Here is a 55205-nt window from a genome sequence, read left to right as displayed (position 1 = left end):
GAATCCATGCAATAGGGCGGCATCAGGTAGATGCTGTTGCCCAGAGGGCGCAGTAACAGGCCTTTTTCAAGGAAAAAGGCGCGCAGCGCCGGGGCGAGATCGGAGAGGTAGCCAGCGTCCGTCGCGACCAGGTCGATGGCCACGATCGTGCCCGACTGGCGCGGATTGGCGAAGGCGGGATGGGCCGAGAGCTTTGCCAGACGGTGCGCCAGGCCAGCGGCGAGCGCGGCGATTCGCCCCCGCACATCCTCATCGCGCCAGATGGCGAGATTGGCGGCGGCGGCGGCGCAGGCGATCGGGTTCGCCGTGTAACTGCTGCTGTGGTAAAACAGCCGCGCGCGGTCGGCGGAATAATGCGCGTCGAAAATCGCCGATGTCGCCAGCGTGGCCGCAAGCGGGAGCGCGCCGCCGGTAATGCCCTTCGCCACCGCCATGATGTCGGGGACGATCCCCGCCTGTTCGCAGGCGAACAGCGTTCCGGTGCGCCCCCAGCCGGTCATGACTTCGTCCGCGATGAAGAGGACGCCATGACGGGCGCAGATCGCTGCCATCTCGCGCAACACCCAGGCCGGGTAGATCAGCATGCCCCCCGCGCCCAGCACCAGCGGCTCGACGATGAAAGCGGCGGGTGCATCGGGAGCCGCGCAGGCATCTTCCAGCGCGGCGAGGCAGTCGGACTCGCGCCCCGCCCCCGGATAGGGAATCGTGCCGACGTCGAACAGCAGCGGCTGCCAGGCCGCATTATAGACGCCCCGCTCCCCGATCGCCATCGCGCCGATCGTGTCGCCATGATAGCTATGTTCCAGCACCAATATTCGCGAGCGCGGCGGCGGCCCGCCATCAAGCGACAGGTTGTACCAATAGCCAAGCGCCATTTTGAGCGCGACCTCGACCGCGGTCGATCCGCTGTCGGAGAAAAACACGTGGGCCAACGGCGGGCGCTCAGGGGCGCGGGGTGCGAGATCGACCAGCCCCCGCGCCACGACCTCGGCCGGTTCGTGGGTATAGCCCGCGAAGATCAGCTGATCGAGCCGCCCGGCCTGCGCCGCGATGGCAGCGACGATGCGGGGATCGCAATGGCCGTGCGTCGTCACCCACCAGCTCGAAATACAGTCGATCAGCGTTCCGCCATCGGCCAGATACAGCACCGCTCCTTCGGCCCGATCGACGCGGGGAATTGGCTCTTGCAGGCCATGCTGGGTGAATGGATGCCAGACGGGAGAAGTCATGGCGCGGCTTTATCGTGCTGGACGCTGCGGGCAAGCAGGGATCGCATGCCAGTTGACAGAGCAACCGTCCGACGCGCATCAGAGGCGTAACGATTAGCCGGGGGGCATATGAGAGGATATTGGAAACAGGCGGCGAGAATCGCGTGCGCGGCTATGCTGCTGGGCGCGGTTCTGCCCGCAGGGGCGCAGGAAAAGACCGGCAATAAACCGGGCTTCATGCTGGCGCCGGGTAGTGCGCGCATCGTCCTGATGCGGCCATCGATCAAGGTCGGCGAACAATCGACCGGCGGCATGTTCGAACCCAATGCCGACTGGACCGCACAATCGCGCGGCAATCTGAATCACGCCATCGCCGCGATTCAGGGGCAGCTTGGCAACAGCGTGGCCGATCTGGTCGAACCGGCGGGGACGGATGCGGCGGCGCTGGCGGAATATCAGGCGCTGTTCGCGACACTCGCCGATTCGGTGATCGTCTACCAATTTTTTCCCGGCAATCGCTTGCCCACCAAGAAGCGCAAGGGTCAGTTTTCCTGGACGCTGGGACCGGGCGTCGCCAGCCTGCCGGGGCTTGCGGGAGCCGATTATGCGCTGTTCGTGACGACCGAGGACCAGTATGGATCGGCCGGACGCAAGGTGTTGCAGCTATTCGCGGCCATGGGCGGCGTCAGCGTGATCAGCGGCGTGCACAAGGGCTTTGCCGGACTGGTGGATGTGAAAACCGGCGATCTCGTCTGGTTGAACGCGGATTTGCAGATGGGCGGCGACGTCCGCACCGAAGATGGCGCGCAAAAACGCGTGACCCAATTGTTCGAGGGCTTCCCTGGCCGGCCGGTGGTGATCGCTTCGGCGGCCGGCGCGGGGAAATGAGCCGCGTGGCGCTGGCGGCTTTGCTAACCGCCGTACTGACGACGCCGGCAGCCATCGCCGCGCCGGTTCCATCCTTGCCGACCTACACGCAGGCGTATGAGCCTACAGGCGTGGACGAGCGCGGCATGTGGATGGAGGCGGACGAGGCCGAGCGGCATATGCGGGATTCCGCGCTGGTCCTTCGCGATCCCGTGCTGAATGCCTATGTCCGCTCCGTTTTCTGCCGGACGGTGGGTGACGAGCGGTGCCGGTCGGTGCGCATCTACATCCAGCATCTGCCCTATTTCAATGCGACCATGTATCCCAACGGGATGATGACGATCTGGTCGGGCCTGCTGCTGCGCGTTCGTGACGAGGCGGAACTGGGCGCGGTGCTGGGCCATGAATTCGCCCATTTCGAAAAGCGGCATACGCTTGCAGGCTTCAAGAGAGCGCGCGGCGCGACGGACTTGCTGATGTGGACATCGATGTTGTCGCCAGCCCTGTCGTCGGTAGCCGCACTCAGCACGATTGGCAGCTTTTTCGCCTTTTCACGAGCACAGGAGCAGGAGGCTGACACGCTCGGCCTCGCCTATCTCACCGCTTCCCCTTATCCCGCCGCGAGCGCAGCCAATGTCTGGGAGCGGATCATGGTGGAAGCGGACGCCACGGCCGCCGGGCGAAAGCGCAAATCCACCGCGCGTCGCTATGCCAGCGGCTTTTTCGACAGCCATCCAACCGATCTGATCCGCGCCACCTATCTGCGCGACATGGCGGCCAAGGCGAACGATCCGGGCGATCCGGCAGCGGCGGCCTATCGCGCCGCGCTGGCCCCCTGGATGCCGACCTTCCTCGCCGACCAGATCAAGCTCAACGATTTTGGCGGATCGGACTATCTGCTGGGCCAGTTGGCGGCGGATGGGTGGACGCCCGATTTGCTCTACGCGCGCGCCGAACTATATCGCCTGCGCGGCAATCCCCGCGACCTGACGAGCGCGGCGCAATTTTATCGCGAGGCGATCGACAAGGGGCTGACCAATCCCGATGCGGAGCGGGACATGGGCCTTGCGCTGCTGCGCAGCCAGCAACCCGATCAGGGCAAGGCCGCGTTGCGGCGGTATCTGGAGCGAAAGCCCGGCGCGCAGGACACCGCCATGATCGCTACGCTGATCGCGCAATGAGGGGGAATGACATGAAACGAGTTTCGATGGCGGTCGCGGCGCTGGTGCTGGCCGCGCAGCCGGTCATGGCAGGCAATGTGCTTGTGGCCCCCGGCGCGAAGATATGGGTCGCGAAATCTGCGCTCGCGGTCACGCCGGCGAGCGAATGGAACAAGCTGGGCGCGCGGCCCGGCCGCAACAGCGAAAGCTGGACGCTGGACGGCGATTTGCTGAACGAGATCAGCTTCTACGGCGGTATCGTCGAGGGCAAGCCGTTGTTCCGTGAGGTCGACAAGCGCAACAAGCCATTGCCCACAGTATCGGCCACGATGCTGATCACCGATATTCCGACCCTGCTGGAGAACAGCTATCGCATCGCGCTCGGCACCCCGCTGATAACGATCACCAGCGTGGTGCCGGGTCCCTTCGCCGGCGCACCGGGAGTCCGTTTCACCTACAGCTATCAGCGGGCGGGCGATGATGTCCGGCGGCTCGGCGAAGCGCGCGCGGCGATGATCGGCGGGCGGCTCTTCATGATGAGCTATGAAGCGCCCGCCCTCCATTATTTCGACCGCGACGTCGCCGCGTTCCGCCAGATCGCCGACAGCGCCAGACTGGAAACCCCCGCTCCTACCAGATCCTGACGCGATCCTGTGGCGGCAGGGTGATCTTGCCCGGCTGCGGCTTGAACGCGGCATACCATTCGTCGAAATTGCGCACGGTGTCGGCGCGATATTGCGAGGGCGAATGGGGGTCGGTGACGAGCCGCTGGCGCAGATTCGCCTCGCGATAATTGCGCCGCCACACCTGTGCCCAGCCGAGGAAGAAGCGCTGGTCGCCGATCATGCCGTCGATCACCGGCGCGGCCTTGCCGCCGAGCGAGGCATGATAGGCGTCGAGCGCCACCGCCACGCCAGCCAGATCGCCGATATTCTCGCCCAGCGTGAACGCCCCTTTCACATGCGCTCCGGGGAAAGGCGCATAGGCGTCATATTGCCTGACCAGCTTGTCCGTCAGCCCCTTGAACGCCGCGACATCGGCGTCGGTCCACCATTGGTTCAGCTTGCCGGTCTCGTCATATTTCGCACCCTGATCGTCGAAATGATGGCTGAGTTCATGGCCGATCACCGCGCCGATGCCGCCATAGTTCACTGCCGGATCGGCCTTGGGATCGAAGAAGGGCGGTTGCAGGATCGCTGCGGGAAAGACGATTTCGACCATGGAAAAATCGGCATAAGCGTTGATCTCCATCGGTGTCATCTGCCATTCCCAGCGGTAGATCGGCTTGCCAAGCTTCCCCAACTGATAGCCGCTCTCGAACTGCGCGGACCGCCAGGCATTGCCGAACAGATCGTCGGGCCGGATCGTCAGACCCGCATAATCGCGCCATGTGTCGGGATAGCCGATCTTGGGGGTGAAGGCGGCGAGCTTCTTGTGCGCGCGCGCCTTGGCGGTGGCGCTCATCCAGCCCAGCCCATCGATGCGGCGGCCCATGGCGGCGATCACGTTACGGACAAGCTCATCCATCGCCGCCTTGGTTTCGGGCGGGAAATAGCGCGCGACATAGGCCTTGCCCACGTCCTCGCCGAGCGAATCTTTCAGGAAATCAATTGCGCGCTTCCACCGTTCCTCGCGCTGGGGCGTGCCCGACAAGGTGGTGCCGTAGAAAGCGAAATCGGCGTTGGCGATCCGGTCGGGCAGGAAGGTCGCATAGGCATGAAGGCTGCGCAGCAGCAGCGCGTCCTTCAGCACGCCGAGCGGCGCTTTCGCGATGAGCGCTGCCTCGCCCGTAAAGGCGGTGGGTTGCGCAACGAGCAGCGCGTCCGGCTTGACCCCGTTCGCGGCGAGATAGGCGGCGAAGTCGAAACCGGGCGCGCGCGACTGAAGATCCGCGTGGGTCAATTTGTTGTAGGTCTTGTCGGCATCGCGGCTGTCGACCTGGCTCCAGTGGACCTTCGCGATATCGGTTTCGAAGGCCATCAGTGCGGCGGCGCGTGGCCCGGCATCGGCTTGCCCGGCGAGGGTCAGCATCTGTTCGAGATGCGCGACATAGGCGGTGCGGATCGCCGCCATCTTGTCGCCGGGTTCCAGATAGAAATCGCGGTCGGGCAGGCCCAGCCCGCCCTGCCCCATGCGCACGATATAGGCGGTCGGCTGCTTGTCATCCTGCCCCACCGACAGGGCGAACGGCCCGCCAATGCCCGCCTGCGCGGCCTTCCCCGCCAGCGCGGCATAGGCGGCCTTGCTTTTGATCGCGCCGATCTCCGCCAGCCATGGCCTGATCGGATCGAGACCTTTCGCCTCGACGGCGGCGGCGTTCAGATAGCTTGTATAGGCGGCGCCGATCTTGCTGCCGGGGTCGGCCTGCGCCGCCTCCAGCAAGCCCTTTGTGCGAGTACGCGACAGATCGTCGAGCACGTTGAACGCGCCGTAATTGGACTTGTCCGCCGGGATCGGCGTCGCCTTTGCCCAGCCGCCATTGGCGTAATCGTAGAAATCGTCGCCCGGCTTGACCGAGGGGTCCATGCCCGCCGTGTCAAAGCCGTAGCTCCCATAGGCCGGACGGTCCGTCGATGTCGCCGCGGTCGGTGACGGCGGATCGGCTTGCGCGATCGAAGCGGACAGCGCGAGGGCGGCAACGCCTGCAAACAGGATTTTCATGGGATCGGTCCTTGTGCCTTTGCCGGGCGAATAGCGCCCTTCCTGATGCGATGTGAAACGCGCCGGCGAACGGAAGTCCATGGCGTTGGTCGAAAAAACCTACAAAGCTGAAAGGTCGATATGCGCGGCGAAGGCAGTCGCCAGCGAGGCTGCGTCCAACGGATCGAGAATCGGCAAGCGACCAAGCGAGGGGACCCGTCCGATCGCGGGAATGATCGCCTCATTTTCCGCATGGGGATCGCCGATGAAGGCGATGCCAGCGATCGGCACACCGCGTGCGCGCAACGCCTCGATACTCAGCAGGCTATGATTGATCGTGCCAAGGCAGGTGCGCGCGCACAGGATCACCGGCACGCCCCAATGCGCGAACAGATCAGCCATCAGCAGTTTTTCGGTCAACGGCACAAGGACGCCGCCCGCGCCCTCCACCACCAGCGCGCCGGGCGCGAACGGCAGGGCCAGCCGGTCGATCGCAATCTCCACCCCGTCGATGCGCGCGGCCAGATGTGGCGAGGCCGGAGTTGAAAGCCGATACGCCTCGGGCAGCAGATGATCGGCGGGCAGGCCGGACAGGCGCGCGACAGTCTCGCAGTCGCTTTCCGGATCGACGCCCGCCTGCACCGGCTTCCAGTAATGCGCGCCCAATGCCCCGGCCAGTCCGGCGGCAAACACAGTCTTGCCAATGTCCGTGTCGGTGCCGGTAACGACGAACCGGCTCATGCGAGCAATCGCCGCAATGCGTCCCCCAGCGCCGCGACATCGGCCCGGCCGATATTGAGCGTCAGCGAAATGCGCAGCCGGCTCGTGCCCGGCGCTACGGTGGGCGGACGAATGCCGCGCACGTCGAAGCCCGCCTCCTGCAACGCCTGCGCCACCGCCATGGCGCGGCCGTCCTCGCCCAGAATGACCGGCAATATCTGGCTGCGCGGCGCGGGCAGGCCAAGCGGACGCGCGATCATCTCCGTCGCGTCCTGCCGCAGCACGGTCAGCCGTGCGCGCAGATCGTCGGCCTGTTCGATCCGGTCGAGCGCGGCGGAAGCGGCGACCGCCATCAGTGGCGAAGGCGCGGTCGAAAAGATGAAGGCGCGGGCGCGATTGACGAGATAGTCGACGATGATCCGCGGGCCGCACACCAGCGCGCCCTCGACCCCCATCGCCTTGCCGCAGGTATGGAGCGTGACGACATTGTGCAGCCCGTCGAGACCGGCGGACAGCCCCCGGCCGGACGGGCCGAACACGCCGGTGCCATGGGCTTCGTCCAGCAGCAGCATCGCTTCGTTGCGGGCGGCGAGCGCGGCGAGGTCGGTGAGCGGAGCGAGGTCGCCATCCATCGAATAGAGCGTTTCGACCGCGATCCACACGCGTCCCTTGCCACCCTCCGCCCGCCAGTCCGCGATCTTGTCGGCGAAGCTTTGCACGTCGTTGTGGCGCGCGAACACGGCGCGCGCCTTCGACATGCGGATGCCGTCATGGACGCTTGCGTGGATCAGCTCGTCCGCGACGATCAGGTCGCCTCGCTGTGGCAGGGTCGCGAACAGCGCGAGGTTGGCGGCGAAACCATTCGCCATGAACAAAGCCGCCTGTGTGCGGAAGAAGGTCGCCGCCTTGGCTTCCAGCCCTTCATGTTCGGGCGCATTGCCGCGCAGCAGGCGTGAACCGCCCGACCCGACCGGCACGCCGCGCGCGACCGCATCCGCCACCGCCTGCCCGATGATCGGATCGGCGGCGAGTCCCAGATAGTCGTTGGAGGCGAAATCGCGGCCTGCACGCGGGATCAAACGGCGCAACCGGCCCCGTCTTTCGAGCGCGGCGAGTTGCGAGCGGAAAGGTTCGCTGGTCATGGCGACGCGCTATAGGCCCGCCCGCCCCACCCCGGCAAGCACAGGTGCGACGAGCAACAGGCCAGTCGTCAGAGCGAAAAATTCAGCGCGAAGGAAGCCACATTGTCGCTGCTGTCTGATTGGCCGGGCCGGAAGCCATGCTGGTTGAGATAGCCGATTTCGGCGTTGATCGTCCTGGTGATCGGTGTCGTGATCGCGATCAGGTTGCGCATCCGCTCCTCGCCATGGACGGTCTGGAAACTGGTGTCGTTCAGGTCGATGAAGCTTTCATGGCTCAGCACCAGCGCGGTCTTCTTGCCCGGCTGGAACGGCAGGACGAATTTCACATAGGGGCGCAGACGCCATGCCGTGCCGTCGATCCCCTCACGCCAGCGCTCTTCCAGCCGCACCCGCGCGCTGAGCGTGCCGGGGCCGATCTTGAGCAGATTGTCGAACGTCACCTGCTGGCGGCCGCGATGCTCCATCACCGTGAAATCGCCCGCATTATAGAGCGGATCGTGGGTATAACCGGCCCAGATCGTGATCTTCTTGCTGACGCGATAGCCGAGCAGCGTGTTGGATTCGATCTCGTACAGACCGTTACGATTATCGCTGAACCGGGCCACCACTTCCTGCGACAAACGCCAGTTTTCACCGAGCTTCACCGTAGCGTTGACGGTGGTCCAGATCTGGTCGTCCTCACTCGCATGCGCCGCGACCGGCAGCATCAGCAGCGCAAGGGAAGATAGCAGGACAGATGTGCGGCGCATGGTCGTTCGTCTCCTCCGCCGGTTCGACGGTGACGCGCCATTATGACCCTTATGTGACTCTTATATGACTATAGCACTGCTTTTCTGTTACCCTTTTGTGAATGAGGCCCGCCCGGTCATAAGGACGGGCCTGCATTCTCCATCCCTCAGCCGCCGTGCGCCAGTGCGGCGAGCAACAGCAAGGCAACGATGTTGGTGATCTTGATCATCGGATTGACCGCCGGGCCTGCGGTGTCCTTGTAGGGATCGCCCACCGTATCGCCCGTCACCGCGGCCTTGTGGGCTTCGCTGCCCTTGCCGCCATGATGGCCATCCTCGATATATTTCTTGGCATTGTCCCAGGCGCCGCCGCCCGAGGTCATCGACAGGGCGACGAACAGCCCTGATACGATGACCCCCAGCAACAATGCGCCCAGCGCCGCAAAGCCGTTGGGCGTGCCCGCCACCGCCGAGATCACGAAATAGACGATGATCGGGGCCAGCACCGGCAGCAGGCTGGGGACGATCATCTCCTTGATCGCGGCCCGCGTGACGAGGTCCACCGTGCGGGCATAGTTCGGCCGCGAACTGCCGTCCATGATGCCCTTGTCGGCGGCGAACTGCTCGCGGACATCCTTGACCACGTCGCCTGCCGCACGGCCCACCGCGGTCATCCCCATCGCGCCGAACAGATAGGGCAGCAACGCACCCAGCAGCAGGCCGACGATGACATAGGGGTTGGAGAGGCTGAAATCGACCGGCTCGGTCAGGCCAAGCGCGCTGTTATAGAATTTCAGATCCTCCGTATAAGCGCCGAACAGCACCAGCGCGGCAAGACCCGCCGAGCCGATGGCATAACCCTTCGTCACCGCCTTGGTCGTGTTGCCGACCGCGTCGAGCGCGTCCGTCTTGACCCGGACGCTGTCGTCGAGATGCGCCATTTCCGCGATCCCGCCGGCATTGTCGGTGACAGGGCCATAAGCGTCGAGCGCCACGACCATCCCCGCAAGCGCCAGCATCGCCGTCGCCGCGAAGGCGATGCCGATCAGTCCGGCCAGCTGGTGCGCGACGATGATGCCGATGACGATGACGATCGTCGGCAGCGCGGTCGATTCCAGGCTGATCGCGAGGCCCTGGATGACGTTGGTGCCATGGCCGGTCTCGGACGCCTTGGCGATCGAGCGAACGGGGCGATAGTTGGTGCCGGTATAATATTCGGTGATGACCACCAGCAGTCCGGTGACCGCCAGTCCCACCATCATCGACCAAAACAGCGCCATGCCGGTATAGCCGCCATTGCCGTCCAGATCGGCGCCGAACCGGGCATTGAGGTCACCCAGCACATAGGTGGCGACGACATAGAGCGCGGGCACCGACAGGATCGCCGTCGTCCAGAACCCCTTGTAGAGCGCGCCCATGATCGACTGGCTGCGACCAAGCCGCACCATATAGGTGCCGATGATCGATGTGATGATGCACACCCCGCCGACGATCAACGGCAACGACATGAGCCGCATCAGGAACGCATTGTCGACCCCGGTGACGAGCAGCGAAATCAGCACCATGGTCGCGCCGACGGTGACGACATAGGTTTCGAACAGGTCGGCGGCCATGCCGGCGCAATCGCCGACATTGTCGCCCACATTGTCGGCGATGACGGCGGGATTGCGTGGGTCATCCTCCGGAATACCCGCTTCCACCTTGCCGACGAGGTCCGCGCCGACATCGGCCGCCTTGGTGAAGATGCCGCCGCCCAGCCGCGCGAAGATCGAGATCAGCGACGCGCCGAACGCCAGCGCGACAAGGCTGTCGATGACGAGCCGGTCGTCAGGCGCATGACCCGCCGGGCCGGTCAGATACCAGAAAAAGACGCTGATCGCGAGCAGCGCCAGCCCGGCCACCAGCATGCCGGTGATCGCGCCCGCGCGGAATGCGACGGTCAGCCCGTTCTGCAAGGTGCCCCGGCACGCTTCGGCGGTGCGCACATTGGCCCGCACCGAAATATTCATGCCGATGAAACCCGCCGCGCCCGACAGGATCGCGCCGATCAGAAAGGCGATCGCAGATGTAAGGCCGAGGAAATACAGGACCAGCGCGGCGACGACGATGCCGACGACGGCGATGGTCGTATATTGCCGGGCGAGATAGGCCTTCGCCCCTTCCTGAATGGCGCCGGCGATCGCCAGCATCGTCGGGTTGCCAGCCGGGGCGGCCAGCACCTGTCGGCTCGTGAACAGGCCGTAGACTATGGCGAGAACGCCGCAGCCTATGGCGATTGTGACAATTTCCATGGATTATCCTCTCCCCCTATTATGGATATCATCGGCTGCTCCGCAGGGAATGACGGGCGGACGAAGGGCGTGAGGGCGGGCGGCCGAATGTCCTGCATCCGGCGTCGGGCACCGCATCAATCAGCATCTGGCATACGCACATGGGCGGTCCAACCGGGCTGAGAAAAAGGTGAACGGAAGCTACAGGCGCGGCGCGCGGCGTCAAGCCGCTTCGAAACGCCTGCCTGCAAGGGCGATCACGCGCGGGTCAGCCATGTTCCCAGCCCAGACGATCCGGCAGCGGCAGCACGGCGCCGTCGATCATCAGGGTCAGTCCCTCGCCTTGCGCAAAATACCCGACCGGAATGGCGCGCACCGCAGGGCGCATGTCAGGCGGCAGGGCGAAGAGCAGCTCATAATCATCGCCGGCCCGTGCCGCCGCGATCTGAACCGCCGTGCTGCCGCCGCGCGCCGCCTCCAGCGCGGGCGACAGCGGGACATGGTCGATGGTGACGGCCAGCCCGCTCGCGGCGGCCATGCGCGCGGCGTCGATCAGCAGGCCGTCCGACACATCCATCATCGCATGAGCCTGACGGGCCAGCAGCATGCCTTCGGCGAGACGGGGGTGCGGACGGCGGTAAGCCTCGACCAACGGCCCCGACGCGGCGGGCGTAGCGCGCAACAGGTCGAGGCCGACCCCGGCATCTCCAACCGGCCCGGTCAGGTAAAGCCGGTCGCCCGCCCGCGCGCCCGATCGCGCCGGCACCGCCCCTTGCGCCTCGCCGATCGCGGTCAGCGTGAAGCTCCGCGCATGTCCGTCCGGCATGCTGACCGTATCGCCGCCGAGCAGCGGCATGCCATGGCGATCCAGCGCTTCGCCCAGCCCTTCCAGAAAGGCCGCGTCCCAGCCATCGTCGCCCGACAGCGCGTAATTCAGCAGACAGCCGACCGGCCGCGCGCCCTTGGCGGCGAGGTCCGACAAATTGACCGCCGCCAGCTTCCAGCCAATGTCCGGCGCGGGGTCGGTGGGGAGGAAATGCACGCCCTCGACCATCGTGTCGCTGGTCAGAATCAGCCGCGCATCGCCTACCGGCAAGACCGCCACATCATCCTGAAGGCCGCGCGCTGCGGGATCATGCGCAAGCAGGCGCAGCAAAGTGAGGAAGCGGGATTCGGCGGACATAGCCTATCCTACCGCCCTGACCTCGCCTGTCGAATGTACTTTATTTCCGCACATCCTTCGACACCGCATCCAGCAGGCCGTTGACGAAGCCCGCCTCGCGCTTGTCGTAAAAGGCGTGGGCGACATCGACATATTCGCTGATGACCGTGCCGGTCGGCACATCGGCGCGCGCCAGCAGTTCGTATGTTCCGGCGCGCAGAATCTGGCGCATCGGCTTGTCGAGCCGGTCAAGGCTCCAGCCTTTCGAAAGGCGCGCGGCGACCAGTGCGTCGATCTCGTCCCGCCTCTTGTTCACGCCCGACACGACATCGTCGAAAAAGCTTTCCTCCGCCTGCGCGTAGGTCACATCCTCGATGGTGGCGCCCAGGCGATGCTGATGGAATTCATGCAGCAGGACGGCGAGCGGCGTCGCCTCCATCTCGATCTGGTAAAGCGCCTGAACCGCGGCGAGGCGCGCGGCGGAGCGGGATTTGGAGCGTTCGTTCATGGGAAGCCCCCTACTCCGCGATCATCGCAGGCGCAACGCCACCGACGCGGCATGCGCTGGCAGGCCTTCCGCCTCCGCCAGAGCCACGGCGGCGGGGCCGATCGCGCCGATGGCCTGCGGCGTAAGGCTGAGGAAACTGGTGCGCTTCATGAAATCCAGCACCGAAAGCCCCGATGAAAAGCGCGCGCGGCGTCCGGTCGGCAGGACGTGATTGGGTCCGGCGACATAATCGCCGACCGCTTCAGGCGTCATCCGGCCCAGAAATACCGATCCGGCATGGCGCACCTGCGCGAACAGGGCGTCGGGATCATCCACCGCCAGTTCCAGATGCTCGGCGGCGAGGCGATTGACGAGCGGGATCGCCTCCTCGAAATCGCGCACGAGGATGATCGCGCCATTGGCGGCCCAGCTGGTCGTCGCGACCGCCTGCGTCGTCAGCAACGGCAGCCGGCGATCAACCGCCACCGCCACCGCATCGGCGAAGGCGGCATCGTCGGTAATGAGGATCGACTGGCTGGTCGGATCATGTTCGGACTGGCTGAGCAGATCGGCGGCGATCCAGTCGGGATCATTCTTCGCGTCCGCGACCACCACGATCTCGGACGGGCCGGCGACCATGTCGATGCCGACCACGCCGTAAAGCTGGCGCTTGGCTTCAGCGACCCAGGCGTTGCCGGGGCCGGTGATGACATCAACGGGCCGGATGCGATCCGTGCCATAGGCGAGCGCGGCCACGGCCTGCGCGCCGCCGACACGCCAGATTTCCTCGATTCCCGCGATCTGCGCGGCGGCGAGGACAAGCGGGTTGATCGCGCCGCCGGGGGTGGGCGTCACCATCGCGATGCGGCCGACACCCGCGACCTTGGCCGGGATGACGTTCATCAGCAGCGAACTGGGATAGGCCGCGCGGCCGCCGGGCACGTAGAGACCCGCCGCATCGACCGCGTTCCAGCGCGCGCCGAGCCGCACGCCCGCGCTGTCGATGCCGTCGCTGTCCACCGGCCGCTGCTTTTCATGATAGGCGGTGATCCGCGCGGCGGCGAGTTCGAGCGCATCGCGGAGCGGCGTCGAAAGCGCATCAAGCGCGGCGCGGCATTCCGATGCCCCGACCGCCCAGCCGCTGACGTTAAGATCATGGCCGTCGAACCGGCGCGTGTAATCAGCCAGCGCAGCGTCGCCCTCGGCGCGGACGCGCTTGAGGATCGCGGTCACGTCGCGCGACACATCCTCGTCCGCCTCGCGGCGTGCATCGACCAGCGCCGTAAAGGCGGCGGGAAAGTCTACATCGGTGGTGGTGAGGCGTAGGGGCATGTCAGCCGTTCCCACCATTTGCCGTCATCCCCGCGAAGGCGGGGATCCATCTCCCCGCCTCGCCAAGCTGATAGGTTGGGAGGTGGCTTCCCGCCTGCGCGGGAAGGACGATAGCGCAATTACGCGGCATCCTTCACTCCCGCCGCCCGCCGAAACGCCTCGACCATCGGCGAAAGTTCGGCGGACCGCATCTTATAGGCGGCGCGATTGACGATCAGCCGAGCCGACACCTGCATGATGATATTGGTTTCGACCAGTCCATTGGCCTTGAGCGTCGCGCCCGACGATACAAGATCGACGATGCGCCGCGACAGGCCGAGCGATGGCGCCAGTTCCATCGCGCCGTTCAATTTCACGCATTCCGCCTGAAGCCCGCGCGCCTCGAAATAGCGGCGGGTGAGATAAGGATATTTGGTCGCGACCCGGACATGGCTGACCGCGGCCTCATCCTCCTGCGACAAGCCGACCGGCTCCGCCACAGACAGGCGGCAATGGCCGATGTCGAGATCGACCGGCGCATAAAGTTCGGAATAATCGAACTCGTCCACCACATCCGATCCGACGATGCCGATCTGCGCCGCGCCATGCGCCACGAAGGTCGCGACGTCGAACGCGCGCACGCGGATGATCGACACGTGCGGCAGATTGGTAGCGAAGCGCAGCGCCCGGCTTTTCTTGTCGTGGAACTCGGCCTCCGGCTCGATACCGGCGCGCGCGAGCAGCGGCAGCGCTTCATCGAGGATGCGGCCCTTGGGAATGGCGAAAATGAGCGGACGAGTCATGACCGGCGCGCCTTACGCGCGGGCGCGCGAAAGGGCAAGGTTTGGGAGGTTTAATCCCAATTGGTGACAGCTTCCTCGCCATTTGCAAGAAACGGACCCTCTTCAGATCCGAAATTGGCCCAGATCACAATCTCAGTGCCGTGGCGCCCTTCCACATAATCCGTTATAAGCGGCGGTTCGTCGGGCCGTACGAACTCCGTCTCGTATAAAAAGCTGAGTTCTTCGCCCGGATTCAAACGATAGCGGTGGGTAGACAATTCAAATGTGACGAACTGAGGCTTGTCGGTCGCGTTGCGTATGACATGCTTCGCGCGCGCCATCGGGTTACGCCGCGTCCGCCATCGCCGCCTGCGTGGCCGCGATCCAGCCGCCGCCCAGCACCCGATCCCCGGCATAGAGCACCGCCGCCTGACCCGGCGCGACGCCATATTCGGGCGCGTCGAACATCAGGCGATCGCCCTCCAACCGCGCGGGCACCGGCTTTGCCATCGATCGCACCTTCGCCGTCATCGGCCCGGCGAAATCCCGGCCCAGCCAGTTCATGTCCGAAAGAATTGCGCCCGCCACGGCCAGCGCCGCCCTGGGCCCCACGATCACCCGCCGCGCCGGTGCGTCCAGCCGCACGACATAAAGCGGATCGGGCTGGCCGCCGATCTCCAGTCCCTTGCGCTGACCCACTGTATAATGGATCATCCCCTTGTGCTGGCCCAGCGTCCGGCCGTCGATATGGACGATATCGCCGCCCTCGTCGGCATCGGGTCGCAGCTTGCGCACGATCTTCGCATAATCGCCGTCGGGCACGAAGCAGATGTCCTGGCTGTCCGGCTTCATCGCGACGCCTAACCCCAGTTCGGCCGCGATTTCGCGCACCTGCGGCTTGGGCATGCCGCCCAGCGGAAAGCGCAAATAGTCGAGTTGCGCCTGCGTCGTCGCGAACAGGAAATAGCTCTGGTCGCGCGCGGGATCGGTCGCGCGATGCAGTTCAGCCCCCTGCGCGCCTTCGACCCGGCGGACATAATGGCCGGTGGCCAGGCAATCGGCGCCCAGATCGCGCGCGATCTGGAACAGGTCGGTGAATTTTACCCCCATATTGCACTTCACGCACGGGATGGGCGTGCGTCCGGCCATATATTCATCGGCGAAGTCGGCGATCACCGAATCGCGGAAGGCGCTTTCATAGTCGAACACATAATGGGCGATGCCCAGCCGGTCGGCGACCGCGCGCGCGTCACGGATATCCTGTCCGGCGCAGCAGCTGCCGGTGCGGCCCACCGCCGCGCCATGATCGTAAAGCTGGAGCGTGACGCCGATCGTTTCCGCGCCGGTGCGCGCCGCCAGCGCGGCGACGACGCTGCTATCCACGCCGCCCGACATGGCGACGACGATCCGCCGCGCTGAAAGCGGCTCGGCCAACTGAAATTCGGGCTGCATGGCAAGTCCTATAGGCGTGACGCGGCGCACGTTCCAGCCCGATTAACCCCCCTTTCATCCCGCGCTAACGAGGGATGACCGCGACGTTTACCGGGCCTTATGCTTTGCCCGGTAAAAGTTCGCTCATGGATTTGAGCTTCCTCCGCAGCGGCATCAAACCCGGTGGCATCAAGCCAGTCGGGCGCCCGCGCGTGCCGGCCTGGCCGTTCCTGCGTGCCGCTTCGGCGGCAGCGCAGGCGTCCAGCCCGACGGCAAAGGCGGTGGCGAACGTTCTGCGGGGGCAGGACATGGCGGAAGACTGGATTCAGGAACTGGCGGGAATTTTCGCGCCACGTTCCGACGGCATGATCGAAGCCGTGCGACTTTCGGGCAGTTTCAACCCGTTGGTCGCGACCAGACTAGGAGTGGGGCAAGAATGATGAAGGGGGTGTTTACCTTGGCGCTTTAGCCGTTCTTCAGGGCTGATGTGGATAAGGTTTCGCTACTGAATTCGGCAACGCCAGTGCCGCTTTTGAGGTGATGATGATCGAAAATCAAAAAATACGGCCTGCACAGGTCGTCGGGCCGCTCGGAGAACCCCTGACGCTGGAAAGCCTGCCGCCCGTCGATACGACGCGCTGGGTGGTGCGTCGCAAGGCGGAGGTGGTCGCCGCCGTTAATGGCGGCTTGCTGACCGTGGATGAAGCCTGCGCCCGCTATTCGCTGACGCTGGAAGAATTCGCCGGATGGCAGCGCGCCGTCGACCGATCGGGCATGCACGGGCTGCGTGTCACCCGCATTCAATATTATAAGTCCCTCTATGAGCGGCAGCAGAAATACTGACCCTCCGTCCTGAAGGATGGCAAGAGGCCGCCGGCTGCGATCCGGCGGCCTTTTTTATTTTCCGACATAACGCCGCAACAGAATCGTTACGGACCGGGGAACGACAATCGAGGTTCGCCGTTAATGCTTCAGCCAACCCGCTAGGGGGCGCTGGCAAGGAGAAGTTAGATGGGCATCATTTTGTGGCTTATCGTCGGCGGCATCATTGGCTGGCTTGCCAGCATGATCATGCGGACCGACGCACAGCAGGGCGTCCTGCTGAACATCGTAGTCGGTATCGTCGGTGCTTTTATCGGCGGCCTGATTTTCAGCGGCGGTTCGATCAACAATGCCGGCCTCACGCTCACCAGCTTTCTGGTGTCGCTGGTCGGTGCGGTGATCCTGCTTGCGATCGTCAATCTGGTCCGCCGCGGTTCGATGCGATAAACCGGCGTCCCTTGACGGCATAAAAGGCTGCGTCATCCCATGGATGGCGCAGCCTTCTTATATAGTCACGATCGACGCATGAAGAGGCGATAGACCGCCAGAATGGCGATCGCCCCCAGCGTGGCGGCGATGAAACCCGCAGCTTCGCCTGCATTATAGAAGCCGGCAAGGCGCCCCACATAACCGGCCAGCAAGGCCCCCGCGATCCCCAGCAACATGGTGACGATGCACCCGCCCGGATCGCGACCCGGCATTACCAGCTTGGCGGCGGCTCCCGCGAGCAACCCAATGATGATCCATCCCAGCGCCTCCATGGACGTCTCCTCTCATTATGCAGCCCCGCGCATAGCGCCACAGTCCCGCGCTTTTGGCAAGAGAAGGAGGTCTTTCGACCCCCGCCGCCAGCGTCCGTAGGGCATGGATTTAGGGGATTGAGCCAAGTGCGCTACTTATATAATACAGCTCCGAGCCGGCACCGTCGTCGGCAACAGACAGGATGGGCATGAACTACGAGACCCCGCTCACCGGCGAGTCGGCGCTTGCGATCGATGTAGAGGGGCCGCGTCCATCGCGGCGGCGCGCGCTCGCGATCGCCGCTATCCTAGCGATCCTGGTCGTCGGCATCGCGGCATGGATGTGGATGCGTCCCCGGCCCCCTGTTCCAGCCAACGACGCGGCGCAGGAACCCGTCATCACCGTCATCAGCCCCGGCCGGTCGATGGTCGAACAAAAGGTGAGCGCGACCGGATCACTGGCCGCGCGCGTCGAAATGCCGGTGGGCGTGGCGGGCGAAGGCGGTGAAGTGCGACAGGTACTGGTGCAACCCGGCGACTGGGTGCGCGCGGGACAGATTCTCGCTGTGATCGAACGATCGGTGCAAACCGAACAGATCCGCTCGCTCGCGGCGCAGGTCGAGGTGAACCGGGCCGACGCGAAGCTGGCGCAGGCGCAACTCGATCGCGCCAAGGCGCTGGTCGGGCGCGGGTTCATCAGCCGGGCGGATATCGACCAGCGCACCGCGGCGCGCGATGGCGCCAACGCACGGGTCAATGTCGCCGTCGCCCAGCTTGCCGAACAGCGCGTCCGCACGCAGCGGCTCGATATCCGCGCGCCTGCTGCGGGCCTCGTCCTAACCCGCGCGGTGGAACCGGGCCAGATCGTAGGATCGGGCAGCGGTACGCTGTTCCGCATGGCCAAAGGTGGTGAAATGGAAATGCTGGCGCAGGTCAGCGAGGCCGATCTGGCGATCCTGCGCCCCGGCAACAGCGCAATCGTGACGCCGGTGGGCGGCAAGACATCCGTGGCCGGACGCGTGTGGCAGGTCGCTCCCGTGATCGATCAGCAGAACCGGCAGGGCATCGCCCGCATCGCCATTGCCTATGATCGCGCGATCCGCCCCGGTGGCTTTGCCTCAGCGGTTATCGTCAGCGGCTCGGGTCTGGCCCCGACCCTGCCGGAATCTGCGGTGCTGAGCGACGCGAAGGGCAATTATGTCTATATCGTCGATCGCCGGAACCGGGTCGAGCGGCGCGCCGTCACCACCGGGCAGGTATCCGGCAGCGGCGTGGCGATCGTGCAGGGACTGGACGGTTCCGAACGCATCGTGCGCTCTGCCGGCGCATTCCTCAGTGCCGGGCAGACGGTAAAGCCGCAAGCGCAGGCGCGGCCATGACGCGAGCGCTCGCCGACGCGCGGAATCAGGCGGGTACGCCATCATGAGTTTTCGCAATATTTCCGCGTGGGCGATCCGCAATCCGGTGACGCCGCTCGTCCTGTTCGTCGCGCTGGTCCTGGCAGGCATCGTCAGCTTCAACCGGCTCGACATCAATCAGCAGCCGGACGTCAGCTTTCCTGTGGTCAGCGTGACCGTGAACCAGCCGGGCGCGGCGCCCACCGAACTGGAGACACAGGTCACGCAGCGGATCGAGGCCGCCGTCCGCGCGATCAGCGGCGTCGACGAAATTTCATCCTTCGCATCCGAAGGCCAGTCGCTCACCAACGTCACCTTCCAGATCGGCACGCCGATCGACCGCGCGGTGGCCGACGTCAAGAACGCCGTCGACCAGATCCGCAGCAACCTCCCTGAAGGCATATTGGAACCGCAGGTCGCCCGCGTCGATATCGATGGCGGGCCGATCGCCTATTACAGCGCCGAAACCACCGATATGACGCTGGAAGAACTGTCCTGGTATGTCGACAACACCGTCGCCAAGCGACTGCTGTCGGTCCCCGGCATGGCCGCCGTCACGCGCGGTGGCGGGGTCAGCCGCGAAATCCGCATCATCCTCGACCCGGCGAAACTCCAGTCGCACGGCGTCAGCGCGGCGCAGGTCAACCAGCAATTGCAGCAGGTCAACCTGAACGCCGCGGGCGGGCGCACCGAAATCGCCGGGGCCGAACAATCGATTCGCGTGCTGGGCAACGCGCGCAACGCCTATGCGCTGGGGCAAACCCAGATCGCCATATCCGGCGGCCGCACGGTAAAGCTGTCCGACCTCGCCAACGTCCGGGACATGTTTGCCGAACAACGCTCGGTCGGGCTGATGAACGGCAGGCAGGTCACGAGCATTCGCCTCGAAAAGGCCAAGGGCAGTTCGGACGTCACGGTGTTCGACAATGCCGTGAAGATATTCGAACAACTGGCCAGGGAAAACCCGAAGGTCCGGTTCAAACAGCTTTATACCAGCGTCGATTACACCAAGGGCCAATATCATTCGGCCATGGCGGCGATGATCGAGGGCGCGGTGCTGGCGGTCATCATCGTCTTTCTGTTTCTGCGCGACTGGCGGGCGACGATGATTTCCGCGCTGGCGATCCCCTTGTCCGCGATTCCGACATTCTGGTTCATGGATATGATGGGCTTCACGCTCAACGGCATATCGCTGCTTGCGCTCAGTCTGGTCGCGGGCGTGCTGGTCGATGACGCGATCGTGGAGATCGAGAATATCGTCCGCCACATGCGCATGGGCAAGACCGCCTATCAGGCGTCGATCGATGCGGCCGACGAAATCGGCCTCGCTGTGCTGGCGACGACGATGGCAATCGTCGCGGTATTCCTGCCGGTCGCCTTCATGCCGGGGATCGCGGGGCAATTTTTCGTCCAGTTCGGCATGACAGTGGTCGTCGCCGTGCTGCTGAGCCTGGGTGTCGCGCGACTCATCACCCCGATGGTCGCCGCCTATTTCCTCAAGGCGCATGGCGAAGCGAGCCATGGCGGAGGATGGATGATGGACCGCTACATGCGGCTGTTGCACTGGTCGCTGGACGAACGCCGGGCGATGGCGCGACGCGCGCGGGGTGGCTGGGCCGCCCGCACGGCCATTATGTTTGACCATCGCATCTGGACGGTGGGCCTTGGCGCACTGTCCTTCGCGGCAATGGTGGTCGCCTTCACGACGCTGCCGGTCACGTTCAATCCCACGACCGACACCGACTTCAGCCAGGTGAAGGTCGAAACGACGCCGGGCACCACGCTCGGCCAGACAACCGCCATCACCCAACGGGTTTCGGACATGCTGGCGGCCGACAAGGATGTGGTCGAAGCGGCCTTCGCCGATATCGAGCCGACCAGCGCCACCATCTATCTGACGCTCAAGAAAACCCGTCCGCTCTCCTCGGTCGAATGGGAACGCAGCGTCGCGCCGACATTCCAGACAGTGGCCGATGCGCGGGTCAATTTCCTGTCGCAATCGGGCGGCGGGTTTGGCCGCGACATCATCATCATGCTGGGCAGCGATGATGCCGAGCGGCTGGAAAGCACGGCCAGCAGGCTCGTTTCCGAAATGGCCGGCTTGCGCGAGATCCGCGCACCGCGCGTTCAGGGCGACATGCAGCGGCCCGAAATCATCGTCAAGCCGCGCATGGACCTTGCCGCCAGCATGGGCGTCACGACGGCGGCGCTCAGCCAGACGATCCGTATCGCGACGCTTGGCGACATCGACCAGAACAGTGCGAAATTCTCTCTGTCCGACCGGCAAATCCCGATTCGCGTCTCGATCGCCGAGGACAGCCGCAAGGATATCGCCACGATCGAGAATATGCCGGTGCCCACGGTCAATGGCGGCTCGGTGCCGCTCAAGGTCGTCGCCGATATCGCATTCGGCGCGGGGCCGACGCAGATTCGCCGCTACAACCAGATTCGTCGCGTTGTTGTAGGGGCCGACCTCGCGCCGGGCGTCGTCACCAGCGAGGCGATGGCAAAGATCAACGCGCTGCCGACCATGAAGGCGATCCTCGACGGCAAGGTCGAGGGGGTGCAAAAGATCAATGCGGGCGACGCCAAATGGCAGGCCGAAATGTTCCAGAGCTTCGGCATCGCCGTCGTTTCCGGCATCATGCTGGTGCTCGCCGTGCTGGTGCTGCTTTACAAGCGGATCATGCCGCCCTTCGTCAATATGGGTTCGCTGGCGCTCGCGCCGCTGGGGGGCGCGCTGGCGCTGCATGTTACCGGCTATCCGATTTCGATGCCGGTGCTGATCGGCATGCTCATGCTGCTTGGCATCGTCGCGAAGAATTCGATCCTGGTCATCGATTTCGCGCTGGAGGAAATGGCCAAGGGCGTGCCCAAGTTCGACGCGATCATCGATGCCGGACACAAGCGCGCCCAGCCGATCGTCATGACCACCGTCGCCATGGTGGCGGGCATGGTGCCGACCGCACTGTCCCTGTCGGGCGACAGCGCGTGGCGGGCGCCGATGGCTGTCACCGTGATTGGCGGCCTCCTGTTATCGACGCTGCTGACGCTCATCATCGTACCCGCGACCTTCAGCTTCGCGACGGGCGTGGAGGAATGGATCGGCCCGCGCCTCGGCCGCAGGCTGCTCACCTATCGCAAGGGCGACGATTCGGCGCATGCGGGGCAAACCCAGCCGGCGGAATGATCGCGGGATCACAAGAAGGCTTTGCCTGAACGAAAGGGCGGCGTAACCGTTGGGACGCCTATGTCTTTGATCGCCCTCTCTCCATTCTCCGGCGCCAGCCCTCCTCAACCGGCCCGGCGCATGGCGCTGGTGGCGACCGGCATGTTGCTGGCGATGGCGCTTGTCTTCATCGCCGCCCGCGCCACCGCCCATGTGCATCCGGCGGTCGGCTTCGTTCAGGCCTTTGCAGAGGCCGCGATGGTCGGTGGCCTTGCCGACTGGTTCGCCGTCACGGCGCTGTTCCGCCATCCGCTCGGCCTGCCCATCCCGCACACTGCGATCATCCCCCGGAACAAGGACCGGATCGGCGACACGCTGGCGCTGTTCCTGCGCGACAATTTCCTGATCCCCGCCGTGGTCGCGCGGCGGATGCGCGGGCTGGATGTGGCCGCCGCCGCCGGGCGCTTCCTCGCCAGTCCTTCGGGTGGTGACGGCCGGTTGCGCGAAGGCGCGTCGCGACTCGCCGCCGATCTGCTCGAAGCGCTCGATCAGGAGCGGCTCGGCGGCATGGTGAAGGGCGCGATCGCCCAGCGGTTGCGCGCCATCAACCTCGCCCCGCTGATCGGCCAGGCGATCGAGGCGGCGATGCGCGACGGTCGCCACGCCCCGGTCATGGACGGGATGATCCATTGGGCCGACAAAGCGCTGGAGGCCAATGACCATCTGATCCGCGAGATGATCAGCGAGCGGGCGGGCAAGGTGCTGCGCTGGACCGGCCTTGATGAAAATCTCGCCAATGCGATTCTGTCGGGCCTGCGCAAGCTGATCGCGGACATGGCCGCCGATCCCGGCCACAGCCTGCGCCTCAAGGCGGAGGAAGGCATGGCCAAGCTGGCGGCAGACCTTCAGCAGGACGGCGCGATGCAGGCAAAGGTCGCCCGCGTTCGTGACGAGATCATCGACAATCCGGCGATGCAACGCTGGATCGACGGGCTGTGGGAGCAGGCGCGCGCCGGAATGCTGCGCGCGGCCCGCGACCCTGCCAAAGCGATGGCCGGGCGGTTTGGCGAAGCCATGCAGCAGCTCGGCACGACGCTACAGGATGATGCGCGGCTGCGATTGCTCATCAATCGCTTCGTCCGGCGCGCAGCGGTGGGCGTGACCGCCGCCTATGGATCGACCATCGTGACGCTGGTGAGCGACACCGTGCGCGGCTGGGATGCGGGCACCATCACCAACCGGCTGGAAAGCGCGGTCGGACGCGACCTGCAATATATCCGTATCAACGGCACGCTGGTGGGGGGGCTGGTCGGCCTGACGATCCACGCGATCGACTTCCTTCTGTGACCTCAAATATCTTTCTCTCAAACCGCCAACCTCTGTTGAAGTTTAATGTTGCAACATATCATTGAAATATGTTGTAACATGACATGCGTTCATCACGAGGCGCTGTTCAGGACAGAGGATGCGGCACATGGCGATCATGGAGATGCAATCAGTTCCCGGCGGGACGGGCTATAGTGGCGGGCAGCGCTCGCCCATCGGCATAGGCGGCGCAGTCGCCGTCCACGCGGTAGTGGTCGGGGCGTTTCTGCTGATGCCCAAGGAGATGATCGCGACCTTCACGCCCCCGCCCTTCATCATCCATTCGGTTCCGCTCGATCCGACGCCGCCTGAAAATCCTCCGCCTCGCCCGGACAAGCCGACGACCAGGACGCCCGCACAAAGCCCCGCAAAGACCGACCCGCTCACTCCGCCGGCGCCGGATCAATGGGTCATCGACACCGGAGACAAGGGCACTGACACGGGCAGCGGATCAGGCGCTGTGGTCCCGCCGCTCGATCCCCCGCGCCAGCCGGTCATGGTCGAGGCCGCGATCGATCCGCGCGCACTCCCAAGCTTTCAACCCGATTATCCCGGCGCGATGATCCGTCAGCAGATCGAAGGCAGCGTAACGGTGCGCGTCACCATCGGCGCCGATGGCCGGGTCATCGACATCGAGCGGCTTTCGGCGACCGATGAGGCTTTCTGGCTCGCGACCCAGCGCCATGCCCTGCGCAAATGGCGCTTCCGGCCCGCGACCCGCGACGGCGTGCCGGTCAGCGCGATCAAGACGTTGACCGTGCATTTCCGGCTGGAGGATCGCTGAGAATCTGTTGGAAAATGCGCGAAATAGCGCCTTTCAGAAGGCGGCACCGGCCCTCACCCCCACCCGGCCGCCCAGACATGATATCCTGATGGGCGGTCGGGTGGGGGTGAGGGCCGGTGCGGATGCGCCAAGGCGCATTTCCAACCAAACCCTGAGCGGTGCCGGACGAGTTGGCGGCAAACTGCCAAGACAGGTTTTGCATCCGGCCCCGCCCTCCCCTATATACCGCGCCATGGCGATCTTTCCCCGTCCCGTCTCGCCCAAGAGCGCGCTTACCGATTTCTGGGGCTATTTCAGCGCGCGCCGCGCCCATAAATGGCCATTGCTCGGCCTGTCGGCGGCGATCACCTATGTGATCGTCTGGGCGTTCATTGTTGACGCGAACACCAACACGATGCCGACCCAGAACCAGATTTTCTATATCGAGAACTGGGACACGCATCGTTCGGACGCCGCGATCATCCTTCAGCAGAAGATGGATCTGGCGAAGCGCGAATCGATTATCGAAAAGAAGCAGCAGGATATGCAGCATGTCGCCGACATGTTCGGCATCGACTGGCGCACCGACGAGGCCCGCAATACCGCCCGCCGCAAGGAAGCGGTCAAGCAGATCAACGCGCTGCTCGACGCGCGGCTGGCGAAGGCCGAAGCGGGCGAGAAGCCCGCGACCGCCGCGGGCCAGCCCTGAACCTTTCGCCCACCATCGTCGATCCGGCCGCCGACCGGCGCTTCATGGCGGCGGCGATCGCCCTGTCACAGCGCGGACGCGGACTTTCCACCCCCAATCCCAATGTCGGCTGCCTGATCGTGCGCGAGGGCCGCGTCGTCGGGCGTGGCTGGACCCAGCAAGGCGGTCGCCCCCATGCCGAAGCGCGGGCGGTGGAGCAGGCGATGGATCGCGCACATGGCGCGACCTGCTATGTGACGCTGGAACCCTGTTTCCATCTGTCGCCGCGTGGACCGCGCTGCGCCGACCTGCTCATTCGTGCGGGCGTCAGCCGGGTTGTCATCGCCTTGCGCGATCCCGATCCGCGCACCGATGGCCAGGGCGCGGCCTATCTCCGGGCGGCGGGTATCACTGTTGATATGGGCCTGTTGGCCGATGAAGCGCGCGCGGCGATGGCCGGGTTCGTGCTGCGCCAGACGCGGGGGCGTCCCCATGTTACGCTCAAGCTCGGCCTGTCGCTCGACGGCCGCATCGCCCTGCCCGATGGCGCGAGCCGCTGGATCACTGGCCCCGCCGCGCGCGCGCACGCCCATATGGAGCGGGCGCGGCACGATGCGATCCTGGTGGGCGGCGGCACCCGTCGCGCTGACGATCCGCGCCTCGATGTACGGCTGGGCGGACTGGAAAGCCGCAGCCCGCGCCGCATCCTGCTGAGCCGGGGCGATGCGCCTCCCGGCTGGGAGCGAATCGGCAGGCCCGAAGAAGTCGCGACGCTCGACCGGGTCGATCACCTGCTGGTCGAAGGGGGGGCGGAGACCGCCGCCGCCTTCCTGCGCGCCGATCTGGTAGACCGATTGCTGCTCTACCGCGCGCCCATCCTCATCGGCGCGGGTCTTGCCGGCATAGGCGACCTTGGCCTTGCCGATCTGGGGCTGGCCCATGATCGCTGGCGACTGGTCGAAAGGCGGCAGTTTGGCCCCGATCAGCTGGAGGTTTACGAACGGATGGCGACCGCCTAAGCCCCGTCCTGCCCTTTCACCGACAGGATATTGCATGTTCACCGGCATCATCACCGACATTGGCACGGTTCGGCAAACCGACCAGCGCGGCGACCTGCGACTCGTCATCGGCTGCGCCTATGACATGGCGGGCGTCGCCATGGGCGCATCGATCGCCTGTTCCGGCGCCTGCCTGACGGTGGTGGAAAAGGGGCCGGACTGGTTCGCGGTCGATCTGTCGGCGGAAACCGTGGATCGCACCGCGCCCGGAATGTGGCAGGTCGGCCGCCGCCTCAATCTGGAACGCGCGCTCAAGGTGGGCGATGAGCTGGGCGGGCACATCGTCACCGGCCATGTCGACGGCATCGGCACGCTGGTGTCCGCCACGCCGGTGGGCGATTCGACCGCGCTGATCATTGCAGCCCCTGCCAGCCTCGCTCCCGCCCTGGCGGCCAAGGGGTCGATCACGCTCGACGGTATTTCGCTGACGGTGAATTCGGTCGAGGATCAGCCCGATGGCAGCGTGCATTTCGGAATGAACATCATTCCGCATACCGCTGTCGCGACCACACTCGATGATCTGGCGGTGGGCCGCAGCTTCAATCTGGAGATCGACGTGCTGGCGCGTTACCTTCAGCGGATGCGTGCCATCACGCCCGCCTGATGTGATAAGGGCTTGAAGTTTTCACATTGCAATGTGATAAAGGGCACCTGATCCGTCAAGGAGTGGGTTCCATGTCGTCCGCGCTTATCGATACCGTCCGCAACCTCGTCACCTATGGCGGCATGTCCCGCTCCGGCCTTGCCCGCGCCGCCGGCCTGCACGCCAATTCCCTGCGCAAGCTCGGCGAAACCGACTGGAACCCGACGGCGGACACGCTCGGCAAGCTCGAATCCTACCTCATCAAGCGCGAGGGCGGCACTGCGCTCGCCAGCCCCGAAGAAATCATCAACGAAGCGCGCAACGGCCGCATGTTCATTCTGGTCGATGACGAGGACCGGGAAAATGAGGGCGATCTCGTCATCCCGGCCCAAATGGCGACGCCCGACGCGATCAACTTCATGGCGACGCACGGGCGCGGCCTCATCTGCCTGGCACTGACCAAGGAGCGGGTCGATTATCTCGGCCTCGGCCTGATGAGCCGCAACAACGGCACCCGGCATGAAACCGCGTTCACCGTGTCGATCGAGGCGCGCGAAGGCGTGACCACCGGCATCAGCGCGGCCGACCGCGCCCGCACCATCTCGGTCGCGATCGACGGGTCGAAGGGACCCGCCGATATCGTCACGCCCGGCCACGTCTTTCCGCTCGTCGCCAAGGATGGCGGCGTGCTGGTGCGCACCGGCCATACCGAGGCGGCGGTGGACGTCGCTCGTCTGGCCGGTCTCAACCCTTCCGGCGTCATCTGCGAAGTGATGAAGGATGACGGCACCATGGCCCGGCTGGATGACCTCATCCCCTTTGCAGCGAAGCACAAGATGAAGATCGGCACGATCCGCGACCTCATCGCTTATCGCCGCCGCCACGATCACATGGTCGAACGTCGTTCCGAAAGCAGTTTCCAGAGCAAATGGGGCGGCGAATGGAAGGTGATCTGCTTTTATAACCGCGCGACCCAGGCCGAACAGATGGTGCTGCAAAAGGGCCATATCGTCCCCGATCAGCCGACGCTGGTGCGGATGCACCAGATGTCGCTGTTCGACGATGTGTATGGCGCAGTCGGGCCGCGCAGCGACATGCTCGCCCGGTCGATGGAATTGATCGATCGGGAAGGCGCGGGTGTCATCGTGTTGCTCAGCAGCACGTCCCACGACTTCGTCAGTCGCTCGGTCGAACGCTATAATGGAAAGAGCGACGGCGATATGGACGAATTGCGCGACTATGGCGTGGGCGCGCAAATCCTCGCCGAACTGGGCGTACATGACATGACCCTGCTGACCAATAGTCACCGCAGCCTGATTGCGCTTGACGGCTATGACCTGGCCGTGGTTGGCCATCGCCCGATCCAAGCCTGATTAAAGGAACTCCCCCGTGGCCAAATTCCTGATCGTCGAAGCGCGTTTCTACGACCATCTCAACGATTTGCTGATCGAAGGGGCGGCGGCAGCGCTTGGTGAGGCGGGCCATAAGCATGACGTCATCACCGTGCCGGGCGCGCTGGAAATTCCCGCTGCGATCGCGCTCGCGGCGGAAACGGGCCGCTATGACGGCTTCGTCGCGATCGGCGTCGTCATCCGCGGCGAAACCTATCATTTCGAGGTGGTATCGAACGAAAGCGCGCGCGCCCTGATGGCGCTCAGCCTGGACGGCATTGCGATCGGCAACGGCATATTGACGGTCGAGGACGAAGCGCAGGCGCTCACCCGCGCCCGGCGCAGCGAAAAGGACAAGGGCGGCGAAGCAGCCAAGGCCGCCATCGCCATGCTCGCCCTGCGCGAGAAATTCAGCGCCTGACCCTTTGGGCGCGCCGGGGTCGGGCGAGCGTCAGGCCGCCTCCTCCAGTGCCGGATAGTCGGTATAGCCTTCGGCGCCGCCGAGATAGAAGGTCGCCTGTTCGGGCGAATTGAGCGCAGCACCCGTCGCCAGCCGCCTTGGCAGATCGGGGTTGGCGATGAACGGCCGGCCAAAGCTGATCGCCTGCGCCAGTCCGCTGTCGATATCCGCCTGCGCGCTGGCCAGATCATAATCGCTGTTGAGCACGAGCGGCCCGCTGAAATGCTGTCGCACGAGCGGTGACTGGCGCGGTGCATCGCTCGCGCCATAGGTGCCGGCGGGCTTGAGTTCGCGCAGTTCCAGAAAGGCAAGACCGACAGGCTCCAGCGCCTGCGCCGCGGCAAGCGCGATGCTGGCGGGGTCGCTATCGTCCGTACCCTGGGTCACGCCGTTCAGCGACAGCCGGACGGATGTGCGATCCGCGCCGATCGCGTCCGCGACCGCGTGCGTGACTTCGCGCAGCAACCGCGCGCGATTTTCCGGGGCGCCGCCATAGGCGTCCTCGCGCTTGTTGACGCCGTCGCGCAGGAAAGTGTCGATGAGGTAGCCATTGGCGGCGTGGATCTGCACGCCGTCGAAACCCGCCTCCATCGCATGGCGCGCCGCCGCGACATAGCTGGCGATGAGACCAGGAATTTCCTCCAGCGTCAGCGCCCGTGGCACCTCATAATCGCGATTGCCGTCATAGCTGTGGGCGTGGCCGGGCGGGGTGATCGCGCTGGACGCCACAGGCGCTTCCCCGGTCACGCTGGAATGCACCAGCCGCCCCATATGCCATAGCTGCGCAAAGATGCGCCCTCCTGCCGCATGGACGGCGGCGGTGACGGGCTTCCACCCCTCGACCTGCGCCCGCGACCACAGACCCGGAGCGAAGGGCGTGCCAAGCCCCTGCCGCGAAATGCCGATCGCCTCGCTGATGATCAGGCCCGCCGACGCCCGCTGGCGGTAATAGTCGATCATCAAAGGCGTCGGGACATGCTCGCGCGACGCCCGCGCTCGAGTCAGCGGGGCCATCAGCACCCGGTTGGGGGCCGTGACCACCCCCAGACGCACAGGATCGAACAATGTCGGCATGCAGACCTCGCTGAATATTCATTGCAAATCGCAACGCGACTTGACGGTGAAAGCCAGCTAGGGAATCACGATGCCCGATTCAACCCCGGCCCCGCGCATAGTCGCACCACGCCTTGCCTTTCCAGCCCTGATCCTCGCCAACATCGTGCTGGCTTTCGGGCCGACGCTTGTAAGGCTGGCCGATGTCGGCCCGGTTGCCGCCGGCTTCTGGCGGCTGGCGATCGCGCTGCCCTTTCTGTTCCTGCTGGCGAGGCCGGGGCTGAAGGCGGCGCGACCATCCGCCCGGCAAGGGATCGCCATCGGCATCGCCGGCCTGTTCTTCGCCGCCGATCTCGCCGCCTGGCACGCCGGCATCCATCATACCAAGGTCGCCAACTCCACTTTGTTCGGCAATGTGAGCGCGCTCGTCCTGCCATTGTGGGCGGTATTCGTGCTGGGCCAGCGGCTACGCCCCTTGCAGATCGTTGCGCTCGCGCTGGCGGCGGTCGGCGCGGCAATCCTGATGGGCGGCAGCTATGAAGTGTCACCCCGCTATTTGCGCGGCGACCTGCTGTGCCTGCTCGCCGGGCTTTTCTACGCGATCTATCTGCTGCTGGTGCAGGATGCGCGGCGGCGGCTCGATAGCTGGTCGGTGCTGTCCATCGCGAGCCTTGCGGGCGCGCTGCCGCTGTTGATCGCGGCGCTGGCGATGGGCGAGCGCGTCCTGCCGGGCGATTGGACGCCCGTAATCGCGCTCGCCCTGTCGAGCCAGCTCGTCGGGCAAGGATTGATGACCTATGCGATCGGCTGGTTCTCGCCGCTGGTGCTGGGGTTGAGCCTGTTGCTGCAACCGGCGGTCGCCGCGCTGCTCGGTTGGCTGCTGTTCGGCGAGACGATGAGCATGACCGATGGCGTCGGCGCTCTTGCGGTTGGCGCGGCGCTGGTGCTTGTGCGGTTGCCGGCGCGCGCCTAAGTTGATCGTATGACCTCCACCGCCCCCTTGCCGCAGGATATGACTCTCGACGAAGTGCGCGCCACGCTCGCGCCTATCCTGCCCCGGCATGCTGCCTTCGATGGCTGGCGGCCACAGGCGGTCGCGATGGCGGCGGCGGAAAAAGGGATCGACGCCGACATCGCCCGGCTCGCTTTTTCGGATGGCGCAATCGACATGATCGACGCCTGGTTCGCCAGCATCGACGCGGCAATGTTGGAAGCTCTGCCCGCAGCGACGCTCGCCGCCATGCCGATCCGCCAGCGGATCACCGCCTTGATCGAGGCGCGGCTGACGCGCATGGCCCCGGACCGGGAAGCGCTCCGCCGGGCGATGGCGACCCTCGCCATGCCCGTCCACGCCCGGAGCGCCGCGCGGCTGGGCTGGCGCGCGGCCGACGCGATGTGGCGCGCGGCGGGCGACAAAGCCACGGACCTCAGCCATTATAGCAAGCGCGTGACGCTGGGCGCGGTCTATGCCGCCACCCTGCTCGTATTCGTGGACGACGACAGCGACGGGCTGGCCGATAGCCGCGCCTTTCTGGCCCGCCGGATCGAAGGCGTCATGCGGTTCGAAAAAACCAAGGCCGCTTTCAAGGGCGTGGGCGGCGGCGAACGGCTGAGCCTCGCGCGCTTTATCGGCCGCTTGCGCTATCCGGTCGGCTGATGCGATCCATATTCCCGCTGGCCTAATCTTCCCGGTATTGATACTCACTCGCAGAATCAAACGAGTGCCTTCCCCTTGCGCCTGACCGAACTGCCGCTGCGCCAGCCTGCCTATGTGGACCTGATCGACTGGGACGCTTTGTCTCTGGGCGAAGGCCAGCGATTGCGCGAATTCGGCCTGTGCGAAGGCGTGAGCGTTGAGGCGCTGCATCATGGCGGCCTGTTCGGCAAAGGACCGATCGCCTGCAAGGTCGGCCGCATGACCATCGCCATGCGCCGTGCCCACGCCGCCGCAGTGACGGTGCGCACCGGCGGGGTGATCGATGGCGCGGTGGCTGACGGGGCATGAGCGCGCTGCCGCTGGTTGCGCTGGTCGGCAATCCCAATGCCGGCAAGAGCGCGCTGTTCAACGCGCTGACCGGCGCGCGGCAGAAGCTGGGCAATTATCCCGGCGTCACGGTGGAGCGCAAGGCGGGCCGGCTGGCTCTGGCGGACGGGCGGCCGGTCGAACTGGTCGATTTGCCCGGCACCTACAGCCTGTCGCCCGCCAGCCCCGACGAACAGGTGACACGCGACTTCGTGCTGGGCCGGCAGGCGGGCGAACGGCTGCCCGACGCGCTGGTGATCGTGGTCGACGCCTCCAATCTCGACAATCATCTGCGGTTCGCGCTGGAGCTGATCGCGCTCGGCCTGCCGACGCTGGTGGCGCTCAACATGGTCGATCTGGCCGCCCGCGACGGGCTGGAGCTGGACCCGGCGATCCTCGCGCGCGAACTGGGCGTGCCGGTTATTTCGACCGTGGCCGTGCGCAAGCGGGGGCTGGATCAGTTGCGAACGGAACTGGGCGACTTGCTGTCCGGCAGAGCCAACGCCGAGCCGCTAGCCACCACTGAGCTGGATTTCGAAACGGTGCGTAGCGACGCCCGGCGAATCGCCCGCGCCGCGATCGTACGCGAAACCCCGTCCCGCCGCCTGACCGCTGCGGTCGACCGGATCGCGCTTCACCCGGTGCTGGGTCTGGCTCTGCTGCTCGGCCTCCTGTTCGTCATGTTCCAGGCGGTCTTTTCTTGGGCCGCCTTTCCCGCCGACATGCTGCAAGGCTGGGTCACGGGCCTTGGCGCGGCGGTGACGGCACTGCTGCCGCCAGGACTGCTGCATGATTTTCTGTTGCAAGGCGTGGTCGGCGGGGTCGGGGCGGTGATCGTGTTCCTGCCGCAGATCCTCATCCTCTTCTTCTTCATCCTGATGCTCGAAGCCACCGGCTACATGGCGCGCGCTGCATTTCTGATGGACGGGATCATGGCGCGGGTCGGCCTGTCCGGGCGCGCCTTCATCCCGCTCCTCTCCTCCTTCGCCTGCGCCGTGCCCGGCATCATGGCGACGCGCACGATCAGCGATCCCAAGGACCGGCTGACGACCATATTGATCGCGCCGCTGATGACCTGTTCGGCGCGGCTGCCGGTCTATGGTCTCATCATCGCCGCCTTCATTCCCAACCGGGCGGTCGCGGGCGGCGTGGGGCTTCAGGGGCTGGTGCTGTTCCTGCTTTATGTCGCGGGCATCGTCGGGGCGATGCTCGCCGCCTGGGCGCTGCGGCTGACGGTCGCCAAGGGGACGAGCGGCGGCTTCCTGATGGAAATGCCCAAATATCAATGGCCCCGGCCGCAAGACATTTTGATCGGCCTGTGGCAGCGCGCGGTGATCTTCCTCAAGCGCGCCGGCACGATCATCCTCGCGACCAATGTCGTGCTGTGGATGCTGGCAAGCTTCCCCCATGCGCCGCAAGGTGTGAAACAGAGCGAATATAGCATTGCCGGACGGATCGCGGAGGGCATCAACGTGCTGGTCGCCCCCATCGGCTTCAATCGCGACATTTCACTGGCGCTGTTGCCGACCATGGCCGCGCGCGAAGTCGCGGTGTCCGCGATCGCGACGGTCTACGCGATCGACGCGGGAGACGATGAGGCAGCGCTCAATCGCTCGCTGGGCGATCGGCTCGCGGGCCGCTGGAGCCTCGCGACGGCGCTCGCTTTCCTGGCTTGGTTTGTGTTCGCGCCGCAGTGCATCTCCACTATCGCAGTCACGCGGCGGGAGACCAATGGCTGGAAATGGCCGCTGTTCATGCTCTTCTATCTGTTCGCGCTCGCCTATGTCGCGGCGGGGCTGGTGTATTGGTCGGCGGTGGCGCTGGGTCTGGGCTAGACGACTGCCGCCCTCGGTCTATAAGGACCGGCTAACGCTTCGGAGGAATCATGGCAGGCTCGGTCAACAAGGTCATTCTCGTCGGCAATCTGGGCGCCGACCCGGAGGTGAAAAGCTTCCAGAATGGCGGCAAGCTGTGCAATCTGCGCATCGCCACATCCGAAAGCTGGAAAGACCGCAACAGCGGCGAGCGCAAAGAGCGCACCGAATGGCATAGTGTCGTCATCAATTCCGAAGGACTGGTCGGCGTGGCCGAGCGTTTCCTGCGCAAGGGCAGCAAGGTCTATATCGAGGGCCAATTGCGCACCCGCAAATGGCAGGACCAGTCGGGCAATGATCGCTATACGACCGAGGTCGCGCTTTCGGGTCCGGGCGCTGTATTGACCATGCTGGACGGCGCGCCGGGCGGCGGTGGTCAGGGCGGCGGCTATGGCGGCGGTGGCGGCGGCCGCTCGCAACAGGGCGTCAGCGACTGGAGCGGCGGTTCGTCCGGCTTTGGCGGCGGCGACTATGACAATTTTGGCGGCGGCTCCAGCGGCGGCGGCAAATCATCCGGTGGCCGTGGCGGCTCTGCCGGCAGCCCGAATTTTGACAATGATCTGGACGATGAAGTGCCGTTCTGATCGCCTGATTTCCCAAGGGCCGAATCGGCCCTTGGGATACCCCCGCGATCAGTTGGCCAGTTCGGCCGTGGCGAAGGCCCGGATATGCGCGCCCAGTTCTTCGCGCTCCAGCGCCAGCACGAAATTCGCCTCGATATAACCGGCTTTCGACCCGCAATCGAAACGGCGACCGTCAAAGGTGACGCCGTGGAACGGCTGGCTGCCGATCATCGACGCCATTGCATCGGTTAGCTGGATTTCGCCGCCCGCGCCCTTCTCCTGCGTTTCCAATATCCGCATGACTTCTGGCTGGAGAATGTAGCGGCCGGGCAGGATCAGGTTCGACGGCGCGGTGCCAAGCGGCGGCTTTTCAACGAGGCCTTTCACCTCCGTCAGCACGCCGTCCCGCGCGCCCGGATCGATCACACCATAGTTTGGCGTCTGGTCCTCGGGAATTTCGAGTGCGCAGACGAGGTTGCCGCCGACTTGCCCATAAGCTTCCACCATTTGTTTCATGCAACCCCGGCCGGGCGCGCCCTTCATGAATTCGTCCGGCAGAAGGATGGCGAAGGGTTCGTCGCCCACGATATCGCGCGCGCACCAAATCGCATGGCCCAGCCCCAGTGGCTCCTGCTGCCGCAAAAATACTGCATTCCCCGGCGCGAGCCGAGTGCCGTCCAGCGAGGACAAGTCCTTGCCTCGTTCACGCTGGGTCGCCTCGCTTTCATAGGCGATGTCGAAATAATCCTCGATCGCACCCTTTCCGCGCCCGGTAACGAAGATCATCTGCTCGATCCCCGCTTCGCGCGCTTCATCCACCGCATATTGAATCAACGGCCGGTCCACGACGGGCAGCAATTCCTTGGGCACGGATTTGGTCGCGGGAAGGAATCGCGTGCCGAGGCCGGCCACAGGGAAGACGGCTTTGCGAATGGGCTTGATCGACATGATGCTCCGTTCTTGCTGGTCGCGACGGACGATGGATTGCCGCGCCCGCCCGAAAGGTCAAGCGAACAGTATGTCAGATCGCCAGCAAACGCTCGCCCACCCGTTCCAGCGCCGCAATCTCCGCGTCCAGTTGCTCAAGCGAAATATGCAGGCGATTGTTCCGCTGGTCGCGACAGGCGAACCCGCCCGGCTCGGGTTGCTGAAAACCGGAAACGATCAGCGAACGAAAACGGTCGATCCGCTGCATATCGCGCTCGATGGCGGCGATCTCCATCAGCACGCTCGCATTGCGACGATCCCGCATCGCGACGATGGTCCGCAACTCGGTCATCAGCTTCGTCATGGTCGGGCGGGTCCGCGCGCCGACGGTGCGGATATCGCCCATCCCTTCGCGCATCATGGCTATTTTCGATTGCAGCGACTGTTCCAGCATCGTCCAGGCGCAGATCACCCGCCCCACGCCACATAACAGGATCGCATCTTCAGGGGCGTAATCCGACGCCGCTTGCACATTGATATTATAAGCCAAATTCACGTCCGAACCCCATATGGCATGCCCTGCCCTGCTTCCTGCACCAGCGAAGAGGCGCGTGGCCATAGGAGGCAAACCGCTCCCCCGCGCCACCTGCACGGGTCGGCGGCAAGCGTGCCAAATCGGCGGCGAAACGAATCGATCCGCACGATGGCGCTTAGGGTCTGTTTGGAAATGAGCGAAAGAGCGCATTTCGTGAGCCGCACCAAAAGGCGCATTTCCAAACAGATTTTTAGAAGTCGATCGCGATTCCCTTGCGCTCCCAGTCGCCGTACCGGACGGGGCTGAGTTCCTCGTCGAGCGCGGGCATCTCGTCGATTGGATCGGGCGCTGGCACAGGGGGGCTTTTCGACAGATGGGCGGGGGCCGTTACATGCGCCGGACGCTTGCCATTATATTTGCTCATAAAGCCTCCGATTGCGGGCGGCGGAGAGCGCCGCCGCCTGTCATATTTCAGGCTGCCATGTGGGCTGCAAAGCCCGATTGCACAAGGGCGCGATGGAAACACGGACGAGCTTCTTCCTCCGCCGGGGCCTTGAGTGATGACCCGGCGGCATAAAGCGCGTAGGGGCGCGCCATGCCTCATCCCAGACGCCCCCGCCGTTCCGCCGATACCACGCCCGGCCTGGCCGCGCGCCGCGCCGCGCTCCGCCTGCTCGATGCCGTGCTGCGGCGGGGCGAGCCGCTCGAACTGGCGCTGCATGCAGCGACGCAGGGCCTTGCCGACCGCGCCGACCGTGCGATGGTTCACGCCATCGCCGCCGAGACATTGCGACACCTGCCCGATATCGATGCGCTGATAGACGCGGCGACGCCACAAATCCTCCCGCCAGATGCCAAGGCGCGGATGGTGCTGCGCATCGCACTGGTGCAGGTGCTGGTGATGGGCACAGCGCCCCATGCCGCGATCGCGACCGCGCTGCCGCTCGTGGATGGTGGCCCCCGCAAGCTGGTCCATGGCGTGTTCGGGACGGTAACGCGCGGAGAGCCGGTACTGCCCGACCCGCCGACACTGCCGGTCGAGGTCGCCGAGCGTTGGGGCGCGCTCTGGGGGGACGCGATGCCGCTCGCCGCAGCGCACGCCTATGCGGCCCGTCCCCCGATCGACCTCAGCCTGCGCGACCACACCGAAACGGCGCTGTGGGCCGAGCGTCTGGGCGGCGACAGTTTCGCGCCCGGCCATGTCCGCCTGGCCGATATGCCCAACGTGCCCCAATTGCCGGGCTTTGCCGAGGGCGCCTGGTGGGTGCAGGATCTCGCCGCGTCCTGCCCCGCCCGCCTGCTGGGCGCGGGTGAAGGCCGTGATGTGCTCGACCTGTGCGCCGCGCCGGGGGGCAAGACGATGCAACTCGCCGCCGCCGGCTGGCGCGTCACGGCGGTCGATCAGTCGAAAAAGCGACTCGAAAAGCTGCACGACAATCTGAAGCGCACGACCCTTGCCGCCGACATCGTGCAGGCGGACCTCCGTGAATGGACGCCCGATGCACCCTCCGATGCGGTCCTGCTGGACGCGCCATGCAGCGCCACCGGCATTTATCGCCGCCATCCCGACGTGCTGCATCGGATCGGCCCGCGCCAGATCGCGGAACTGGCCGAATTGCAGGCCAGCCTGCTCGCACGGGCGGCGCAGTGGGTGAAACCCGGCGGCACGCTCGTCTACGCCACCTGTTCACTGGAACGCGCGGAAGGCGAGGATCAGGCGGCGCAGTTTCTCGCCGAAAATCCGAATTTCTCCCCATTCCCCGCAACGGGAAATGAACTGCCGCAAGGCATATTCCCCGTGGAAGGAATGGTGCGCACCTTGCCCGACTCGCTGGCGAGTCAGGGCGGGACGGACGGGTTCTTTATCGCGCGTTTCGTCCGCGCCTGACACCGAAGATTAACCATGCTAAGCCTATCACGGGACACTCTTTTGAAAGCAGTGCCTTGCGCCCGATTGAACCTCTTCCCCTTCATCACAGCTGGCCGCTAGATCTTTTGCACGAGCATCTGTCGCCGGTGATGCTCAACCCGTCGCTGGCCCGCAACGATGTCGCGCTGGCCGAACGCGGGCTTGGGCTGTGGCATTGCGATCTGGCCGACGACCGGCTGAGCTGGACCGCCGGGGTCTATGATATATTCGGCTTCGAGCGCGGTACGCCGGTGCCGCGCCCCCTCTCCGTTTCGCGCTATTCCGTGGATTCGCGCGAGGCGATGGAACGGCTGCGCGCCTATGCCATAAAACATCGGCGTGGCTTCACGCTCGATATCGACATTCATCCCGTCGATGGGGGCCAATGCGCCGTGCGCCTGATCGCCGCGCCGATACTGCACGGGGACAGGGTGGTCGGCCTGCATGGGGTCAAGCAATTGCTGCCAGTCGGGGCACCGGCTTCGCGCCGGCTCGACCCAACGATCTTCGTGATGCTGTAAAGCGAAAATCATCCGTTGCCCTCGCGGATTCGCATCATTAAGGCGAACGGTTGATGAAACGCGATATACTGATCTCCCCATCCATCCTCTCCGCCGACTTCGCCCGACTGGGCGAGGAGGTGCGCGCGATCGACGAAGCAGGTTGTGACTGGGTTCATGTCGATGTGATGGACGGCCATTTCGTGCCCAACATCACGATCGGCCCCGCTGTCGTCAAAGCGCTGCGGCCGCACACGCAAAAGCCGCTCGATGTGCATCTGATGATCTCGCCGGTCGATGCGTTTCTCGATGCGTTCGCGCAGGCGGGGGCCGATATTCTGACCGTGCATCCCGAAGCCGGTCCGCATATCCACCGCACGGTCCAGCATATCAAATCGCTGGGGGTCAAGGCGGGGGTCGTGCTCAATCCCGGCACCCCGGCCAAAATGCTCGATTATCTGATCGACGATATCGACCTGATCCTGGTCATGAGCGTCAATCCCGGTTTCGGCGGTCAGAGCTTCATCGATAGCCAGCTGCGCAAGATCGAGGCATGTCGCAAGATGATCGATAAGAGCGGGCGCGACATCCGGCTTCAGGTCGACGGCGGCATCGACGTGATCACCGCGCCCAAGGCGATAGCGGCGGGCGCGGACGTGCTGGTCGCCGGCACCGCGACCTTCCGTGGCGGTCCAGCCGCTTATGCCGATAATATCAGGGCGCTGCGAGGCGGGTGAACGACCCACGGCGCACCCCTCCCCATTCCGGTCCGGGCGACGCCGATGCGCAGCCAGTGGATGACGGAATCGAACAGGGCAAACGGCTCATCCGCCTCGCGGATGACAAGGGCCTGTCGCTGGCCGAGCGGATCGCCAATCGTTTCTATCTGCTAAGCTGGAAAACGCCGATCCACAGCAGGCGGCTCAAGGGCAAATATCCGCTCAAGCTGCTCGCGGTGCCCGATGACGAAATCCCCGGCGATACCCGCGCCGGCAACGCGATCCGAGCGGGCTATTTCCTGTTCCGGGGCACGAAACAGCCGATCGATTCGCTGGATTTCGCCCGACTGGATCTGCCCCCCGCCTTTGCCGACTATATCCACAGTTTCCGCTGGCTGCGCGACCTTGCCAGTGTGGCGACGCGGGAACAGGCTGCCCCGATCGCCGAGGCGATCCTGCGCAAATGGCTCGACAGCCACGCCAGCACGCCCAGCGAACCGGCATGGCGCGCCGACAATGCCGGATGGCGGCTGTTCTTCTGGACCGCGCACGCGCCGCTGATCCTCTCGTCGAGTGACCTCGTCTATCGATCGCTCGTCCTGACCTGCATCGCGCGCACCGCCCGGCATCTCGACCAGAGCGCGGACAAGGCGCCGGTCGGCCTGCCGCGCCTCGTCGCCTGGGGCGGCGTCGTCGCCGCGTCGATGCTGATCCCCGGCGGCGCAGCGCGCAAGCTGTTCGGCGAAGCGGGCCTGCGTCGCGCGATCGACAGCACCTTCCACGGCGACGGCGGCATCATTTCGCGATCGCCGCTGGCGCAGCTCGAAGGGGTCATGCTGCTCGCCATGGTGACGGCGGTCTATGACGCGCGGCGCGAACAGGTCCCGGCCTTTCTGCATGAAGGGCTTGGCCGCGCCGTACCCGCGCTGCTCGGGCTGACCCATGGCGATGGCGGACTTGGCTGCTGGCAGGGCGCAGGCGCGATCGATGCGGGTCAGGTGCAGGCCGTGCTGCGCGCCAGCCGGGTGCGCACACGGCCGCTGCGGCAGGCACGCGACTGGGGCTATCAGCGGATCGCGGCGGGCAGCACCGTGCTCCAGATCGATGCCGCTCCGCCGCCGGTTGCGCGGTTGGCGGAGGCAAGCTGTGCCTCGACCGGCGCGATCGAAGTCAGCGACGGATCGCACCGGCTGATTGTCAATTGCGGTGGTGCGGGACTTGCTGGCGCGTGGATTCCCCATGCGTTGGCGCAGGGCCTGCGCACCACGGCGGCGCACAGCACATTGATCCTGGACGATTGCAATTCCACCGCGCTGCTGCCCGATGGCACATTGGGACGCGGCGTGACCGAAGTGGAGCTGAACCGGCAGGAGCTGGAACATGGCAGCCGCATCGACCTGAGCCATGACGGCTATGTCAAGCGCATGGGCTATGTCCATCGCCGCCTGCTATTGATGAGCGGCGACGGCAAGGAAATCCGGGGCGAGGACATGCTGACCCCCGCAGTCCGCCGTCGCAAACCCGCAAAACTGCCGGTGCTGCTGCGCTTCCATCTTGCGCCCGGCGTCGAACCGACGCTGACGGCGGACAATCAGGGCGCGCTGCTGCGCATCGATCTTGGCGCGCTGTGGCAGTTCCGTACCGGCGCTGGCGTGCTCACCATTGAGGAAAGCCTGTGGGTCGATGGCGAAGGCCGCCCCGCCCCCACCCGGCAACTGGTGGTGACGGCAGAAGCGCTGCCCGGCGGCTCCAGCATCGGATGGCTGCTCAAGCGGGTGGGTTGAAGCCGTCCGCCCTCAGGGGCCTTTATATTTCGGCCATCGCGCTCTACAGGCTGCGCCAAACGATCCCATGCCGGAGTCCTCCATGACCGACGTCACCATCAAGCGCGCCCTTCTGTCCGTGTCCGACAAGACCGGGCTTGTCGAACTGGGCAAGGCATTGGGCGAGCATGGCGTCGAACTGGTATCGACCGGCGGCACCGCGAAAGCGCTGCGCGAGGCCGGGCTGACCGTCAGCGACATTTCCGACCTGACCGGCTTTCCCGAAATGATGGACGGGCGCGTCAAGACGCTGCATCCCAAGGTGCATGGTGGCCTGCTCGCAGTGCGCAATAATCCCGAGCACATCGCGTCGATGACCGAGCATGAGATCGGTGCGATTGATCTGGTGGTCGTCAACCTCTACCCGTTCGCCGCGACCGTGGCGAAAGGCGCGGAGCGCGAGGAGATCATCGAGAATATCGACATCGGCGGGCCGTCCATGGTGCGTTCGGCGGCAAAGAATCACGAAAGCGTCGCGATCGTCACCGATCCCACAGACTATGCCCGCCTGATCGCGGAAATGGCCGACAAGGGCGGCGCGACCAGCTATGATTTCCGCCGGCTGCTCGCCGCCAAGGCCTATGCCGCCACCGCAGCTTATGATTCGATGATCGCCAACTGGTTCGCCCATGTCGATCAGGGCACGCCATTCCCGGAAACGATGGCGCTCGCCGGTACGCTCGCCACCACGCTGCGCTATGGCGAAAATCCACACCAGTCGGCCGCACTCTATCTGCCGGTCGGTCCGGCTGCCAATGGCATCGCGCAGGCGCGGCAGGTGCAGGGCAAGGAGCTTTCCTACAATAATTATAACGATGCCGACGCGGCGCTGGAACTGGTCAGCGAATTTCGCGATGGCCCGCCGACCGTCGTCATCGTCAAACACGCCAATCCCTGCGGCGTCGCGACCGGAGCGACGCTGATCGAAGCCTATGAAGCGGCGCTGGCGTGCGACAGCGTGTCGGCGTTCGGCGGCATCATCGCCGTGAACCGGCCCCTCGACGGTCCCACCGCCGAAGCGATCAGCGGCATCTTTACCGAAGTCGTCGCCGCGCCCGGTGCCGACGATGCGGCCCGCGCGATCTTTGCGAAGAAGAAGAATCTGCGCCTGCTGCTGACCGGCGAATTGCCCGATCCCGCGCGCGCCGGTCTCCAGATCAAGAGCATCGCCGGTGGTTTGCTGGTGCAGAGCCGGGACAATGGCAAGGTCGATCGCGAGGGTCTCAAGGTCGTCACGAAGCGCGCGCCGACAGAGCAGGAACTGGCCGACTGCCTGTTCGCCTGGACCGTCGCCAAGCATGTGAAGTCGAACGCGATCGTCTATGCCAAAGGCGGCAGCACGGCGGGCGTCGGCGCCGGCCAGATGAACCGTCTCGAATCCGCGCGGATCGCCGCGTGGAAGGCGAAGGACGCGGCGGAAAAGGCTGGCTGGTCACAGCCGCGCACGATCGGTTCGGCGGTCGCATCGGACGCCTTCTTCCCCTTCGCCGACGGCCTGCTCGCGGCGGTCGAGGCGGGCGCGACGGCGGTGATCCAGCCGGGCGGCTCGATCCGTGACGAAGAGGTAATCGCGGCAGCGGATGAGGCGGGCCTCGCCATGGTCTTTACCGGCATGCGCCACTTCCGCCACTAAGAGCTGCTCATGCATTGAGGCAGGCCACTCGGAAGAGAGTGGCCGTTTTCCGTCGATTCTTTCCTGTAAACGCTTTTAATAGGGGCCGGCTGCGCCTATTTGGAAGCGGACTCATCGCCCATGCAGGCGGTGGGCAGAATAATAAGCATGTTCGACAGGAGAAGCAGGATGACAAGAAAGACCTTGGCGGCGCTTGCCGTCACGATGTGCCTCGTGGCGCCCGGTTTGGCTTCGGCGACCGGAATGAGTTCAGACGTGATCGTCGATGGCCGCACCGGCGCCATCACCCGCAGCGTCGCCGTGACTGTGGCGGACCTCAACCTGGCCAGCGCACACGGTTATCGCATGGCCGACTCGCGTATCACCCGCGCCGCAAAACAGGTTTGCGGATATGTTAATGGGTCGATCATTCCGGTCAGCAACGATTATCGCACCTGTTTCAACGGTGCGCAGCAGGGCGGACGCAGCGAACTCGACAGCCGCGTGCAGCGCGCGGGCTGATCCTCAATATATCCATCAGCAAAAGGGCCGTTCCGTAACCGGAGCGGCCCTTTTTGTTGCCACTTCTATCCTTACCCGACGTTAACCACTCCTTAGAGGATTTCCTTCACTCCCGACGAATGGACCAAAGGACCATCCGGGGGAATTTCTGCATGCCGCGTGCCGACCGACCAGTGGACGTCGCCATCATCGGGGCAGGGCCGGCCGGGCTTACCGCCGCCTATCTGCTGACGAAGCAGGGCTATAGCGTCACCGTGATCGAAAAAGACCCGGTCTATGTCGGCGGGATCAGCCGTACGGTGGAACTGGATGGCTTCCGCTTCGACATTGGCGGCCATCGCTTCTTCTCGAAATCCAAACAGGTGGTGGACCTGTGGAACGAGATATTGCCGGATGATTTCATCCAGCGCCCGCGCATGAGCCGCATCTATTATGAGGGCAAATTCTACAGCTATCCCCTCCGCGCGTTCGAGGCGCTATGGAATTTGGGCCTGTGGCGATCGACCCTGTGCATGGCGAGCTTCGCCAAGGCGAAACTTTTCCCCAACCGCAAGATCCGCTCGTTTCAGGACTGGACCGTCAACGCCTTTGGCCACAAGCTGTTCTCGATCTTTTTCAAGACCTACACCGAAAAGGTCTGGGGCATGCCGTGCGACGAGATGTCGGCGGACTGGGCGGCGCAGCGAATCAAGGGCCTGTCCCTTTGGAGCGCGGTGACAGATGGTCTCAAGCGGAGCCTGGGCCTCAACAAAAAACCCAATGACGGCATGGAAACCAAGACCCTGCTTGAAACCTTCCGCTATCCGCGGCTGGGACCGGGCATGATGTGGGAGGCGGCGCGCGACTTCGTGGTCGCTGGCGGCAATGCCGTGCTGATGGACCACAGCCTCAAAATATTGTCGCAGGATCAGGCGACCGGGCGCTGGCGCATGACCGCGCAGGGACCGGACGGCGACATCGTCGTGAATGCTACCCATATCATCAGTTCCGCACCGATGCGCGAGCTGGCCGGGCGCATCCACCCGCTGCCCGATAGTCTGGGCGAAGCTATGGAACTCAAATATCGCGATTTCCTGACCGTCGCGCTGATGGTGAAGGGCGAGGATATTTTTCCAGACAACTGGATCTATATCCATGATTCCAAGGTGCAAGTCGGCCGCATCCAAAACTTCCGTAGCTGGTCGCCCGAAATGGTGCCCGATCCTTCGCTCGCCTGCGTGGGCCTTGAATATTTCTGTTTCGAAGGCGACGGTCTGTGGTCGGCGGAGGACGCCGATCTGATCGCGCTGGCGACGCGTGAAATGGAGACGCTCGGCCTTTGCAATCCCGACGATGTCGTCGGCGGCGCGGTCGTGCGGCAGGAAAAGGCCTATCCGGTCTATGACGACGATTACGCCGCGCATGTGCTGGCGATGCGCACCGATCTGGAGGCGCGTTACCCGACGCTGCATCTGGTCGGCCGCAACGGCATGCACCGCTATAATAATCAGGATCATGCGATGATGACCGCGATGCTGACCGTGCGCAACATCGTCGCCGGCGCGCGCATCCATGACGTCTGGTCGGTGAACGAGGATGCCGAATATCATGAATCGGGCGACGAGGGGCAGGATGCGGCGGATGATCGCGCCGCGCTTTCCAGCGTCCGCCCCGTGCCCTCGCGCCTGCGGGCGGCATGACGCCATGCACAACAGCGTCCGCATACTCGCCGCGCTGGTGAGCGCCCTCGCGGCGCGCTTCATGCTCGCCCGCTATCTGCTGGCGAGCGTCAGCGCGCTCGCCACCGACATGATCGTCTTTCTGGGCCTGTCACATGGCGGCGCGTCGCCGATGATGGCGGCGCTCGGCGGCTATTGCGCGGGCCTGATCGTCCACTGGATCATCAGCGTGCGCTTCGTTTTCGACACCGGGCACGGCTCGACGCAGGGCCAGCTTCTGGGCTTCGTCGCCACGGCCTTGCTCGGCCTTGGCATCACCATGGCGATCGTCGGCAGCCTGAGTGCGGCTGGCGTCGCACCGGCGGTCGCGAAACTCCTGTCCGTGCCGATCAGCTTCTTCACCGTCTACGCCGCGCGGAAATATGGCGTATTCGCCCGCGCCTGATCGCGCGCGCCGTCTGGCGCCGGGCTGGGGTTGGTGGGCGCTCGTCGCCTGGGCCGCCTGCTGCGCTGTCATGCTGTGGCTGTTCCACCGGGATTTTGCCGCGCTCGCCTTCCGCGATCCCGATGACGCGATGCGCCTGCAACAGGTGCGCGACTGGATCGGCGGCCAGAACTTTTTCGATGTCACCCAGCACCGGGTCAATCCGCCCGTCGGTGGTCCCATGCACTGGTCGCGCATCGTCGACATGCCGATCGCCGCGCTGATCCTGCTCACGCGCCCGCTCTTAGGTGGATGGTGGAGCGACATCTTCGCCTGCGCCATCGTGCCCCTGCTGCTGCTCAGCGGGCTGGCGGTTGCGCTTTACCGGGCGACGGCCCGGCTCGACGGACGGGCCAGCGCGTTTCTCGCCACCGCCCTGCTGCTCACCACGCCCTCCATCCTCGTTCAGTTCACGCCGTTGCGGATCGACCATCATGGCTGGCAAATCTGGATGGCGGCGGTCGCGCTCGCGGGAGCGTTCGACGCCAGACCCGCGCGCGGGGGCGCAATCGCAGGGCTGGGAATCGCGATCTGGCTCCAGATTTCGAGCGAAGGCCTGCCCTATGCCGCGCTCTTCGGCGGCGCATTCGCCCTGCGCCAGTGGGTCCTGCGCGACGACGCGCCCCGCTTCACCGCTTATGCGGCGACCCTGGGCGGTTCCGCGCTCGGCCTGCTGATCGCCCTGCGCGGCTGGCACGCGCTGTTCGATACGAAATGCGACGCCCTGTCCGCGCCCTATGTCTGGCCGCTCGCCCTGCTGGCGCTGACAACGCCGATCGTGGCGCGTCTGGCTGGTTCGGCCACCCGGACGCGCCGCCTGTTGCCGCCCGCGATCGGCGCTGGCTGCGCGCTCCTGCTGTTCCTCGCGATCGGCGGCCCCTGCCTGTCAGGCGATCCGTTCAAGGCGCTGGGACCCACCGCCTATAAGCTCTGGTATCTTCAGGTCATGGAGGGGCGGCCGATCTGGGAACAGGGCCGCTCGCTCGCGGGCGTGATCCTGCTGCCCACATTGCTGGGGCTGGCGGGCGCTCTTCTCGCGGCGAAAAACCAGACCGACCGGCGCAAGCGGCTCGACTGGCTGATGCTGGCGATCCTGTTGTTGGGCGCGCTCGCCGTCGCCTGCATCCTGATGCGGGCCATGACCGTCGCGCATCTGTTTGCGCTGCCCGGCATCGGCTGGCTGCTGCAACGGTTGATCCCGCGCGTTCAGGGCGCGCGGTCGGCCTTCCTTCGCGTGCCGGGATCGGTCGCGCTCGTAGCACTGACCCCGGTAGGTCTCAGCGCGGCATGGATCGTGCTGGCATCCCCGTCCGAGCCTGCCAGACAGGTGGGTACGAATTGCCGGGGCGCCGCAACGCTCGCTCCGTTGCGTGCGTTGCCACCCGCGACGCTGTTTGCTCCGTTGGACATGGGGCCGGACATTTTGGTGCATACCAGCCATAGCGTCGTCGGTACTGCGCATCACCGCAACGCGACCGGCATCACCGCGGTGATCGAGGGCTTTACCGATCGGCCCGATCAAGCCCGCTCCATCATCGCCGGGGTAGGCGGCGGCAGGGGCGCCGACTATGTCGTCACCTGCTCGGGCCTTGGCGAAATCGCGTTATATGGCAAGGCGAGCCGCCACGGTCTGGCGTCAGATCTGGCAAGAGGCGCGACGCCCTCCTGGCTCCAGCCGCTATCGAGAGCCGGGCCGCTGCATATTTACCGGATCGTCCGTCAGGCCGGGCGGAAGGACAGCGCCACACCGTTCATGCAATAGCGCTTGCCGGTCGGCCTTGGGCCATCGTCGAACACATGGCCCAAATGCCCGCCGCAGCGCGTGCAGTGGATTTCGGTGCGGACATAGCCAAGATCGAAGTCCCGGCTGGCCCCGACCGCCTTGCGCAGCGGTTCCCAGAAGCTTGGCCAGCCCGTGCCGCTGTCGAACTTGGTCCGCGAACTGAACACATTCTGATCGCATCCCGCGCAACGGAAGGTGCCGGCGCGATGCTCGTCATTGAGCGGGCTGGTGAAAGGCCGCTCGGTCGCCTGATGGCGCAGCACATTATAGGCGAGCGGGCTGAGCTTGCGCTTCCATTCCGCATCGCTCAACGTCACGGGGTAAGCGGCCTCCGCTCGCCCCATGCCGAAGCGGGCCAGGGCAAGAGCGCTGACGCCAGCTGCGGCTCCGCTCAGGAAAAATCGGCGGTTCATGCGCCGCATGGTGCGCGCTTCAGCCTGTCCGCCGCCTGAACAGGCCGCGTTTCTCGCCCCGGCCCGAATTCATCACATGGCGGCGGAAGAGGTGCACCCCGAGACGGATGATGAACCCCACCCACAGCGCCTGCCACAGGATCGCGACCAGGTGCGGCCACAGCGCCTCGCTCTGCGCCGCCCGCGCGATCATGGCGAAGGGCGAGCTGAACGGGAAGATGCAGGCGGCGATCTCGGGCGGCGATCCCATATGATCGACCGCATAGGTGGCGAAGAAGAAGATCGCCATCTGCCCCATCGTCACCGGCATGTTGAGCGTCTGCACTTCCCGCACCGTCGCGGCCTGCGCGCCAATGCCCAGAAACAGCGATCCGAGCAGCGTGTAAGCCATGGCGAAATAGATGACGCCCAGCAGCAGGAACAGCGGCCAGCCCACGGCCGGCGTCGGCAGGGAGATATCGGGTCCCGCGATCAGGAACAAAGCCCCGGCGAGGCCAGAACCCCAAAAGGCGATGCCGATGAAACTCATCCCCAGCATCGCGAGCAGCTTGCCCAGGAATATCGCATCCACCGGCACCGCGGCGGCGAGGATTTCGATGATCTTGTTGGTCTTTTCCTCGACCAGATTGGACAGCACCATACCTGCCAGCAACATGGTGAGGATGAAGATCGCGACCTGCGCCGCGCGCCCGGTCGAAAGCCGCCCCTGCCCCTGCGCGCTGGCATTGTCGGCGACGATCCGCTTGGCGATCGTCACATGCGGCAGATAATCGCCGACTTTGGCAAGTCCCGCCATCAGGCTAAGGTCGCTTTCCATGGCGCGGATATCCTCCGCCTTCCCCGTCAGCACCGGACCATCGAGCGAACCGGACAGTACGGCGATGATGCCCGCATCCTCGCGGCCGAGCAGGACGTTGGGATCGCTGCCGGCGGGCATCCGGCGCAGTTCGGGCAAATGACCGGGGCCGATGCGACTGGCGATCCGCTGGCGCGCCCAGAACAGCCTGTCGGCCTGCGCCGCCTCCCATGTCACCGCCACGGCGGGCTGAAGCCGGTCGCGGCCGATCTTCTGCCCCAGCCCGCCAAAGGCCATGCCGATGAACAGCGGAAACAGCGGCCCCAGCAGGAACAGGATGAACGTCTTGGAAAAAATGACCGCCGTAAAATCCCGCCGGGCGATGACGAAGGCGGCGCGCAGGATGTCGGTCATGCGATCTCCTCCCGCGCCTGATCCGCATCCATCTGCCGCGCCGCCGCTTCCCCGGCGATCGCCACGAAGGCGTCGTGCAGGCCCGGCCGCTCGATCGACAGGCTTTCTATCCCGGCCTGCCCGTCGAGCAGCGCACGCAGCAGCGGCTCCATCCCTTCGTCCGGCAGCGCGAAATGCCACGCACCGTCCCGCGCCAGCGTGTCCGCCGGAAGCGCCTGCCGCCACGGCCCGTCGCTCATCCGCGTGCGCAGCACGACCTGCGGGCGCAGCCGACCCCGCGCGGCGTCGACCGATCCCTCGAACCGGATGCGGCCGCCCGCGACGATGGCGATCCGCTCGCACAGCCGCTCGGCATGGGCGATGACATGGGTGGAAAACAGGATGGTGACGCCCGCCTCCGCCTGCTCCCGGATCAGCGCCTCCAGCTTGCCCTGGTTGATCGCGTCGAGACCGGAAAAAGGCTCGTCCAGCACGATCAGGCGCGGTTTGTGAACGATCGTCCCGAACAGCTGAATCGTCTGCGCCATCCCCTTCGACAAGGCGCGGATCGGCTTGTCGGCGGCCGCGCCCATGCCATGATTTTCCAGCATCGCGCGCGCCCGCTCCCGCCCGGTCCCGAGCGGCAGGCCGCGCAATGCACCCATGAAGGCGATCGCTTCATAAGCCTTCATCGAAGGATAGAGACCGCGCTCCTCGGGAAGATAACCGACCTGCTTCGCCATGCGCAGCGGCGAGGGATCACCAAGCAAAGTCCGCCGCCCCTCGTCAGGATCGATGATGCCGAGCAGGGTGCGCAACAGCGTCGTCTTGCCCGCGCCATTGGGACCGAGCACGCCATAGATGGCACCCGCCGGCACCGCGATGTCGATGCCGTCGACCGCCCGGAAATCCCCGAAACGCTTGACAAGGCCATGGGCTTCGACGGCATAGGCGGAGCTTTGAGGGGGAGCAGGGGTCGGGGTGTCGCCGATCATCCGCCCCTGATAGTCGGTGAGCATGGCAACGCAACTCGAAACCTTGGAGCAGCGCCTCAAAGCGCAGGCCGCGCGGCTGGGCTTCGCCGCCTGCGCCATCGCGCCCGCCGACGCCGCTCCGCAGGCGGGCATGCGGCTGCGGCAATGGCTCGACGCCGGCCATCATGGCGACATGCTGTGGATGGAGGAGCGCGCGGACCAGCGGGCGTCGCCGCAGGGCCTGTGGCCGGATGTGCGCAGCGTCATCATGCTGGGCATGAGCTATGCGCCGGGGCGCGATCCGCTGGCTCTGGCGGACGTGGCGGACCGCGCGCGCATATCTGTCTATGCTCAGGGCAAGGATTATCATGATGTCGTCAAGAAGGGGCTGAAGGCGCTCGCCCGCTGGCTGGTCGAACAACAGCCGGGCGCACTCAAGGTGTTCGTCGATACGGCGCCGGTGATGGAAAAGCCGCTCGCCGCCGCCGCCGGTCTCGGCTGGCAGGGCAAGCACAGCAATCTGGTCAGCCGGGTCCATGGCAGCTGGCTGTTTTTGGGCGCGATCTATACCGAAATCGCGCTCGCGCCCGACGCAGCGGAAATCGACCATTGCGGCAGTTGCACCGCCTGCCAGACCGCCTGTCCCACCGACGCGTTCCCCGCCCCCTATGTCGTCGATGCGCGGCGCTGCATCTCCTACCTCACGATCGAGCATAAGGGACCGATCCCGGAGGAATTTCGCGAAGGGCTGGGCAATCGGATCTATGGTTGCGACGATTGCCTCGCGGTGTGCCCGTGGAACAAGTTCGCGCATCGGGGCGCGGCCAATCGCGCCTTCATCGGCCGCGCCGAACTGGCCGCGCCCGCCATCGGCGACCTGCTGGCGCTGGACGATGCCGGGTTTCGCGAGATTTTCTCCGGCTCGCCGATCAAGCGTATCGGCCGTAACCGCATGGTCCGCAACGCCGCCATCGCGGCGGGCAACAGCGGAGATTCGCGCCTGCTCGCCCGCCTGACGCCGCTTGTCGCCGATCCCGACCCGGTCGTGGCGGAGGCGGCGGCATGGGCCATCGCGCGGCTGACCGTTTAAGAGTTTTTTGGAAATGCGCGGATGCGCCAAAGGCGCATTTCCGACAAACTCTAACGTCGCTGCAATGCCGTCGCGCAGGCGGCCGGATCGACATCGACGCCCAGCGGGGAGCGGGCATCGACATGGGTCACCACCGGCTCCTTGCCGCGCGCCGGGGCGTACAGATAGGCGTCCAGCACGCAGCGCCCGTTGGCGAATTGCAGCTTGCGTCCCGTGCTTTCCCTGATGTCGAGCCGGGGCGTGCCGAACATCTGCGTCAGCCGCCTTGCATCCTCGCCCATCAGCGGACCCTGCCGGGAAAAAGCGCTGGCGGGCGGACCGGCCGGGACCGTGCCTACGCCGGTCTGGACGCGCGGCACCGCGCCCCCGCAAGCGGCCAGCGACAAGGCCAGCAATGTGACGGACAGCGGGCGGACGGAGATCAAGCGGGCTTCCTTCTGACGCCGTGCAGCATATGCACGGCCATAGCCGCGCTCCAGATAGGCGCAAGCAGGTTGAGGATGGGCGTGAGGAACAAAAGCGCCGAAACGAGGCCCATCAGCCACCGGCCGAGCGGCGCGATCCGCGGCAAGTCAGGATGGCGCGGCTCCACCATATCGGCCAGATCGCGACCCAGAAGATAGGCGTTGATCGCGAGGAACAGCGCGATCGTCCCGATACCCGTCACGATCAGCGCGATATAGGCGGGGAGCGCCAGCAGGTTCCAGCCGAGCGTGCGCCCGATCGAGCGGAGCGCGAAGCGCAGGCCGCGACTCACGCCGACAGAGCGCGCCGCCGCTGCCGCCTGCGGATAGCTTTGCGCCTCCACGGCGACGATGATGTCGTCGGCGAACAGGCCCATGACCGCCATCGCCGCTGCCCGAAATAGTAGCCAGCCGAGCGCCAACGCCACGAGCGCCGTGGCCGTCGCCTCCGCCAGCCCCCCGCCCCAACTCCAGCCAACCCACAGGCGAACCCCGTGCAGCGCAGCCCACAAGCCGATGGCCAGCGCACTAAATAGCAGCAGCGTCAGCACCAGCGTCTTAAGCAGCAACCGCAGCGCCGCCTTGTGAAACAGGAAGGGAAAGGCGCGCAGGGCGGCGGCGATGACCATCGCTTTCGCTATCCCGCTCCGCCGGGTCGCGTCAATCACTGCCGTTGCGCGCGCTGCGCATGGCCGATAGACACGCCGCCATATTACTCCCCTTTCGTGAAGGAAAATGCGTGACCGCTTCCGCCCCCTCGCTCGACGTCGTCGCCGTCGGTAACGCCATCGTCGATGTCATCGCCAAAAGTGACGACGGCTTTCTGGCGGAACATGCGCTGACCAAGGGGGGGATGCAGCTTATCGACGCCGACATGGCGGAAAGCCTGTATGCCGATATGGGCGCGGCGATCGAAAGCAGCGGCGGTTCGGCGGCGAACACGCTGGCCGGACTGGCCGCACTCGGCAAGAAATGCGGCTTCATCGGCCAGGTGCGCGACGATCAGCTTGGGGGTGTGTTCGCGCATGACATCCGCGCGCTCGGCATCCGCTTCGACACCCCGGCGCTGACCGGCGACGCGCCGACCGCGCGCTGCCTGATCCTGGTGACGCCCGATGCGCAGCGGACGATGAACACGTTTCTTGGTGCATCGCAGTATCTGCCCGCCGCCGCGCTGGACGTCGGGCTGATCCAGTCGGCGGCGATCCTCTATCTCGAAGGCTATTTGTGGGACCCCGAGCAGCCCCGTGCGGCAATGCGCGCCGCGATCGACGCCGCCCGCGCCGCCGGCCGCAAGGTCGCCTTCACCCTGTCCGACAATTTCGTGATCGACCGGCATCGCGCCGACTTCATCGACCTGATCGATCAGGGCCTGATCGACATCCTCTTTTCCAATGAGGGCGAAATCCAGTCGCTGGCCGAAATCGACGATTTCGAAACGGCGGTGGCCTCGATCGGCGTGCGCGTGCCCGTGCTGGTGTCGACCCGCAGCGAAAAGGGCGCGGTCGCGGTCGTGGCGGGTGTGCGTTACGAAGCGCCCGCCGCTCCCGTCGACACCATCGTCGATACGACCGGCGCGGGCGACCTGTTCGCCAGCGGTTTCCTCGCCGCCCATCTCGACGGACGATCGGTGGAGGACTGCCTGAAGCTCGGCGCGGCGGCGGCGGCGGAAGTGATTTCGCACTATGGCGCGCGACCCGAGGCGGACCTCAAACTGATCGCGACGCGCCTCTTCGCCTGAACCTGCTCAGGCCGCGCGCTTTTCCTTGCGGAACAGCGCGCGGTCGTCCGACCCGAAGCCCCAGCGCCAGATGACGAGTCCGTAAGCGGCCAGAATTGCAGGCACGCCTAGGACCAGTTCAGCCCATTCCATATGCGGCGGCAGCGCGACGAACCCCGCTCCGACGATGCAGCCCACCCCTGCCGCGCTCAGCAGGGGCCAGCGCCAGGCATTGACCCGCGCGTCGAGCAGGCGGGACAGCAGGCGCGCCTTCACCAGCGCACCCATGGCCAGCGCGATGCACAGCGCCAGCGCCGGGGCGGCGGCGACCACCATGTCGCGCAGCCCCAGCCGCCGTGCCGCCAGAATGAGCGCAAAACTCAGGCCCGCCTGGCAGGCGATCATCATCAGCGAAATCACCAGATTGCGGTGGCGCGCAATATAGACCAGCGCCGATTCGCTGACCACGGCGGTCGCGGCGACCACTTCGGCCAGCAGCAGGAAGGCGAGCGCGCCCGTGCCGCTGACGAAATGCGGCCCGACCAGTCCCATCACGGCTTCGCCCGGAATGCCCAGCGCCAGCGCGATGCCAGCCTGCGCGGCGATGATCCAGAAACCGACCTGACTGACCTGCCGCGCGATCGCCGCCAGATTGCCTTCCGACAGGTTCCGCGTAATCACCGGGCCAAGGATCGGATCGAAGCTGGTCTTGAGCTTTTGCGGCAACGACGCGACCTGCTGTGCGACATAATAGATGCCGATCACTGCCGGGCTGACGAACAGGCCAAGGATCGCCATGTCGAGCCGCCGCGAACCCCATTCCACGCCGTCGGCGGCCGCAAGCGGCAGATTGCGCCGCGCCATGCGCCACAGCCGCCCCGGATCGGGCCGCCATCCATCGGGTATGCCATAATGGCGCGTCATCGGAATGATCGACGCAACAAAGGCGGCGACCATCGACACGACATAGGAGAGGATCAGCCCGTCGCGCGTCGAATAGAAAGCAAATCCGAATGCGCCGATGCTGATCGCCCACGGCTCGATGATCGAGCGCGCCCGCACCGTCGCGCCGATATCGAAGCGATAGGCGCAGGCAGCGAGCGCCACGTCGGAGCCGGCGACGGCGATGACGATCAGCGCGAGCAGCCTGTCGAGGCCGTTGATGCCGCTATTGGGGAACATCGCCTGCGGAAACGCGACCAGCGCACCCGCCGCCAGCAGCGACGCGCCCATCGTCAGCACCATCGCGTCAGTCACGACATGGGCATGGGGCCGCTGCGTCTGCGCCAGCGCGCCAGCCAGGCCGCGTTTCAGACCCAGCGTCGCGAGTTGCGCGGCGAACTCCACCACCAGCACGGCATAGGCGAAGCGCCCGAGCGCATCCGCGCCATAGACCCGTCCCGCTATGAACAGGAAGGGCAGGCGCGCCGCCAGACGCAGCAGGAAACCGAAGATGTTGGTCCGCCCGCCCTTCGCGAGCGCGGCGATATCATCCTGCGACCCCGAAACGGATGCGTCTGCCGCCAACGAAACTGCCCCCTGATCTTTGCGCATGGAATAAGGTAAAAATCGCCCGCGAGCGACTTTATTCGGCGCGCAGCGGACGGGCGAGCAGCGCGTCGATGACCTGCGCCAAGGGCGCTGCCCCTTCGATCAAGCCGCACACCGCCTCCACGACCGGCATGTCGACCCCGGCGGCGCGAGCGGCGGCGAGGAGAACAGGCGCGGTAAATGCGCCTTCCGCGACCGTCCGGCGATTGGCGAGCAGTTCTGCGGGCGCCCTGCCCTCGCCCAGTCCCTTACCGAACGTGAAATTGCGCGAATCGGTCGAGGAGCAGGTGAGGACGAGATCGCCCAGCCCCGAAAGCCCGGCCAGCGTCTCTGCCCGCGCGCCACGCGCCAGACCAAAGCGCGTCATCTCCGCAAAGCCCCGGCTGATGAGCGCAGCGCGCGCATTCAGCCCCAACCCCGCGCCCTCCGACACGCCACAGGCGATGGCGAGGACATTCTTGACCGCGCCGCCAATCTCCGCGCCGATCACATCGTCCGACAGATAGGGCCGGAATGCGGGCCGGGCGATCCGCGCCGCGATCCGGTTGCCGAGCGCCGCGTCGGTGCAGGCGAGCGTGATCGCGGTGGGCAGGCCGCGCGCGACCTCATGCGCGAAGGTCGGGCCGGAGAGGACGGCGACGGGCGCTTGCGGGCGCACCTCCGCCACAACTTCCGACATCAGCAGTCCGGTGCCCGCTTCGATCCCCTTCGAACACAGGACGAGTGGCACGCGCGCGGGCGCTTGCGCGATCACGGCGCGCAGATGTTGCGCCGGGCTGACGACCAGCAGCAGGTCGCGATCGGCCATGTCGGCCATGTCGGCGGTCGCGATGATCGACGGGCTGAGCGGCAGACCGGGCAGATAGAGCGGGTTGACATGATCGGCGTTAATCGCCGTCACGACCTCCGGCTCCAGCGCCCACAAGCGCACCTCATCGCCACTGGCACAGAGCAATTGCGCCAGCGCCGTGCCCCATGCGCCGCCACCCAGAACGCCCGCCTTCATGCCTTCACCCCCGCGCCACGCGCCTTTTCGGCGTCCGGATCGAGCGGCCAGCGCGGCCGCGCCGGGACCGTCAGATCATCGACCAGCCCGGCAGCGAAGCGCTCCGCCCCGGCCCAGGCGATCATCGCCGCATTATCGGTGCACAGCCACAATGGCGGCGCGACGAAAGGCAGGTCGCGGCCCAGCGCCAGCGCCGTCAGCGCATCGCGCACCGCCTGATTGGCGGCCACACCGCCCGCGACGACCAGCGCCGTGATTCCTTCGCTCGCGTTGAGCGCGCGGCGGGTGCGATCCAGCAGGCAGTCGATCACCGCCTGCTGAAAGCTCGCGGCGATATCCTCCTTGGCGTACAGGCCCGATTGCGCCGCGCGCATCACCGCGCTCTTGAGGCCGGCGAAGGAAAAATGCGGATCGTCGGTGCCGACCAGGGGCCGAGGCAGCGGAACCGCTTTGGGATTGCCGAGCGCCG

56 protein-coding genes (2 of these 56 running past the window's edge) are annotated in these 55205 nt (G+C 65.5%); 31 read left to right on the top strand and 25 right to left on the bottom strand.

Annotation, left to right across the window (positions count from 1 at the left end):
• A protein-coding gene (locus ACODSN_RS08570; RefSeq protein ID WP_489054628.1) for an adenosylmethionine--8-amino-7-oxononanoate transaminase crosses the window boundary here: on the bottom strand, positions 1–1229 show its 5' portion. The gene continues 67 nt to the left of window position 1, outside the view; 1229 of the gene's 1296 nt are visible here — the first part of the coding sequence; the start codon lies at positions 1227–1229; the stop codon falls past the left edge of the window.
• Between the two features lie 108 nt (positions 1230–1337).
• On the opposite strand from ACODSN_RS08570, the gene ACODSN_RS08565 reads away from it, so the two are divergent.
• The 3 genes from ACODSN_RS08565 to ACODSN_RS08555 are packed head-to-tail and all read left to right on the top strand — an operon-like array spanning position 1338 to position 3879.
• Complete coding sequence (locus ACODSN_RS08565) at positions 1338–2096, top strand: hypothetical protein (RefSeq protein WP_489054627.1); 759 nt, start codon at positions 1338–1340, stop codon at positions 2094–2096.
• A complete protein-coding gene (locus ACODSN_RS08560; RefSeq protein WP_489054625.1) occupies positions 2093–3256 on the top strand; it encodes a M48 family metalloprotease in 1164 nt (387 codons plus the stop codon). Before ACODSN_RS08565 ends, ACODSN_RS08560 begins: the two co-directional genes overlap by 4 nt.
• Positions 3257–3267: 11 nt before the next feature.
• On the top strand, positions 3268–3879 hold the full coding sequence (locus tag ACODSN_RS08555; RefSeq protein WP_489054623.1) for a hypothetical protein: 612 nt from the start codon (positions 3268–3270) through the stop codon (positions 3877–3879).
• Here ACODSN_RS08555 and ACODSN_RS08550 read toward each other — a convergent pair.
• The 11 genes from ACODSN_RS08550 to mnmA form a co-directional block, all read right to left on the bottom strand.
• Entirely contained in the window at positions 3866–5896 is a 2031-nt protein-coding gene (locus tag ACODSN_RS08550) for a M13 family metallopeptidase (RefSeq protein WP_489054622.1), read from the bottom strand. The genes ACODSN_RS08555 and ACODSN_RS08550 overlap by 14 nt on opposite strands.
• A gap of 99 nt (positions 5897–5995) precedes the next feature.
• Positions 5996–6616, bottom strand: a complete 621-nt coding sequence (bioD, locus tag ACODSN_RS08545) for a dethiobiotin synthase (RefSeq protein ID WP_489054620.1) — start codon at positions 6614–6616, stop codon at positions 5996–5998.
• The gene (locus tag ACODSN_RS08540) at positions 6613–7737 is read right to left on the bottom strand and encodes an 8-amino-7-oxononanoate synthase (protein WP_489054619.1); all 1125 of its coding nucleotides are present in this window, start codon (positions 7735–7737) and stop codon (positions 6613–6615) included. Before ACODSN_RS08540 ends, bioD begins: the two co-directional genes overlap by 4 nt.
• Positions 7738–7805: 68 nt before the next feature.
• On the bottom strand, positions 7806–8486 hold the full coding sequence (locus ACODSN_RS08535; protein ID WP_489054618.1) for a DUF2490 domain-containing protein: 681 nt from the start codon (positions 8484–8486) through the stop codon (positions 7806–7808).
• A gap of 146 nt (positions 8487–8632) precedes the next feature.
• Positions 8633–10756, bottom strand: a complete 2124-nt coding sequence (locus tag ACODSN_RS08530) for a sodium-translocating pyrophosphatase (protein WP_489054616.1) — start codon at positions 10754–10756, stop codon at positions 8633–8635.
• A gap of 247 nt (positions 10757–11003) precedes the next feature.
• Positions 11004–11918 carry a thiamine-phosphate kinase gene (gene thiL / locus ACODSN_RS08525; RefSeq protein ID WP_489054614.1) on the bottom strand — a complete coding sequence of 305 codons (915 nt, stop codon included), beginning with the start codon at positions 11916–11918 and terminating at the stop codon, positions 11004–11006.
• A gap of 40 nt (positions 11919–11958) precedes the next feature.
• Entirely contained in the window at positions 11959–12405 is a 447-nt protein-coding gene (nusB, locus tag ACODSN_RS08520) for a transcription antitermination factor NusB (RefSeq protein ID WP_489054613.1), read from the bottom strand.
• 21 nt (positions 12406–12426) lie between these two features.
• On the bottom strand, positions 12427–13716 hold the full coding sequence (gene hisD / locus ACODSN_RS08515) for a histidinol dehydrogenase (protein ID WP_489054671.1): 1290 nt from the start codon (positions 13714–13716) through the stop codon (positions 12427–12429).
• Positions 13717–13835: 119 nt separating this feature from the next.
• Positions 13836–14498, bottom strand: a complete 663-nt coding sequence (gene hisG / locus ACODSN_RS08510; protein ID WP_489054612.1) for an ATP phosphoribosyltransferase — start codon at positions 14496–14498, stop codon at positions 13836–13838.
• 50 nt (positions 14499–14548) lie between these two features.
• A complete protein-coding gene (locus ACODSN_RS08505; RefSeq protein ID WP_489054610.1) occupies positions 14549–14818 on the bottom strand; it encodes a hypothetical protein in 270 nt (89 codons plus the stop codon).
• Positions 14819–14822: 4 nt separating this feature from the next.
• Positions 14823–15929 carry a tRNA 2-thiouridine(34) synthase MnmA gene (mnmA, locus tag ACODSN_RS08500; protein ID WP_489054609.1) on the bottom strand — a complete coding sequence of 369 codons (1107 nt, stop codon included), beginning with the start codon at positions 15927–15929 and terminating at the stop codon, positions 14823–14825.
• Between the two features lie 125 nt (positions 15930–16054).
• Between mnmA and ACODSN_RS08495 the strand changes: the two genes are divergently transcribed.
• From ACODSN_RS08495 to ACODSN_RS08485, 3 genes are all read left to right on the top strand, one after another.
• A complete protein-coding gene (locus ACODSN_RS08495) occupies positions 16055–16348 on the top strand; it encodes a hypothetical protein (protein ID WP_489054607.1) in 294 nt (97 codons plus the stop codon).
• A 103-nt stretch (positions 16349–16451) separates the two neighbouring features.
• Positions 16452–16751 carry a CtrA inhibitor SciP gene (sciP, locus tag ACODSN_RS08490; RefSeq protein WP_489054670.1) on the top strand — a complete coding sequence of 100 codons (300 nt, stop codon included), beginning with the start codon at positions 16452–16454 and terminating at the stop codon, positions 16749–16751.
• Between the two features lie 168 nt (positions 16752–16919).
• Complete coding sequence (locus ACODSN_RS08485) at positions 16920–17177, top strand: GlsB/YeaQ/YmgE family stress response membrane protein (RefSeq protein WP_489054606.1); 258 nt, start codon at positions 16920–16922, stop codon at positions 17175–17177.
• 65 nt (positions 17178–17242) lie between these two features.
• Here the strand turns inward: ACODSN_RS08485 and ACODSN_RS08480 are convergent, their stop codons facing one another.
• Positions 17243–17491 (bottom strand): GlsB/YeaQ/YmgE family stress response membrane protein, encoded by a 249-nt coding sequence (locus ACODSN_RS08480; RefSeq protein WP_489054605.1) that lies wholly within the window; start codon positions 17489–17491, stop codon positions 17243–17245.
• 188 nt (positions 17492–17679) lie between these two features.
• Between ACODSN_RS08480 and ACODSN_RS08475 the strand changes: the two genes are divergently transcribed.
• From ACODSN_RS08475 to ribH, 9 genes are all read left to right on the top strand, one after another.
• Positions 17680–18849, top strand: coding sequence for an efflux RND transporter periplasmic adaptor subunit (locus tag ACODSN_RS08475; protein WP_489054603.1), 1170 nt, complete (start codon positions 17680–17682; stop codon positions 18847–18849).
• Positions 18850–18892: 43 nt separating this feature from the next.
• Positions 18893–22057: an efflux RND transporter permease subunit gene (locus tag ACODSN_RS08470; RefSeq protein WP_489054601.1), complete on the top strand. Its 3165-nt coding sequence runs from the start codon at positions 18893–18895 to the stop codon at positions 22055–22057.
• A gap of 120 nt (positions 22058–22177) precedes the next feature.
• The gene (locus ACODSN_RS08465) at positions 22178–23383 is read left to right on the top strand and encodes a DUF445 domain-containing protein (RefSeq protein WP_489054600.1); all 1206 of its coding nucleotides are present in this window, start codon (positions 22178–22180) and stop codon (positions 23381–23383) included.
• Positions 23384–23519: 136 nt separating this feature from the next.
• A complete protein-coding gene (locus tag ACODSN_RS08460) occupies positions 23520–24185 on the top strand; it encodes an energy transducer TonB (RefSeq protein ID WP_489054668.1) in 666 nt (221 codons plus the stop codon).
• Between the two features lie 232 nt (positions 24186–24417).
• Complete coding sequence (locus ACODSN_RS08455; protein ID WP_489054598.1) at positions 24418–24873, top strand: hypothetical protein; 456 nt, start codon at positions 24418–24420, stop codon at positions 24871–24873.
• A gap of 44 nt (positions 24874–24917) precedes the next feature.
• Positions 24918–25871: a bifunctional diaminohydroxyphosphoribosylaminopyrimidine deaminase/5-amino-6-(5-phosphoribosylamino)uracil reductase RibD gene (gene ribD / locus ACODSN_RS08450; protein ID WP_489054596.1), complete on the top strand. Its 954-nt coding sequence runs from the start codon at positions 24918–24920 to the stop codon at positions 25869–25871.
• Between the two features lie 34 nt (positions 25872–25905).
• Positions 25906–26514: a riboflavin synthase gene (locus ACODSN_RS08445; RefSeq protein WP_489054595.1), complete on the top strand. Its 609-nt coding sequence runs from the start codon at positions 25906–25908 to the stop codon at positions 26512–26514.
• Between the two features lie 71 nt (positions 26515–26585).
• Entirely contained in the window at positions 26586–27866 is a 1281-nt protein-coding gene (gene ribB, locus ACODSN_RS08440; protein ID WP_489054593.1) for a 3,4-dihydroxy-2-butanone-4-phosphate synthase, read from the top strand.
• A 16-nt stretch (positions 27867–27882) separates the two neighbouring features.
• On the top strand, positions 27883–28305 hold the full coding sequence (gene ribH, locus ACODSN_RS08435) for a 6,7-dimethyl-8-ribityllumazine synthase (protein ID WP_489054591.1): 423 nt from the start codon (positions 27883–27885) through the stop codon (positions 28303–28305).
• Between the two features lie 30 nt (positions 28306–28335).
• Here the strand turns inward: ribH and ACODSN_RS08430 are convergent, their stop codons facing one another.
• On the bottom strand, positions 28336–29418 hold the full coding sequence (locus ACODSN_RS08430) for an alkene reductase (RefSeq protein WP_489054589.1): 1083 nt from the start codon (positions 29416–29418) through the stop codon (positions 28336–28338).
• A 70-nt stretch (positions 29419–29488) separates the two neighbouring features.
• Between ACODSN_RS08430 and ACODSN_RS08425 the strand changes: the two genes are divergently transcribed.
• The 5 genes from ACODSN_RS08425 (at position 29489) to ssb (ending at position 33878) form a co-directional block, all read left to right on the top strand.
• Positions 29489–30370: a DMT family transporter gene (locus tag ACODSN_RS08425; protein WP_489054587.1), complete on the top strand. Its 882-nt coding sequence runs from the start codon at positions 29489–29491 to the stop codon at positions 30368–30370.
• A 39-nt stretch (positions 30371–30409) separates the two neighbouring features.
• A complete protein-coding gene (locus ACODSN_RS08420; protein WP_489054585.1) occupies positions 30410–31054 on the top strand; it encodes a COQ9 family protein in 645 nt (214 codons plus the stop codon).
• Positions 31055–31129: 75 nt separating this feature from the next.
• Positions 31130–31402, top strand: coding sequence for a FeoA family protein (locus ACODSN_RS08415; protein ID WP_489054584.1), 273 nt, complete (start codon positions 31130–31132; stop codon positions 31400–31402).
• Complete coding sequence (gene feoB / locus ACODSN_RS08410) at positions 31399–33255, top strand: ferrous iron transporter B (RefSeq protein ID WP_489054583.1); 1857 nt, start codon at positions 31399–31401, stop codon at positions 33253–33255. Before ACODSN_RS08415 ends, feoB begins: the two co-directional genes overlap by 4 nt.
• 50 nt (positions 33256–33305) lie before the next feature.
• The gene (gene ssb / locus ACODSN_RS08405) at positions 33306–33878 is read left to right on the top strand and encodes a single-stranded DNA-binding protein (protein ID WP_489054582.1); all 573 of its coding nucleotides are present in this window, start codon (positions 33306–33308) and stop codon (positions 33876–33878) included.
• Between the two features lie 48 nt (positions 33879–33926).
• Here the strand turns inward: ssb and ACODSN_RS08400 are convergent, their stop codons facing one another.
• The 3 genes from ACODSN_RS08400 to ACODSN_RS08390 all read right to left on the bottom strand — a co-directional run bounded on the left by ACODSN_RS08400 (position 33927) and on the right by ACODSN_RS08390 (position 35743).
• Positions 33927–34805, bottom strand: a complete 879-nt coding sequence (locus tag ACODSN_RS08400; protein ID WP_489054581.1) for a UTP--glucose-1-phosphate uridylyltransferase — start codon at positions 34803–34805, stop codon at positions 33927–33929.
• Positions 34806–34878: 73 nt separating this feature from the next.
• Complete coding sequence (locus tag ACODSN_RS08395) at positions 34879–35340, bottom strand: hypothetical protein (RefSeq protein WP_489054580.1); 462 nt, start codon at positions 35338–35340, stop codon at positions 34879–34881.
• A gap of 229 nt (positions 35341–35569) precedes the next feature.
• Complete coding sequence (locus ACODSN_RS08390; protein ID WP_489054579.1) at positions 35570–35743, bottom strand: DUF1674 domain-containing protein; 174 nt, start codon at positions 35741–35743, stop codon at positions 35570–35572.
• A gap of 171 nt (positions 35744–35914) precedes the next feature.
• Between ACODSN_RS08390 and ACODSN_RS08385 the strand changes: the two genes are divergently transcribed.
• From ACODSN_RS08385 to ACODSN_RS08345, 9 genes are all read left to right on the top strand, one after another.
• Positions 35915–37207 (top strand): RsmB/NOP family class I SAM-dependent RNA methyltransferase, encoded by a 1293-nt coding sequence (locus ACODSN_RS08385; protein ID WP_489054578.1) that lies wholly within the window; start codon positions 35915–35917, stop codon positions 37205–37207.
• 56 nt (positions 37208–37263) lie between these two features.
• A complete protein-coding gene (locus ACODSN_RS08380; protein WP_489054576.1) occupies positions 37264–37749 on the top strand; it encodes a diguanylate cyclase in 486 nt (161 codons plus the stop codon).
• A 53-nt stretch (positions 37750–37802) separates the two neighbouring features.
• Complete coding sequence (gene rpe / locus ACODSN_RS08375; RefSeq protein WP_489054575.1) at positions 37803–38465, top strand: ribulose-phosphate 3-epimerase; 663 nt, start codon at positions 37803–37805, stop codon at positions 38463–38465.
• The gene (locus ACODSN_RS08370; protein WP_489054573.1) at positions 38462–40231 is read left to right on the top strand and encodes a heparinase II/III family protein; all 1770 of its coding nucleotides are present in this window, start codon (positions 38462–38464) and stop codon (positions 40229–40231) included. The genes rpe and ACODSN_RS08370 overlap by 4 nt, the downstream gene beginning before the upstream one ends.
• 82 nt (positions 40232–40313) lie before the next feature.
• Positions 40314–41903 carry a bifunctional phosphoribosylaminoimidazolecarboxamide formyltransferase/IMP cyclohydrolase gene (gene purH / locus ACODSN_RS08365; protein ID WP_489054572.1) on the top strand — a complete coding sequence of 530 codons (1590 nt, stop codon included), beginning with the start codon at positions 40314–40316 and terminating at the stop codon, positions 41901–41903.
• A gap of 168 nt (positions 41904–42071) precedes the next feature.
• Entirely contained in the window at positions 42072–42404 is a 333-nt protein-coding gene (locus ACODSN_RS08360; RefSeq protein WP_489054571.1) for a UrcA family protein, read from the top strand.
• A 152-nt stretch (positions 42405–42556) separates the two neighbouring features.
• Positions 42557–44083: an NAD(P)/FAD-dependent oxidoreductase gene (locus tag ACODSN_RS08355; protein ID WP_489054570.1), complete on the top strand. Its 1527-nt coding sequence runs from the start codon at positions 42557–42559 to the stop codon at positions 44081–44083.
• Between the two features lie 4 nt (positions 44084–44087).
• Positions 44088–44507: a GtrA family protein gene (locus ACODSN_RS08350; RefSeq protein WP_489054568.1), complete on the top strand. Its 420-nt coding sequence runs from the start codon at positions 44088–44090 to the stop codon at positions 44505–44507.
• The gene (locus ACODSN_RS08345; protein WP_489054567.1) at positions 44485–46308 is read left to right on the top strand and encodes a hypothetical protein; all 1824 of its coding nucleotides are present in this window, start codon (positions 44485–44487) and stop codon (positions 46306–46308) included. The genes ACODSN_RS08350 and ACODSN_RS08345 overlap by 23 nt, the downstream gene beginning before the upstream one ends.
• Here ACODSN_RS08345 and msrB read toward each other — a convergent pair.
• From msrB to ACODSN_RS08330, 3 genes are read right to left on the bottom strand one after another with little or no spacing between them, the layout of a single operon-like run.
• Positions 46266–46742 carry a peptide-methionine (R)-S-oxide reductase MsrB gene (gene msrB, locus ACODSN_RS08340; protein ID WP_489054566.1) on the bottom strand — a complete coding sequence of 159 codons (477 nt, stop codon included), beginning with the start codon at positions 46740–46742 and terminating at the stop codon, positions 46266–46268. The two genes, ACODSN_RS08345 and msrB, sit on opposite strands and share 43 nt — an antisense overlap.
• Positions 46743–46761: 19 nt before the next feature.
• Positions 46762–47952, bottom strand: a complete 1191-nt coding sequence (locus ACODSN_RS08335) for an ABC transporter permease (protein ID WP_489054565.1) — start codon at positions 47950–47952, stop codon at positions 46762–46764.
• The gene (locus tag ACODSN_RS08330; protein WP_489054666.1) at positions 47949–48926 is read right to left on the bottom strand and encodes an ABC transporter ATP-binding protein; all 978 of its coding nucleotides are present in this window, start codon (positions 48924–48926) and stop codon (positions 47949–47951) included. Before ACODSN_RS08330 ends, ACODSN_RS08335 begins: the two co-directional genes overlap by 4 nt.
• A gap of 22 nt (positions 48927–48948) precedes the next feature.
• Between ACODSN_RS08330 and queG the strand changes: the two genes are divergently transcribed.
• Positions 48949–49995, top strand: a complete 1047-nt coding sequence (gene queG, locus ACODSN_RS08325) for a tRNA epoxyqueuosine(34) reductase QueG (RefSeq protein ID WP_489054563.1) — start codon at positions 48949–48951, stop codon at positions 49993–49995.
• Between the two features lie 50 nt (positions 49996–50045).
• On the opposite strand, the gene ACODSN_RS08320 is transcribed toward queG, so the two are convergent.
• Entirely contained in the window at positions 50046–50420 is a 375-nt protein-coding gene (locus tag ACODSN_RS08320; RefSeq protein WP_489054561.1) for a hypothetical protein, read from the bottom strand.
• Positions 50417–51088, bottom strand: a complete 672-nt coding sequence (locus tag ACODSN_RS08315; protein ID WP_489054665.1) for an EI24 domain-containing protein — start codon at positions 51086–51088, stop codon at positions 50417–50419. Before ACODSN_RS08315 ends, ACODSN_RS08320 begins: the two co-directional genes overlap by 4 nt.
• 110 nt (positions 51089–51198) lie before the next feature.
• On the opposite strand from ACODSN_RS08315, the gene ACODSN_RS08310 reads away from it, so the two are divergent.
• Positions 51199–52200 carry an adenosine kinase gene (locus tag ACODSN_RS08310; protein WP_489054560.1) on the top strand — a complete coding sequence of 334 codons (1002 nt, stop codon included), beginning with the start codon at positions 51199–51201 and terminating at the stop codon, positions 52198–52200.
• Positions 52201–52206: 6 nt separating this feature from the next.
• Here the strand turns inward: ACODSN_RS08310 and ACODSN_RS08305 are convergent, their stop codons facing one another.
• The 3 genes in view from ACODSN_RS08305 to tsaD are tightly spaced (at most 31 nt apart) and all read right to left on the bottom strand, a layout consistent with a single transcriptional unit that may run on beyond the window.
• Positions 52207–53733 (bottom strand): lipopolysaccharide biosynthesis protein, encoded by a 1527-nt coding sequence (locus tag ACODSN_RS08305; protein ID WP_489054559.1) that lies wholly within the window; start codon positions 53731–53733, stop codon positions 52207–52209.
• A gap of 31 nt (positions 53734–53764) precedes the next feature.
• Positions 53765–54736 (bottom strand): NAD(P)H-dependent glycerol-3-phosphate dehydrogenase, encoded by a 972-nt coding sequence (locus ACODSN_RS08300; RefSeq protein WP_489054557.1) that lies wholly within the window; start codon positions 54734–54736, stop codon positions 53765–53767.
• Positions 54733–55205, bottom strand: partial view of a tRNA (adenosine(37)-N6)-threonylcarbamoyltransferase complex transferase subunit TsaD gene (tsaD, locus tag ACODSN_RS08295; protein ID WP_489054556.1) — the 3' end only. Its footprint extends 562 nt past the window's final position; the window shows 473 of its 1035 coding nt (coding positions 563–1035); its start codon lies off the right edge, out of view — the gene reads right to left on this strand; it ends in the stop codon at positions 54733–54735. Before tsaD ends, ACODSN_RS08300 begins: the two co-directional genes overlap by 4 nt.

It is taken from the genome of Sphingobium sp. FG11 (genome assembly GCF_057809915.1).
Note: the sequence above shows the minus strand (reverse complement) of the source record. Positions and strands in the feature narration are given on the sequence as shown.

Excerpts from the sequence above, each read along its gene's own strand:
- hisG (WP_489054612.1), bottom strand. The coding sequence starts at position 14,498 with ATGACTCGTCCGCTCATTTTCGCCATTCCCAAGGGCCGCATCCTCGAT.
- purH (WP_489054572.1), top strand. The coding sequence starts at position 40,314 with ATGACCGACGTCACCATCAAGCGCGCCCTTCTGTCCGTGTCCGACAAG.
- ACODSN_RS08390 (WP_489054579.1), bottom strand. The coding sequence starts at position 35,743 with ATGAGCAAATATAATGGCAAGCGTCCGGCGCATGTAACGGCCCCCGCC.
- ACODSN_RS08460 (WP_489054668.1), top strand. The coding sequence starts at position 23,520 with ATGGAGATGCAATCAGTTCCCGGCGGGACGGGCTATAGTGGCGGGCAG.
- ACODSN_RS08485 (WP_489054606.1), top strand. The coding sequence starts at position 16,920 with ATGGGCATCATTTTGTGGCTTATCGTCGGCGGCATCATTGGCTGGCTT.
- ACODSN_RS08420 (WP_489054585.1), top strand. The coding sequence starts at position 30,410 with ATGACTCTCGACGAAGTGCGCGCCACGCTCGCGCCTATCCTGCCCCGG.
- ribB (WP_489054593.1), top strand. The coding sequence starts at position 26,586 with ATGTCGTCCGCGCTTATCGATACCGTCCGCAACCTCGTCACCTATGGC.
- ACODSN_RS08430 (WP_489054589.1), bottom strand. The coding sequence starts at position 29,418 with ATGCCGACATTGTTCGATCCTGTGCGTCTGGGGGTGGTCACGGCCCCC.
- ACODSN_RS08455 (WP_489054598.1), top strand. The coding sequence starts at position 24,418 with ATGGCGATCTTTCCCCGTCCCGTCTCGCCCAAGAGCGCGCTTACCGAT.
- bioD (WP_489054620.1), bottom strand. The coding sequence starts at position 6,616 with ATGAGCCGGTTCGTCGTTACCGGCACCGACACGGACATTGGCAAGACT.
- ssb (WP_489054582.1), top strand. The coding sequence starts at position 33,306 with ATGGCAGGCTCGGTCAACAAGGTCATTCTCGTCGGCAATCTGGGCGCC.
- ACODSN_RS08385 (WP_489054578.1), top strand. The coding sequence starts at position 35,915 with ATGCCTCATCCCAGACGCCCCCGCCGTTCCGCCGATACCACGCCCGGC.
- ACODSN_RS08360 (WP_489054571.1), top strand. The coding sequence starts at position 42,072 with ATGACAAGAAAGACCTTGGCGGCGCTTGCCGTCACGATGTGCCTCGTG.
- ACODSN_RS08305 (WP_489054559.1), bottom strand. The coding sequence starts at position 53,733 with ATGCGCAAAGATCAGGGGGCAGTTTCGTTGGCGGCAGACGCATCCGTT.
- ACODSN_RS08560 (WP_489054625.1), top strand. The coding sequence starts at position 2,093 with ATGAGCCGCGTGGCGCTGGCGGCTTTGCTAACCGCCGTACTGACGACG.
- ACODSN_RS08480 (WP_489054605.1), bottom strand. The coding sequence starts at position 17,491 with ATGGAGGCGCTGGGATGGATCATCATTGGGTTGCTCGCGGGAGCCGCC.
- rpe (WP_489054575.1), top strand. The coding sequence starts at position 37,803 with ATGAAACGCGATATACTGATCTCCCCATCCATCCTCTCCGCCGACTTC.
- ACODSN_RS08565 (WP_489054627.1), top strand. The coding sequence starts at position 1,338 with ATGAGAGGATATTGGAAACAGGCGGCGAGAATCGCGTGCGCGGCTATG.
- ACODSN_RS08315 (WP_489054665.1), bottom strand. The coding sequence starts at position 51,088 with ATGGTCATCGCCGCCGCCCTGCGCGCCTTTCCCTTCCTGTTTCACAAG.
- thiL (WP_489054614.1), bottom strand. The coding sequence starts at position 11,918 with ATGTCCGCCGAATCCCGCTTCCTCACTTTGCTGCGCCTGCTTGCGCAT.
- mnmA (WP_489054609.1), bottom strand. The coding sequence starts at position 15,929 with ATGCAGCCCGAATTTCAGTTGGCCGAGCCGCTTTCAGCGCGGCGGATC.
- nusB (WP_489054613.1), bottom strand. The coding sequence starts at position 12,405 with ATGAACGAACGCTCCAAATCCCGCTCCGCCGCGCGCCTCGCCGCGGTT.
- ACODSN_RS08350 (WP_489054568.1), top strand. The coding sequence starts at position 44,088 with ATGCACAACAGCGTCCGCATACTCGCCGCGCTGGTGAGCGCCCTCGCG.
- ACODSN_RS08475 (WP_489054603.1), top strand. The coding sequence starts at position 17,680 with ATGAACTACGAGACCCCGCTCACCGGCGAGTCGGCGCTTGCGATCGAT.
- ACODSN_RS08335 (WP_489054565.1), bottom strand. The coding sequence starts at position 47,952 with ATGACCGACATCCTGCGCGCCGCCTTCGTCATCGCCCGGCGGGATTTT.
- ACODSN_RS08355 (WP_489054570.1), top strand. The coding sequence starts at position 42,557 with ATGCCGCGTGCCGACCGACCAGTGGACGTCGCCATCATCGGGGCAGGG.
- ACODSN_RS08465 (WP_489054600.1), top strand. The coding sequence starts at position 22,178 with ATGGCGCTGGTGGCGACCGGCATGTTGCTGGCGATGGCGCTTGTCTTC.
- ACODSN_RS08400 (WP_489054581.1), bottom strand. The coding sequence starts at position 34,805 with ATGTCGATCAAGCCCATTCGCAAAGCCGTCTTCCCTGTGGCCGGCCTC.
- ACODSN_RS08300 (WP_489054557.1), bottom strand. The coding sequence starts at position 54,736 with ATGAAGGCGGGCGTTCTGGGTGGCGGCGCATGGGGCACGGCGCTGGCG.
- ACODSN_RS08535 (WP_489054618.1), bottom strand. The coding sequence starts at position 8,486 with ATGCGCCGCACATCTGTCCTGCTATCTTCCCTTGCGCTGCTGATGCTG.
- queG (WP_489054563.1), top strand. The coding sequence starts at position 48,949 with ATGGCAACGCAACTCGAAACCTTGGAGCAGCGCCTCAAAGCGCAGGCC.
- hisD (WP_489054671.1), bottom strand. The coding sequence starts at position 13,716 with ATGCCCCTACGCCTCACCACCACCGATGTAGACTTTCCCGCCGCCTTT.
- ACODSN_RS08470 (WP_489054601.1), top strand. The coding sequence starts at position 18,893 with ATGAGTTTTCGCAATATTTCCGCGTGGGCGATCCGCAATCCGGTGACG.
- ACODSN_RS08495 (WP_489054607.1), top strand. The coding sequence starts at position 16,055 with ATGGATTTGAGCTTCCTCCGCAGCGGCATCAAACCCGGTGGCATCAAG.
- ACODSN_RS08550 (WP_489054622.1), bottom strand. The coding sequence starts at position 5,896 with ATGAAAATCCTGTTTGCAGGCGTTGCCGCCCTCGCGCTGTCCGCTTCG.
- ACODSN_RS08505 (WP_489054610.1), bottom strand. The coding sequence starts at position 14,818 with ATGGCGCGCGCGAAGCATGTCATACGCAACGCGACCGACAAGCCTCAG.
- ACODSN_RS08555 (WP_489054623.1), top strand. The coding sequence starts at position 3,268 with ATGAAACGAGTTTCGATGGCGGTCGCGGCGCTGGTGCTGGCCGCGCAG.
- ACODSN_RS08345 (WP_489054567.1), top strand. The coding sequence starts at position 44,485 with ATGGCGTATTCGCCCGCGCCTGATCGCGCGCGCCGTCTGGCGCCGGGC.
- ACODSN_RS08425 (WP_489054587.1), top strand. The coding sequence starts at position 29,489 with ATGCCCGATTCAACCCCGGCCCCGCGCATAGTCGCACCACGCCTTGCC.
- ACODSN_RS08445 (WP_489054595.1), top strand. The coding sequence starts at position 25,906 with ATGTTCACCGGCATCATCACCGACATTGGCACGGTTCGGCAAACCGAC.
- sciP (WP_489054670.1), top strand. The coding sequence starts at position 16,452 with ATGATCGAAAATCAAAAAATACGGCCTGCACAGGTCGTCGGGCCGCTC.
- ACODSN_RS08540 (WP_489054619.1), bottom strand. The coding sequence starts at position 7,737 with ATGACCAGCGAACCTTTCCGCTCGCAACTCGCCGCGCTCGAAAGACGG.
- feoB (WP_489054583.1), top strand. The coding sequence starts at position 31,399 with ATGAGCGCGCTGCCGCTGGTTGCGCTGGTCGGCAATCCCAATGCCGGC.
- ACODSN_RS08330 (WP_489054666.1), bottom strand. The coding sequence starts at position 48,926 with ATGATCGGCGACACCCCGACCCCTGCTCCCCCTCAAAGCTCCGCCTAT.
- ACODSN_RS08530 (WP_489054616.1), bottom strand. The coding sequence starts at position 10,756 with ATGGAAATTGTCACAATCGCCATAGGCTGCGGCGTTCTCGCCATAGTC.
- ribD (WP_489054596.1), top strand. The coding sequence starts at position 24,918 with ATGGCGGCGGCGATCGCCCTGTCACAGCGCGGACGCGGACTTTCCACC.
- msrB (WP_489054566.1), bottom strand. The coding sequence starts at position 46,742 with ATGAACCGCCGATTTTTCCTGAGCGGAGCCGCAGCTGGCGTCAGCGCT.